The organism is Brevibacillus fluminis (assembly GCF_003710825.1).
GTDB lineage: Bacteria > Bacillota > Bacilli > Brevibacillales > Brevibacillaceae > Brevibacillus_D > Brevibacillus_D fluminis.
Genome location: NZ_RHHQ01000018.1, coordinates 115,344 through 169,919, shown reverse-complemented (window position 1 = coordinate 169,919; position 54,576 = coordinate 115,344). Strand labels below are relative to the sequence as shown.

Genomic DNA, 54,576 nt, shown 5'->3' with positions numbered 1-54,576 from the left:
CCCCCGAAGGGACTCGCTCGACTTGCATGTATTAGGCACGCCGCCAGCGTTCGTCCTGAGCCAGGATCAAACTCTCCATTAAAGTTGAGTTGAAGCTGATTCCAAGACTTGCTTGGCTTGTTACATTATGTGATGTCACTTGGACAATCACGTTATCTTTTCGCTTTCGCTGTTCAGTTTTCAAAGAGCATTTCGTTGTAGTCGTTCTCGCTAACTTTTTCGTTAACCTCTCGGCTACTTTTATAATATAGCATACAGCCTATCTTAGAGTCAATAGTGAAATTAAAAGTTTTTCATCTCTAGTAAAACCCTATTAACTCGTAGTTTCCGTATACTATCATATGAACGGCTTCCAAGCAAGGCGCTTTACCCATTCTCTCACAACCCCCTGATTGACCAGACGTTTTCTATTACCAAGCTCCCACTCCAAAAATAGAGAAAAGCCACCCGACAATAGAGTCAGATGGCCTGGATCTTTAAATGAATGATTTTCTAGATAACTTTCATAATCGATAAGTGCCGTGAATCTGCTAAATTGATAATTTTCCCGTTCACCTCAACCATTGGTCGGGTCGGGTTATTGCGATCTGTAAATATAATCTTGGCAATCGAGCCATCACTTAATTCAACAACGGTCCCACTTGAGAACTGGGTAATCCCTTCAACAAATGTATGCACGATCTTAGGATCAAGTTTACCATAGCTGTCTTTCATCAATTGCTCGACAACCACATAAGGGGATACTGCCTTTTGATAAACACGTTCGGAACACATCGCATGATATACATCAGCGACAGCTACGATTTTACTATAAAGATGCAGCTGACTTCCCTTTAATCCCATCGGATACCCGGAGCCATCTTCCCTCTCATGATGCTGTAGGGCTGCGAGTGCTACACCTTCGTTCAACCCAGGGGACGACTTGATGATTTGGTAGCCATAAACCGTATGCTTCTTCATCTCATCAAACTCTTCAACGGTAAGCTTCCCAGGCTTCACTAAAATTTTTCGATCAATTTTGGTTTTTCCGATATCTAGCAGGGTACCGGCCAGTGAAACCTGCATCCATTCCTTCTCAGGCACCTTCATCCATTTTGCGATGACATAAGCGAGCATCCCTACTGCAATGGAATGTTCATAGATATAGCTGTCGACGTTCGATACCTTACTTAAGGCCAATAAAATATTCGGCTGCTCCTGCACCTTCTGCAATAGCGGTGATACCACTTCCCGTAATTCCATGACCGGTACGTTTTCTCCGCCCTGAACTCTATGCAGCAGATGTTTCACCGAGGAAACGGCTTTATCGAACTTTTGCTCGAACTCCTTTTTCCCCACTACAGCTTGGCTGATGCCCTTTGCGCTTTTGTCTTCCCTGCTCTCCGCCTTCTCGTCCTTCTTGTCCGATTTGGCAGCATCCTCTTCCACTGAAACGTCCTTTATTAAAAAAGCTTCCAGCAGCTCCATTTCTCTTTCAAATACAAGCGTTCCCTTTGGAAACAATAGCCCACCAAGTGAAGTATGGACATCCTCGCCAAGTTTCGCTCCATAAGGGATATGCTTGATAGCGCAGATGGGCATTATGATCCTCCTGTACTAGTATCATCCGTTGTTTGAGTAATTTAATACTACTCTTTTCCTGTAATCGTGACAATACGCGATGCATGGGTAAAAGAAAAAAGAGGAAAGAAGCTAGCTAGCTCCTTTCCCCTCTGGAAACAACAACTTTTATTCTTCTGTTTCGGGGGTGTCGGGAGCTTCTATCGCTTCCTCAACCCCTCCCTCGCGATCATCTTCAATCGCTTCATCTTCTTCCTCGCTACTGGCTACTTTGGCGACGGACACAACTTCTTCGTTGTCATCTAATCGTACCAGTTTAACCCCTTGCGTGTAACGACCCATCACCGAAATTCCGGCGATTTCCGTCCGGATGATCAGGCCAGAGGATGTTATCAGCATCAGGTCTGTTCCTGGCTCCACGATCTTCAGACCAATCACATACCCGCTGCGGTCCGTTACATTATGCGTCTTGATCCCTTTCCCGCCGCGGGACTGCAGGCGGTATTCCGAGATCGGTGTGCGTTTACCATAGCCGTATGCAGTGACAATTAAAACTTCTGCATTCTCCTTGATGACGTCCATATCGATGACATCATCGTCATCGTCGAGCGTAATCCCTTTTACTCCGGTTGCATTGCGGCCCATGCTTCGTGCGTCATTTTCCTTAAAGCGGACAGACATCCCCTTCTTGGTTCCCATGATGATCTCTTGCTCACCATCGGTTAAACGAACGCCGATCAGCTCGTCATCTTCACGCAGATTGACTGCAATCAAGCCAACTTTGCGGATGTTGTCGAACGAGGAAAGCTCTGTTTTCTTAATAACGCCCTTCTTGGTCGCAAAGAACAAGAATTGATCGTCGCGGAACTCTCTGACCGGAATGACCGTCGTGACGCGTTCCCCTTTTTCAAGCTGAATCAGGTTGATAATCGGGGTTCCTTTTGCTGTCCGGCTCAAGTCCGGGATTTCGTAGCATTTCAGACGATACACTTTCCCCAGGTTCGTAAAGAAGAGCAAGTAGTCGTGCGTGCTGGTAATGTTGAGATGCTCGACGAAGTCGTCATCCTTCGCACTGATTCCCTGTACACCGCGACCGCCCCGCTTCTGGCTGCGGTAAGTGGAAGACGGCAAGCGTTTAACGTAGCCGGTGTGGGTTAGCGTTACAACCACTTCTTCTTCCGGAATCAGGTCCTCGTCCTCGATCACATCTTCTCCGATCGTAATGATCGTACGGCGATCATCGCCGAATTTATCCTGGATCTCACTGATTTCATCACGAATAATGGCGTAGATTTTGCCTTCATCCGCCAAAATCGCGCGGTATTCCGCGATTTTAGTCAGCAGCTCCTGGTACTCGTTCTCGATTTTCTCCCGTTCCAAACCGGTCAAGCGTTGCAGACGCATATCCAGAATCGCCTGTGCCTGGATTTCGGACAAAGCAAAGCGTGACATCAATCCTTCGCGCGCTTCATCGCCTGTTTGCGATGCGCGGATCAAGCTGATGATTTCATCGATATGGTCCAGCGCAATGCGCAAACCTTCCAAAATGTGCGCGCGGGCTTCCGCTTGACGCAGATCGTACTCGGTCCGTTTGCGGATAATTTCGCGCTGATGTTCCAAATAATAAAAGATCATATCGCGCAAATTAAGCACGCGCGGACGGTTGTTAACCAGTGCCAGCATGTTCACGCCAAAGGTACTTTGCATTTGCGTATGCTTGAACAAATTGTTCAGCACGACTTTTGGCACAACATCGCGGCGCAGCTCGATCACGATCCGCATACCTTTACGGTCGGACTCATCGCGCAAATCGGTGATTCCATCGATTTTCTTTTCGCGAACCAGCTCGGCGATCTTTTCGACCAATCTAGCCTTGTTTACCTGGAACGGAATTTCAGTTACAATGATTCGCGCTTTTCCCTTGTTTTCTTCAATCAAGGTTTTTGCACGCATCGTGATCGACCCACGACCCGTTTCATAGGCACGGCGAATGCCGCTATAGCCGAGGATTTCACCCGCTGTTGGGAAATCCGGCCCTTTAATGATTTTCATCAGCTCGGCGACAGTGATGTTCGGGTTATCGATCATCGCCACAACGCCATCGATTACCTCAGTCAGGTTATGCGGTGGGATGTTGGTTGCCATACCGACGGCGATACCGCCAGAGCCGTTGACCAACAGATTCGGAAAACGGGATGGCAAAACAACCGGTTCGTCTTGCCGGCCGTCATAGTTGGGGACGAAATTAACTGTTTCTTTTTCGATATCGCGCAGCAGTTCAAGCGAGAGCTTGGACATGCGCGACTCGGTATAACGCATCGCAGCGGGCGGGTCTCCGTCGACGGAACCAAAGTTCCCTTGACCTTCAACCTGCAGGTATCGAGTGTTAAAATCTTGCGCCATCCGCACCATAGCCTCATAGATCGAGGAGTCACCATGTGGATGGTATTTCGCCATAACTTCCCCGACAACGTTTGCCGACTTACGGAACCCTTTGTCAGGTGTAAGTCCCATATCATGCATAGCATATAAAATCCGACGGTGTACCGGCTTTAAGCCATCGCGAATATCAGGCAGCGCCCGGCTCACGATAACGCTCATCGCATAGCTAATAAAGGACTCGCGCATTTCTTGACTTATATCAATTTTAGGAAACCGAGATGCTTCTTCAGCCATAGAGAATAAACCTCCAAATGGTTCTCACATCTAGCTATTATAACATATTTTATTTCCCCACGTCCAAGTCTGACGAAAGAAAGAAAAAACAGGCAAATATCCCTTGTCGCTTTTTGACAAGGGAAGAAGTGATTGTGCACGGTGAGATTCTTTTATAATTTGACCAGCTTCTCCAAATCGAATCGGCGAACAGTCGCCTTAGCATCTAGAGAAAGTTTGGCGGCAACGGCAGCGATACGCAATAATCGTTTCATGGTAACTTCCTCCCGTATCTCGGTTATGCAACCATCATATCGCGGGAGGACAAGTCGCTTCTATCGGTTTACCTTTCAATTCTCTTACAAAGCTGTAAGCTTGCCGCACCCCCTCAAAATTACCATATTTTTTCAGTGATAGCCGGCAAGTCTTCTTTGGAAACCGTCGGTGATAACGAGCTTACCCTATAGAGTAAGTTAGCCCTTTCGTTAAAAATATCAAGAAATTTATACTCTTTTCCGTTCTCTCCGCCACCAATTTCTCGATTTGCTCCTTATCCACGTCTGCTCACCTCCCTTTGTCAGGTATAACAAGTGCATAACCCATTTCGTGATACAGTAGTAAAAATTACCTTGAACAAAAAGAAAAAAGCGGCCGCATATATACGACCGCTTTGTCTTATGCTGCCTCTGTGAAATTACACATTAAATGTCCAAATCCCGGATCGTTTTGGAATAGCCTTCGATGAATTCGCGGCGGGGCTCTACTTCATCCCCCATCAAAGTTTCAAACACCATATCCGCATCCATCGCATCTTCCAAACTGACCTGCAGCAAGGTCCGAACGCTCGGGTCCATCGTGGTTTCCCACAGCTGCTCGGCATTCATCTCACCCAGTCCTTTGTAACGCTGAATCCCAGGCTTAGGAACAGGCTTCATCGTCTCCAAAATTTGATCGCGCTGCGCATCGGTATACGCATAATGGACCGTTTTGCCTTGCTTAATTTGATAGAGTGGCGGCTGGGCAATATAGATATAGCCTTCCTCGATCAATTGGCGCATGTAACGGTAGAAGAAGGTCAACAACAAGGTACGGATGTGCGAACCATCGACGTCGGCGTCCGTCATGATAACCGTTTTGTGGTAACGAGCTTTGGCAATATCGAAATCTTCCCCGATCCCTGTGCCGATCGCGGTAATGATCATCCGGATCTCATTGTTGGACAAAATTTTATCCAAACGCGCTTTCTCGACGTTCAACACTTTTCCGCGCAGTGGCAAAATAGCCTGGAAGTGACGATCGCGGCCCATTTTTGCTGAACCACCCGCGGAGTCCCCCTCGACGATGAACAATTCAGATTCGGAAGCATCTTTGGAGGAACAGTCAGCCAGTTTACCCGGCAACGCGCTTACCTCAAGCGCATTTTTGCGACGGGTCAGCTCACGCGCTTTCCGCGCCGCCTCGCGCGCCCGAGCAGCCATAAGCGCTTTTTCCACAACCTTCTTAGCTACAGAGGGATTTTCCTCCATGAACGCAGAAAAACGCTCGCCAAAAATGGACTCCGTGATGCTCCGCGCTTCAGAGTTACCCAGTTTCGTCTTCGTCTGCCCTTCGAATTGCGGCTCCGGAATTTTCACAGAAATGATCGCGGTAATACCTTCCCGCACGTCATCGCCGGAAAGATTCTGGTCTTTCTCTTTCAAAAAGTTAAACTTGCGACTGTAATCGTTAATCACGCGGGTCAGCGCAGCCTTGAATCCGGCCTCGTGTGTTCCGCCCTCGTGTGTATTGATATTATTGGCAAAAGAGTAGATGTTGCTGACATAGCTGTCATTGTATTGAATCGCAACCTCTACCATGAGGCCTTCCTTCTCGCCTTCGCAGTAGATGACCTCTTCATGCATCTTCTCGCGGTTTTTGTTCAAATACTCAACAAACGAGATAATGCCGCCTTCATAATAAAACTCCTCGGTCCGCTCTTGGCCGGGGCGTTGGTCGTGCAAAACGATGCGTAAGCCTTTGTTCAGGAATGCCAGCTCGCGGATCCGCTTTTGCAAAATCTCATATTCATAAACGGTGGTTTCCGTAAAAATGGTCGGGTCCGGCTTGAACGTAACGATCGTTCCCGTTTCTTCCGTCTCGCCCACAACAGCAAGTTCTGATTCTGGAGCACCGATGTTAAAACGCATTTTAAAAATCTTGCCTTGTTGCTTAACTTCTACTTCCATCCATTCGGACAAAGCGTTTACAACCGAGCTACCTACACCATGCAGACCACCCGACACTTTGTAACCGCCGCCGCCAAACTTACCGCCGGCGTGCAGTACGGTCAAAACAGTCTCAACTGTCGATTTGCCCGTTTTTTCGTGAATGCCGGTTGGAATCCCACGGCCATTGTCCGTTACGCTGATGATATTGTCCGGCAAAATCCTGACATGGATTTCGGTACAGTATCCTGCAAGCGCCTCGTCGATCGCATTATCGACTATTTCCCAAACCAGATGATGCAAGCCACGGCCACTTGTCGAGCCGATATACATCCCCGGGCGTTTACGTACAGCTTCCAATCCTTCTAAGACCTGTATCTGACTGGCATCGTAGCTATTTTCTTTTTCAGTTGCTTGATCCACTACTCTGTCAACTCCTCACTTTCAGTTTCTACAGAAGGGAATTGGTCCAGGCTGTTCACGAACTGAGCTCGCCGCTTTAGCGTAAGTGAAGAAATCGGCGAACAGTAAATGGCGTCTTTGGTAATGACAAAGGATTTGACCTCTTCCGCCGCCTCATCGATGACTCGTTTTTTCTTCCGCTCCTCATCAATGAATCGCTTCGTCACTTTTGACATTTTTACCGTCTGATGGTCAAGGATGGAAATCACGTCCTTAGTGCTCACAACAGTATCTCCACCAATGTGAATAAACATGCCTCAACACCTTGACTTTCTAGGAAATTTTCCCTTCTCTCACGTAATGCCGCGCAGCCTGCTGAAGCACCTGATGCTTCAATCCTTCCACACCTGTCGAGCTGACAAACGTCTGGACTTTATCCTGAATCGTTTCCAGCAGCAATGTTTGACGGTGCTCATCTAACTCTGACAATACGTCGTCCAACAACAAAACCGGGTACTCGCCGACCTCTTCTTTGATCAGCTCGATTTCAGCAAGCTTCAGAGACAATGCGGCCGTTCGCTGTTGACCCTGTGAACCAAATGTTTGAACATCTATTCCGTTTATTCGCAAGGAAAAATCATCGCGGTGGGGCCCGATCAATGTACTGCCCCGCTGTTTTTCCCTTTCCAGCATTTCTTCATAGGCTGTGTGAAGCGTATCTGCCGCCTGCTGGGGATTCATTTCAGCAGTGACGGGGGTCGTGTTCTCATAGTGAAGAGTCAGTTCCTCTTTACCATCGGTGATCCCGGCATGAATACTTTTCGCCCAAGCCTCCAATTTCCCGATATACTCAAACCGTTTCTGTAGTAATTTTACCGCTAAATCAGCCAATTGGGTATTCCAAATTGATAACATGTCAGCGGAGATGTTCTTCTTGATGATCATGTCTTTCAATAGCTGATTTTTTTGTTGGAGCACTTTGTTGTAGTTGCTCAAGTAATGGAGATAGGTGCGCGAAACTTGACCGATTTCCATATCGATGAACCGGCGGCGTTGGGCAGGTGCGCCTTTGACGATTGCCAGATCCTCCGGCGCGAACATGACCACATTCAACGCCCCGACAAACTCGCTCAGTTTTTGCTGCTCCAATCCATTGATTTTGGCCCTTTTTCCCTTCGAAGTCAATTGAATCTCTAAACGAACAGAACCGTAGCGACGTTCGATGTCGCTACGGACTGTTGCATAATCGGCATTCCATGAAATTAATTCCTTGTCTTTTGAGGTGCGGTGCGACTTCGCCATCGCCAACAAATAGATCGATTCCAATACGTTGGTTTTCCCTTGCGCATTATTGCCGATGAACAGCTGGATCTGACCGTCAAAAGACAAAGACATCGATTCGTAATTGCGATAGTGGGAAAGCGTCAGATTACGTAAATGCAACGCGACACCCTCCCTCTCAACGCCGGGTTACGTGAAATTCACCGAATCCGTCAATGGAGACGGTATCGTCGGGATAAAGCTTACGGCCGCGTCTGTTTTCCAGCTCTCCGTTTACTTTAATCTCAACATCGGCCAAAAATGCCTTGGCCATGCCCCCGGTATCAATGACGCCGGCCAGCTTCAAAAATTGCCCAAGAGGGATGTATTCAGTCTGAATTGCTACTGCTCTCGACATGGGAAAGCTCCTTTCATCAGGCAACCGTGATTGCTGGTTTTCGTTGTTTAGTAGGTGCGAACCGGCAAGATCAGGTGAAGAATCCAGTCGTGATCAGTCGGGCGGATGACAAACGGACTCATCGCCCCCGTGAAGCTCACGCGGATTTCACCGGAATCAAGCGAACGGAGCGCATCGATCATGTATTTCGCATTAAAGGAGATTTTCAATTCTTCTCCGTTTACCGATACAGGTGTCATCATTTCCGTTACCCGCCCGATTTCAGGAGCGTTGGAAGAAATTTCGACGTTGTTATCAGTCATTGTTACCAATCGTACCACATTTGATTTCCCTTCTCTGCTCAAAAGCGAGGCGCGTTCGATCGATTGCAGGAAATCTTTGCTGTGAACGACAACCTCTGTTTTGCTTCCTTGCGGGATGATGCGGCTTGTATCCGGATAGGTACCCTCCAGCAGACGGGAGTAGAACAGGATGTGGTTTGCTTTGATTAGAATCTGATTCTCCGCTACGACGATATCAACTACCGCTTGGTTGTCGTCGAGAATTTTCATCAACTCATTACAGCTTTTCCCCGGCACCACAACATTGTGGAAGTACAAGTCTTCTGCACATTCGACAACAGCGGAGCGACTCGCCAGGCGATGGCTGTCTGTTGCGACGAATTTTAGCTGTCCTTTTTCCAACGACCACATGATCCCCGTCAAAATCGGACGCATTTCCGATGTGGAAACGGCGAAAGAAGTTTGGCGCAGCATGGTTTTCAGCAGATCGCTTGGAATGCTGAGGACTTTCTCCTCCTCCAGTTGCGGCAGCTGTGGGAATTCGTCAGCATTCATGCCATTGATGGTGAACTCAGCTTGTCCGGAACGAATCAGTGCGGCAAATCGGTCGTCAACAGAAATTTGGATTTCATCCCCTGCCAACTTTCGTACGATTTCCCCGAAAATGCGAGCGGTCAGCACGACACTTCCTGGTTTGTGCACCGTTACGCCCCATTCTCCCGCTTCTTCAGAAGGGATTTGTACCTCAATGGATACATCGGAATCGCTTGCGGTCAATGTTAGTCCCTCATCGGTTGCTTTCAGCTTAATCCCCGTCAAAATCGGAATGGTGGTTCGAGTCGATACCGCTTTGGCAACATGGGACACCGCTGATACTAACTTATCGCGTTTGACACTTATTTGCATGGTGGACAACCTCCAGTTTGTTTGACTGCATCATGTTGATGCAATTTGTAGTGCTGCAAAATGAATCAATGAAAAAAGCATCGAGTAAACTTGTACGATACGACATTATCAAAAACGTTTCGACATCTATCGCAGCCCTTTTCAGAATCGTTTCGGATTCACCAGCATGTCTGTACTGCAACAGGTTCTAAAACAGCAGCGCGTACATATAGATATTTACTAGGTAAAAAAATAATAGTAATAGTAGGGCGTGTGGAAATGTGGATAACTCCAAAATGAACGATAAAGAGAGCCTATACACTTGTGGGTAAATTGTGCATAGGCTTTTTCATTATTCACATGGATTATCCACAATTCTAGTTGCTAGTTTTGAGTTTTTCCAACAACGTTTGAATCGTTGCCTGCAGTTGAGGATCAACGGCCAGGGATTTGGAAATTTTCTCATGGGCATGAATGACGGTCGTATGGTCGCGTCCGCCGAATTCGTCGCCAATTTTCGGCAAGGAGGCATCTGTCAGCTCACGTGATAGATACATGGCGATTTGGCGAGGATAAGCAACCGATTTCGTTCGTTTTTTCGCTTTAAAATCTTCGAGCTTGAGGCTGAATGCCTCGCCAACTGCCCGTTGTATGTCCATGATCGTTATGATGCGAGGCTTAGAAGAAGGAATAATGTCTTTCAATGCCTCAGCAGCTAGCGTAGTATCGATATCCCGATTGATCAGGGAAGAATAAGCGACGACACGAATAAGTGCACCTTCCAGCTCACGAATGTTGCTGTCGATATGATTTGCGATATAAACCATAACCTCATTGGGAATGTCGAGATTTTCCGCTTTCGCTTTTTTGCGAAGAATGGCGATGCGCGTCTCCAGATCCGGTGGCTGGATATCGGTGATCAAGCCCCATTCAAAACGGGAGCGAAGCCGGTCTTCAAGCGTTGGGATCTCTTTTGGCGGGCGGTCGGATGAAATAATGATTTGCTTGGAAGCTTCATGCAATGCGTTGAACGTATGAAAAAATTCTTCCTGCGTTTGTTCTTTCCCCGCCAGAAACTGAATATCGTCAATCAGAAGCACGTCAACACTACGGTATTTATTGCGGAACTCTACCGTTTTGTTGTCGCGAATCGAATTAATGAACTCGTTGGTGAACTTCTCGGATGAGAGGTAAACCACTTTGGCTGAAGCGTTATGCTGAATGACATAATGGCCGATGGCGTGCATCAAGTGCGTTTTGCCAAGGCCGACGCCTCCGTAAATAAACAAGGGGTTGTAGGCTTTCGCCGGTGCTTCTGCGACTGCAAGAGAGGCAGCGTGGGCGAAGCGGTTGCCGGAACCGATAACGAATGTATCAAACGTGTACTTTGGATTCAGAATACTGGGAGGCTGGTCATCAGATCCAGTCGGTTGCTGAGATACCTTAACACGCGGTGCAGGAAAGTCTTCGTTCGTGCCCGCCTCTTGGTTTTGGGGGACGACAAATTTAACTTTCATATGATTGCCCGTTGTTTCATACAATGTATCGGTTATCAGAGGGGAGTATCGCGTTTCCAGCCAGTCACGAGCGAATTCGTTCGGAGCGGCGACGATTAGAGCATCTTCCTCTAAGGTGGTTGCCTTTGTCGCTTTTAGCCATGTATCAAAACTCGGCTTACTCAGCGTTTTTTCGATCTTTTCCAGGACTTTTCGCCAAAGTTCGGATATTTGAGCATCCACCAAAAAGCCCCTCCTTTCTTTCGTAATCTAAACAAAAACAAAAAATATCATTCACACGAAATGTGGATAAATGAAATAAGATGAAAAAGGATAACTAATGAAAGAGAAAAAAAGTAGACGGTTATCCGCAGACGTGTGCATAATGAAATGCACAAGGCATTAGATTCTGTCCACAATTTTATCCACATGCTGTGGATTACTATTAGGAAGCAGATACTTATCCACTCTTCAAAACATACACATGATAACAAAAAAAATAAGCAATATCAATGGTTTTTTAAGACTTATCCACAAACACTACCACTTGTGTACGATAGATATTCACACCCCTATATTTTGTGTAAAACCTGTAGAGAAACTTGTCGAAATATGAAATGTGGATAAAAAATCTATCCACAACCGGCTGGATAAACTTGTGAGTGACGAAGGCCTCCAAACTACTTGACTTTTTGCCTATTTGTTTCTATAATCCAAAGGAATGCCTTTTAGGGACGGAGGTGTAAAAGGTATGAAGCCAAGTTTTAACCCAAATAATCGCAAACGCAAAAAAGACCATGGTTTCCGTAAGCGTATGAGCTCTAAAAACGGTCGCAAGGTCTTGGCTGCACGTCGTCGTAAAGGTAGAAAAGTTCTTTCTGCATAGGCCACAAGTTAAGTGGCCTTTTTCTATACATAAAATTAGGGAAAAAAAGAGTGAAAAATCGTCTATACTGAGTGGATGAGTTCACTTTTTTCCACTATAATGTTGATGTTAGGGGTTGTTCGCCTTGCATCATTCGCATCGGCTGAGAAAAAATGAGGAGTTTCAAGCCATTTTTCAAAAAGGAAAATCGGCCGCGAACAAGCAGTTCATCGTATATTCCTCTTTATCTGACCAAACTGGATACCGTATTGGCATCTCTGTCAGCAAAAAGCTCGGAAACGCTGTTGTGCGCAATCGGGTGAAACGACTGATCCGGGAAGCCTGCACCAGATTGGAAGATAAGATTCAAACAGGGATAGATCTGATTATCATTGCACGACCGGGCACAGAATTGATGGATTTTCAATCATTGTGCAGCTCGCTTCAGCATGCCATGAAGCGGGCAAAAGTGTTGAATGCGCAGACGCTGCCCAAAACGCACGAATCAAATGAAAAACATGACGAAAAAAGAGGATAAAACGAGATGGCTGCCGTTTTTGTCTGGCTGATCCGATTCTATCAACTCTTCATATCTCCTTTAAAGCCTCCGACTTGCCGGTTCATGCCGACTTGCTCGCACTATGCTTTGGAAGCGGTCCAAACGCACGGGGCTGTAAAGGGAGGGTGGCTTGCAGTGAAGAGAATCGGCAAGTGCCATCCGTTTCACCCGGGCGGATTCGATCCCGTCCCGTCAGAAAAGAAAAAAGGAGGACCATCTCATTGAAGAAACATCTTTTCCTTATGGTCCTGTTAGGCCTGATCGTATTGGTCTTATCGGGTTGTGGCACTAATGTTGCCAACCCGACGCCAATCGGGCCGGATGCTACCGGGATATGGGACAAGTATTTTGTGTATCCGCTTTCTTGGTTGATCAAGGAAAGCTCCATGATTTTGGGCGGAAGCTATGGATTGGGTATCTTGGTTGCTACCATCATCATTCGCTTGATTACGCTTCCTCTCATGGTGAAGCAGATCAAGAGCTCGAAGATGATGCAGGCGATTCAGCCGGAGCTCACCAAGATCCGCGAGAAACATAAAAACGACCCGCAGAAAGCACAGCAGGAAACCATGCAACTTTTCCAAAAGAACGGTGTAAACCCATTGGCCGGTTGCTTGCCGATGTTTGTGCAAATGCCGATCTTGATTGCGTTCTATCATGCGATCGTTCGTACACCGGAAATCAAGGCCCACTCGTTCTTATGGCTTGAGTTGGGTTTGAAAGACCCGTATTACATCTTGCCGATCCTCGCTGCGATTACCACGTACTTCCAGCAAAAGATGATGGGTTCGATGACATCTGCAAACAATCCGCAAATGCAGATGCTTACGGTCATGATGCCGCTGATGATCTTGGCGATTGCCGTGACATTACCATCCGCGCTGTCGCTTTACTGGGTATATGGAAACTGCTTTACGATCGTTCAAAGCTACTTCTTGTATCGCGATCGTACGCCGAAAGTAGGACCTAAGGAGGGAACCGCCAAGTGAAAAAGGTGGTGGCCATTGCAAAGACGGTTGATCTAGCTGTTCAAAAAGCCTTGTTAGAACTAGGTGTTCCACGTGAACGGGTTTCGGTCCGCGTCCTGGAAGAGCCGAGTAAGGGATTGTTCGGTTTGATCGGCACCCGAGACGCAAAAGTAGAGGTCGAGTTTCAGTATGATCCTCTTGAAGAAGGGCGCCGCTTTCTTGCAGATGTCCTGCAGCAAATGCAGGTTGAGGCCACGATCGAATCACGAAAGGCGGACGATGGCACGTTGTTTGATATCCAGGGCAAAAACCTTGGAGTCACCATCGGCCGCCGCGGTCAAACCTTGGATGCACTTCAATATCTCGTAAATGTTGTGGCGAACCGTCATGCTGAGAAACACGTCCGCATCGTCTTGGATGCAGAAAACTATCGGGCGCGCCGGAAGGAAACTTTGGAGCAGCTGGCCGACCGGATTGCCAAAAAAGCGCTTCAGATGAAACGAAACGTCCGCTTAGAGCCGATGTCTGCAGCGGAACGCAAAGTGATTCACGCTTTTTTGCAGGCCAGACCCGATGTTGTGACGTTCAGTGAAGGGGAAGAGCCGCATCGCTATATCGTTGTTGCACCAAAAGAAGCCTGATTAATCGGGCTTCTTTTTTTCGTCCCAATGGGTTCATCGTGTGAGTGTCTCTGGTTCGCCGAACTGCCGCGCCATGTTTTTAACGGATTGGTTCGGATCATACTGAGGGTAAATGGAAATGGGCAGCGGCGGACAATCGCGATGATACAATGAGAAAGCGCGATTCTTTCTCTTGCAGCACATTGTGAATAAGTGGGATGCGCTTTCGTTGCTGTCTTTTGAACGGATCATGTGATATTCTAGTTAGTTAGAGGAATTGCATTTTTTCGAGGTGAAAAAAGTGGAAATGGATACTATCGCAGCGGTCGCGACGCCGATGGGTGAGGGTGGGATCGCCGTCATCCGTGTGAGTGGGAGCGAGTCGCTGGAGATTGTGGATAAAATTTTTCGCGGCAAACAGCAGTTATCCACTGTGGATACTCATACGATCCATTACGGAAAACTGGTTGAGCCGGATAAAAATGAGGTTGTGGAAGAAGTTCTTGTTTCCGTCATGCGTGCGCCGCGAACGTTTACGCGTGAAGATGTCGTGGAGGTCAATTGCCACGGAGGGCTTGTTTCTGTGCAGCGCGTGCTGGAGTTGATCTTGTCCAGCGGGGCGAGATTGGCGGAGCCGGGTGAGTTTACGAAACGGGCGTTTTTGCATGGACGCATCGATTTGTCGCAGGCGGAAGCGGTCATGGACCTGATCCGCTCGAAAACGGATCGGGCGATGAAGGTCGCATTGTCGCAGGTAGAGGGGAAACTGTCTCGCCTGATTCGCGACTTGCGCCAGCTGTTGATTGAAGCGATGGCACACATCGAGGTCACGTTGGACTATCCGGAGCACGATGTTGAAGATTTCACGCAAAATCTGCTTCGGAACAAATGCCTGGAAGTGAAGAAAGAGATTGGCGTGTTGCTGCGAACGGCCAATCAAGGGAAAATATTGCGAGAAGGGCTGTCCACTGCGATTGTAGGGCGACCAAACGTGGGGAAATCGTCACTGCTGAACAGCCTGGTGCAGGAAGAAAAAGCGATCGTCACCGATGTGGCTGGGACAACCCGCGATGTGATTGAGGAATATGTGAACGTGCGAGGTGTACCGCTGCGGCTGATCGATACCGCAGGGATTCGTGAAACGGAAGATATCGTGGAACGCATCGGGGTTGAGAAGTCGCGCAAGCTGTTGCAGCAAGCCGATTTGATTTTGATTGTGCTGAACTACAATGAAGAGCTCCAGGCTGATGACTACGCAATTTTTGAAGCGGCGAAAGGATTGCCGGTCGTTTTGATCATCAATAAATTTGACCTGCCGCAAAAAATCGATTTGGAAGAGGTCAAAAAACACTTCCCTGATCAGCCGTTGGTGATGACCTCCGCACTTCAGGAGAGAGGGATCGACCTGTTGGAAGAGGCGATCGCAAAAATCTTTTTCAGCGGCCGCGTAGAGCAGGGCGATATGACGTATGTGAGCAATGCGCGGCATATTCACCTCTTGAAACAAGCGGCAGCCGCAATGGACGAGGCGCTTGTCGGAATCGACGACCACATGCCTGTGGATATGGTGCAGATCGACATTAAAAAGGCTTGGGAGCTTTTGGGCGAGGTTATCGGTGAAAGTGTTGGCGATGATTTGATTGACCAGATTTTCTCGCAGTTTTGTCTGGGGAAATAGGAGGAGAGCAAGATGAATACAAACTATGAAGCAGGACATTTTGACGTCATTGTCATCGGTGCGGGTCATGCCGGTTGTGAGTCCGCGCTGGCTGCAGCAAGAATGGGCTGCCAAACGTTGTTGTTGACCATTAACCTAGATGCGGTTGCCTATATGCCATGTAATCCGTCGGTCGGTGGCCCTGCCAAAGGGCATGTCGTGCGGGAAATTGACGCGTTGGGCGGCGAAATGGGCAAAAATACTGATAAAACGCACATTCAGATGCGCATGCTGAATACTGGAAAAGGCCCTGCTGTCCATGCGCTCCGTGCGCAAGCGGATAAATTCGCGTATCAGCATCAAATGAAGCAGACAATCGAAAATACGCCGAACCTGATTCTGCGTCAGGCGATGGTTGAGGAACTGATTGTGAATGACGGCGTCTGTGAGGGTGTCGTGACGCAAACAGGAGCACGTTATACAGCCAAATCGGTTGTTTTGACGACAGGAACGTATTTGCGCGGAAAAATCATCATCGGCGATTTGCAATATGAAAGCGGCCCGAACAACATGCGTCCATCGGTACGCCTGGCTCACCATCTGAAGGAATTGGGCCTGGAAATGGTGCGTTTTAAAACGGGAACGCCGCCTCGTGTGCATAAAAGCAGTGTGGATTTCTCCAAAATGGAGATCCAGCCGGGTGATGAGGAGCCGCGGGCTTTCTCTTATGAGACAACGGAATTCATTACGGATCAGCTTCCTTGCTGGTTGACGTACACCAATGAAGATACACATGGCTTGATCAACTCCAACCTGCATCGCGCGCCGATGTATTCGGGTGCAATCGAGGGAACTGGTCCACGCTATTGTCCGTCGATTGAAGATAAAGTGGTTCGCTTCAATGACAAACCACGCCATCAGATCTTCCTTGAACCGGAAGGCCGTAATACGGAAGAAATGTATGTACAAGGCCTCTCTACCAGTTTGCCGGAGGATGTTCAGCTCTCCATGCTTCGCTCGATGGAAGGGATGGAAAACGTTAAAATGATGCGCCCCGGCTATGCGATCGAATACGATGCGGTCGTACCTACACAGCTGTGGCCTTCCTTGGAAACGAAAGTGATCGAAGGGTTGTTCACCGCGGGTCAAATCAATGGAACCTCCGGCTACGAAGAAGCAGCTGGCCAAGGACTGATGGCCGGCATTAACGCCGCACGGAAAGTGCAAGGCAAAGAGCCGATCGTACTGGGCCGCGAAGAGGCGTACATCGGTGTATTGATCGATGATCTGGTTACGAAAGGGACGAGCGAGCCATACCGTTTGCTGACTTCCCGCGCAGAATATCGCTTGCTGCTGCGCCATGACAATGCGGATCTGCGTTTGACTGATATTGGCCATGAGATCGGTTTGATCAGTGAAGATCGGTACCAGCGATTCCAGGCAAAACGCGAACTGATTGAGGCGGAAAAGGAACGTTTGCATACCACTCGCGTGCGTCCTGACCAAGAAGTGGTACAGGCGATTTTGAAGGAAGTCAATTGCCCTGAGCTGACCGAGGTTATCGATTTGGCGCAAATGCTGCGTAGACCGGAGATTTCCTATGAGCATATCCACAGAATGGCGCCTGCTCCAGAAGTGCTGCCAGCAGACATTTGCGAGCAAGTGGAAATTCAAATCAAGTATGATGGCTACATCCGTAAATCTCTCCAGCAGGTCGAACGAATGAAAAAAGTGGAAGAGAAACGGATTCCGACTAACATCGATTATCAGCAAATCTCCGGCATGTCCAAAGAAGCACGGGAAAAAATGGGGAAAATCCGCCCGCTTAATATTGGGCAGGCATCGCGCATCTCCGGAGTGAATCCGGCTGACATTTCCGTGCTGATGGTCTACTTGGACCAATATCACCGTGTGCTTGCCGGCACAGGCACAGATGAATAAGGAGCGTACGGATGGATAGAGAGCAGTTTGTCACAGCCCTAGCAGAAAAGGGAATCAACCTGTCAGCTGAACAGTCGGAGCAATTCGCCACCTACTATCGCTTGCTGGTTGAGTGGAATGAAAAAATGAATTTGACCGCAATAACCGAGGAAAAGGAAGTGTACAACAAGCACTTTTATGATTCGGTTTCCGGAGCGTTTTACTTTCCGTTTGATCAAGTGGAAAGTGTAGCCGATATCGGGGGAGGCGCTGGTTTTCCCAGCGTTCCTCTCAAAATATGTTTTCCACACCTGAAAATGACGGTGATCGATTCGTTGAACAAACGAATGAACTTTTTGAATCATGTTGGCAAAGAGCTTGGCTTTACCGACTTTACGCCTACGCATGCGCGAGCGGAGGAGGCTGGACAAAACCCGAAGCTGCGTGAATCGTTCGATGTTGTTACAGCACGGGCCGTTGCGCGGCTTAATTTGCTTGCCGAGTTTTGCCTTCCTTTTGTTCGCCTGAACGGCACGTTCCTGGTGATGAAAGGAGCAGGCGCATCGATTGAGCTAGCGGAAGCCAAGAAAGCGATCAAGCTGCTCGGCGGAAAAACGCAAAAGGTAGAAACCTTTGAACTCCCGGAAGAGGCTGGAGAGCGCAACATTATCATCGTGAAAAAACAGGAAGCAACTCCAAAAACATATCCGCGTAAAGCTGGTATTCCTGCCAAAAAGCCGATTCTCTAGCAATAGACGTTACCCTTACAGACTGCAGTTCATGAACTGCAGTCTTTTTTGTACAGATAAGTATTTATAAAATTCTTATCCAGTATAAGTGCAACCGCGGCTCCGCCAAAAAGCTTGGCGTAGCCAGGTTTTCTAAGTTATTGGCGATTGTGGTGAAAAGTGAGATAATCCAGTTGAAAATAACATAACCTCCTCATTTGATGTTTGATTTAGCAAGAACGGCATATACATACTAGGGAAACCACCTAAGGGGTTGTCGAAGACATGAACGTATTGCTATCTACATTTTTTCCTCCAGAGCTACCTGTCATTTTGCTCCGACTTTTTCTCGCTTTCGTAGCCGGTGCGATTATGGGATTGGAACGGGAACGATTTAATAAAGACGTACATCGAACGAAAGCAGCTGGTTTTCGAACATACAGCTTGGTTTGTTTTGGCTCATGCTTGTTTGGGCTGGCATCGATCTACGGTTTTTCATCCAATGGAACGAACAATGACCCGGGGCGGGTTGCAGCGCAAGTTGTCACAGGTATGGGCTTTCTCGGCGCAGGGGCGATTATGAAATATAATGGGGAAGTGAAAGGGCTGACGACAGCGGCCGGCATGTGGGTCGCTTCTGCCATTGGTCTGTTATTCAGTGCGGGAATGTATGTGACAGCGATTCTTGCTGCATTTTTTGCCTATCTGGTGTTGGATTTTCATCGGTTGTTTCCTCATCTTTTTACTTTTCTTAAGGATAAGCATGTCGAGGATGAGCCGGCAGAGGAGCCAGTCAAAAAAGCGAAGGCTGGTCAAGGCGGGGATGAGGACGATTGAGAAGGATGATTGTGTTTCACGTGAAACGATAGGAGAACGGGTACTTGGTTTTGGACAGTGAGTGAAATTTGAAGGATTACCTTTTGGGGAGACTGATACCCCTTAGATATTAGAAAAATGATAGAGCGATGGGGCAGTAAAACACTGCATGTAGATGGCGGATAGAGTTTTAATAACAAATGATATGAAAAGTTCTCTGTATGATCCATGCTGAATGGAGACAGGGGACTTTTTTAATTTTCGGCAATTGGGGAACATGAGTAAGGTAATCATGAGTCGCTTAGATGACCAGGAATCCGTGAATTTTCGGGAGCAAAGAAGGAAATATGGCCACTCAGGCAGTTATAGACGGCTGGCAATCAGGAGCATAAATCATAATCCCCAAACTCAGGAGTAGTTCCTTTTTCCTGATTTCATTATGACAATTCCGCGATATGTATAAATAGGCGCTTTCTGCACTGGAAAACGCGAAATATCAAGAGAAATTCAGTGTTTTATCGTTGGGCAGAAAGAAGCTTTTCAAAGGAAAATCAGCAGGATTTTCCTGACCGAATGAAGAATTAAGAAAGCGAGTGGAACGTGTTTAGAATTGGGGGATCTTCGATATGACAGTAAAGGATCAATTTTCAAGGATGTTCGGGTTTTCTGATAAATCGGAGAATGAAGAGGTTCGTCAGATTCCTGTAGATACCATTGTTCCTAATCCCTATCAACCCCGTACAGTTTTTGATGATGAAAAGATAGACGAGCTTTGTCAAACGATACGAACGCATGGATTGATTCAACCGATCGTAGTGCGCCTGCGAAATAACCAATATGAGATTATTGCGGGCGAACGCAGATGGCGCGCAACCAAAAAGCTGGGTCTGGAGCGTATTCCCGCGATCGTAAAGGATTTAAATGATACACAGACAGCATCTATCGCATTGATTGAGAACTTGCAACGTGAGGGATTAACCGCAATTGAAGAAGCAATCGCTTATCAAAAGCTCATTGAGCTGCATTCATTGACGCAAGAAAGCCTCGCTCAACGGTTGGGTAAAGGACAATCGACCATCGCCAACAAGCTAAGGCTGCTGCACCTGCCGCAGACCGTCCAGGAGGCGCTTATGGCACGCGCCGTTACTGAGCGTCATGCGAGAGCGCTGCTGCCGTTGAAAGATACGGAATGGCAGGAGAAGGTGCTCCAAGAAATTATCGAACGGGAATTAAACGTAAAGCAAACCGAAAACCGCGTAAAACTGTTACTTGAGGCGATGGAAAACCCCAAGAACGAAAAAGAAAAGAAGCCACGTTGGAAAGCATTTTCAAGAGACACGCGTATTGCGATCAATACGGTTCGCCAATCGATCGATATGGTTATGCAAACGGGGTTGCCGGTCGAGACGAATGAAGAGGATAACGAAGAGTATTTCCAATTTACCATTCGGATTCCGAAAAAGCGTGAGTAGTGAAGAATTTCCGGCAGAAAGAGGCGGCCGGTCTTCTGATCGTGTAAGAATTTATTAAGTGCTTGCCATATAAATACCGGAACCCAAGAAGCACTTCGAAAAGACTTCTGAAAGAAGTTTTTCTTATTGTATAGGTCTTGCATTCCCGCATTCATCGAGGGAGCATTGAAGTGAAATATTGCTCAAAGACACCGAGAATATACTTATAGCAATTGCCCTTATTAGATTTATACCAGAAAGAATCGATTATCAAACATAGCTGCCGATGATAAGAACTTCGACGAGAAGTTTTTCTTTTTTCGGCCAGAAAAATGCCTTTCAGACGAGATAAATTGCGTGTTGCAAAGAAACAGCTGCACTTCTGAAGGGTAAAGCCGAAAACATACAGCAATTTATGGGTTGTTACATTCCTCAACAGCTTTTCCTATGATTTCTTCTATTTTTTAGCAATAAAGTACGTTAAGATAATAAAGTAGAAGTAGATTCGTTAAATGAGGTGGAGAAGGTGGGCAAAGTAATTGCTGTAGCCAATCAAAAAGGAGGCGTTGGGAAGACGACGACAGCCGTCAACCTGAGCGCGTGCCTCGCTTCTCTAGGGAAAAAAGTTTTGTTGGTTGATATCGACCCGCAGGGGAACGCAACCAGTGGAATTGGCGTAAATAAAGCAGATGTTCATTACTGTATTTATGATGTGCTGATTAATGATATTAGTCCGGTGGAAACGACATTGCCAACCGATGTAGAAGGATTAAAGGTGATTCCAGCTACGATTCAACTGGCAGGAGCAGAAATCGAGCTAGTGCCAACCATTTCCCGTGAAGTCCGGCTGAAGAAAGCGCTTGAAGTGGTCAAAGATAAATATGATTATGTGATCATTGATTGTCCGCCATCCCTGGGGATTTTGACAGTTAACTCTTTAACAGCTTCCGATTCGGTTTTGATTCCGATCCAATGCGAATACTATGCGCTGGAAGGATTGAGCCAGCTGCTCAATACGATCCGCCTGGTTCAAAAACACCTAAATGCGCAGCTTACCATTGAAGGCGTTCTGTTAACGATGTTGGATGCCCGCACCAATTTGGGAATACAGGTGATTGAGGAAGTGAAGAAATACTTCCAAGACAAGGTGTACCGGACCATCATTCCGCGTAACGTGAGATTGAGTGAAGCTCCTTCTCATGGACAAGCCATCATCACTTACGACCCTAGGTCCAGAGGTGCAGAAGTTTATACCGATCTGGCGAAGGAAGTGGTAGGGATATGAACAAAGGTTTAGGAAAAGGGCTTGGGGCGATTATTTCATCGAATGTTGAAGCAGAAAGTGATCAGGTGACAGAAGCTCCTGTTGCCAAAATTCGTCCAAATCCGTATCAGCCGCGCCGTGAATTCGACGCGGCTGCGTTGCAGGAATTAGCTGAGTCGATAAAGGAGCACGGCATTATTTCTCCTTTAATCGTACGGAAAAGTATAAAGGGCTTTGAATTGGTTGCAGGGGAAAGACGGTTGCGTGCAGCAAAGGAAGCAGGTCTGGCCAAGGTACCGATCATCGTCAAAGAGTATACCGATCAGCAACTCATGGAGATTGCTCTCATCGAGAATTTGCAGCGTGAAGACCTGAACCCGTTGGAAGAAGCAGAAGCGTATGAGAAATTGATCCAACATTACTCCTATACGCAGGATGCGTTAGCAAAAAAGCTAGGGAAGAGTCGCCCACATGTTTCGAACATCCTCCGTTTACTCCATTTACCTGATAAAATCAAACAACTGGTTACACAAGGAGCTTTATCGATGGGGCATGCGCGAGCACTCATTGCAGTTGAAGACCAAGAGCTGCAATGGAAGCTGGCGAATGAGACTATCACAAAAGGGTTGAGTGTCAGGCAGTTGGAAGAGCTTGTCCAGCAAATGAATGTTTCACGTGAAACGAAGGCGAAAAAGAACGCCAAGAAGGATAAGGCTTTGGTTCAGTTGGAAGAGCGCTTGCGAAATCGACTGGGCACATCGGTCCATATCAAGAAGGGCAATAAAAAAGGAAAAATAGAAATCGAATTCTTTTCCCAGGAAGACTTGGAGAGAATTTTAGAATTGCTTCAAGCCGAATAACGCGCACTTCCAAGGAGGAACACATGCGGATTATTTATTTGGATAACGCTGCTTCCACATGGCCGAAACCAGACGGTGTAAAAGAGCGGATGGCAGAAGCCATCGAAGGATATGCGGCAAATCCAGGCAGAGGCGGCCATGCATTGGCAATGAAGGCAAGTAAAGTCCTGTTCCAGACACGATTGCAAGTGTCCCGGTTATTTGGGATTAAAAACCCGAATGACCTCTTTTTTTATATGAATGCAACGCAAGCGCTGAATCAGGCGATTAAAGGGTTTGTAAAACCGGGCGATCATGTCATTACCTCGACGGTGGAACACAACTCGGTACGACGTCCACTAGAGTATTTGCGCAAGACGAAGCAGGTGGAGCTTACGTACATAGAGCCTCGAGAAAACCAGCTCTTTGATGCGCAAGATTTTCTACAAGCGATTCGTCCTGAAACGAGTTTGATTGCGATTAGCCATGCCTCTAATCTGACAGGTGTCATTCTACCGATTGAGGAAATTGGCAAGATTGCAAAAGAACGTGGCATTGCCTTTCTTGTTGATGCGTCTCAATCCGCTGGAGTATTGCCGATCGACGTGGAGGAAATGGGCATCCAAATGCTTGCTTTTCCCGGACATAAAGGCTTGTACGGGCCACAAGGAACAGGTGGCTTGTACGTGCACAGCAGCATTGACCTTGAGCCATTGATTCATGGCGGTACCGGGAGTCAGTCAGAGGCCATCGATCAGCCAACGACAAGGCCTGACAGGTACGAAAGCGGGACCGCAAACACGGTTGGTCTTGCAGGATTGCTTGCTGGAATCCAATTCGTGAATGAACAGGGGATCGAGCAGATTCACCAGCACGAGTGGGGATTGGCGAAAAAGGCAATCACGCAGCTCCTTACCATCGATGGTGTGGAGGTATATGGTCCATCCCTTGAATTGGAGAGGGTTGGCGTTATCGCGTTTAACGTGAAAGAGGCCGATGCTGCAGAAGTATCGTTCATTCTTGACCAGCAGTTCGGGATTGCAACAAGAGCAGGTTTTCATTGCACGCCATTGGGCCATCAAACCGCTGGTACCCAGCAAAGAGGGGCAGTTCGCGCGAGTTTTGGCGCATTCAATACGGAAGCAGACGTAGATGCGTTGGTTGCCGCAATTAAAGAGATAGCCGCGGCATTTTAATGACAGAGAGAGACATACACCAGGGGAAGTGTTGACATGGTATTACTAGGCACGCTGGCAAATGTGGCGGCCATCATCGTAGGGGCTTTAGCGGGAAAAGTATTATCCGGAATACCGGAAGGCATCAAAAAGACAGTGATGCACGGTTTAGGGCTTGCGGTCATTATTCTTGGGCTGAAAATGAGTTTTGAATCGAAAAATTATTTATTGATGATCATTAGCCTTGTGATAGGTACCATTCTGGGTGAACTGATCCAAATCGAGGATCGGCTCAATCAGGTAGGAAAATGGTTGGAGAAAAAGCTGGGTGGAAAAGAAGGTGGCATAGCCAACGGTTTTGTAACTGCGACGCTTGTCTATTGTGTCGGGGCCATGGCTGTACTAGGCTCCCTTGATAGCGGGTTGCGGGGAAATCACGAAGTTCTGTACACAAAATCGCTGCTCGATGGCTTTTCAGCTGTCATTTTCGCTTCGACACTCGGAATCGGTGTGCTGTTTTCGGCCATTCCGGTACTTCTTTATCAAGGATCAATCGCGCTGCTTGCGACACAAATCAATCAATTTGCTGGAGAAGACTTGATCAGCGCCATGTTGGTTGAATTGACGGGAGTTGGCGGGCTCTTGATCATTGCAATTGGGATCAATGTATTAGGTTTGTTGAAGATAAGAGTCGCAAATATGCTGCCATCTTTGTTTATCGCCGCATTCGGGGTACCGGTTGTTACGTGGTTGACAAAGCTGTTGGGATCATAAAAATGGGAAAAAGGCGAGTTCACGGTTATTGTGAGCTCGCCTTTTTTGTTTACAATAGGGTGACGGGATGGCTAAGTGTTTTGGCCAAGATGAGTAGGTGAAAACATAAATGCAGTACTGAATGGATGACGATTGATAAAGAAATGTACAAGAAAAGACGAGTGCAAAAGTCATAAGTTACAGGTACTAGATGCTAAACTCGAGTGGAGAGAGAATGGTAACAAAAGGCTCTATGGTTCACAGCGAAAGCATGAAAATAGCCACATAACAAGAATGGCTGTGCCGATAATCAAAACGAAGTTACTATCGTATTGCGCATGGACAAAAACAAAAATGCCAAAGCATGTACAGAAAATCGACATAGCAGTACAGCGAATAAAGTAAAAGTAAAATCCAGCAGCTAAGTCAGCATGACGAGCAAAGTTTTCATACAGCAAAAAAATGAATGAGACCTCAAAAGTAATTGATCACATTGGAAAATTCAAAGATATAAATGGTAGCGCACGAACAGAAAAAGAAAAGGCTTGGACAGCAAAAAGCTAAACAAGTAACTAACAGCAGGAACAACATAAAGCAAATCATAGCTAAGTTGGTGGTCAATCAAATCAAACGACAATAAACGAATACACACCAAACAACACGAACACGATCAAAAAATCATTCAGCGTTATATACGCCAATTAGACAGCTATAGAGGCGGTTGCAGCAAAAGGGAAGGGTGGGGTGCCGGGTCATAGAAAAGTAGCAAAGTCATCAATGTCGAAAGAGGGAGAAGCGTGGAAAAGGAACAGAGAGAAAGCGGACGGAAATAAACGACTTTTGTCTAAAGGAAAAAAGTAAGAGCAAAATAGGGACAGAAAGACTGGAATTTCAGCAGAAATCGATGAAGGTACCGGGAGAAAAATGAAAATCGAGCGCTTGTTGGCGACTGATGCGCGACTATGCTCAAATCACAACGAAGAGGCTTCCTAGTTTGAAATGAGCTAGCATCATTCCAAAAAATTCAGCCACAGGTTTGTTCCCGTCATTTAATCAAGAGAGAACGTGTTATAACGCTTTTCGGCTTTGAGCAATTGAGTGTCAGCGTATTTCAATGAGGCCGCAATGACCTCTGCCATGCGCATGACAAGGAACAGCCTTGTATTTTGTAGCACAAAATACTCCATAAAGCCTCCTACATTTACGATGCCTGTAATATGAAAGCTGCCGACAGAAGGAAGCTCTTTTTTTACACCCGCTCCAGGCTTTAACGGTCCATCTGCGACATGAATGGAACCAACATTGCTGTATTGCCCCAAACAAGCATCGATGGCGATGACCAGAGGATTTTGATGAGTATGTGTGATCAGTTCAATCTTTTCAGCCAGATTGACTGCGTGTACAGGCTCTTCCAATGTACCGTAGACGTGCATTTTATGCAGATATTGATCTTTCAGTTTGGTTCCAACTAAAGGGCCAAGGGCATCGCCGGTTGAACGGTCCGTTCCGATGCACAAAACGACAACGTCTTGGTCATAGGATCGCAATGTCAGGCAATGATAGAGGTGCTGAGCCAGGAGTTCCACAGCATTATCATTTCGATGCTCGACTTTTATGGAAGGATAGGAAACCGGATAAGAAGGATTTAGATTGCTCATGGCTACCTCCTGTAGAGAGAAGTATTCACAGTATATGGACAGAGCACGAATTTTATACATATTTCGGAAATTTGCAGCTGGATTGGACTGAAAAGAGGGAGAAGTAAGGCTGGAAACCTAAGCAACCAACAAGTAAAATGGTGAGGAAAGGGGAGACGAGCAGTGCCAGACGATACGGTTTTGATCGCATTTGATTCCACACAACAGGCATTGCGCGCAGAAATGCTGCTGGAGTATGCTGACATCGATATCGATACGCGGCCAACACCAAAAGAGGTTACGGCTGGCTGCGCGTTATCTATAGAATTTCCACTAACCGATTACGCGACTGCCCGAGAGATCATAGTTGAACAACAGGTAGAGATTCGTGGATTCTTCCGCAAGTTCTCAGATGGCTACGTAGAGATAGATCAGCAGGGAGAGAGAAAACAATGAATGAAGAACTGAAACAGGTGGACAAAGTAACCGATTTTTTGATTAACCCTGATTTATGGGTGAAGATTGGGAGCATCTGTATCAAAATTCTCCTGATCATCGTGGTTTCGCGTGTTTTGGTTACTCTTTCGCGAGCTGCGATCAATCGAATTTTCCGCAACCGCGAAGGCGGCAAACTGCAAATTGACCAGCGGCGTTTGGAGACGCTGCGCGTATTGGTGAACAATGTTTCGCGCTGGGTGCTGTTTTTCCTGACCGTTCTGCTCGTGCTTGACCAGCTTGGTTTTGACTTGCGACCGGTGCTAGTCAGCGCGGGGGTTTTGGGATTGGCAATCGGTTTTGGTGCCCAAAGTCTTGTGCGGGATATCATCACTGGATTTTTCATCATTTTCGAAGACCAGTTTGCGGTTGGAGACGCGGTGACGATCAATGCATTTAGCGGAACGGTGATGGAAATTGGCTTGCGCATTACCAAATTGAAGAGCGGAACCGGTGAAGTCCACATCATCCCGAATGGGACAATCACTCAGGTGACCAACTTTTCATTGCAAAATACCGTCGCATTGGTTGATGTAGCGGTCGCTTATGAAGAGAATTTGGATCGGGTGCAGGAAATCATCGCCGAGGTCGCTAAAAAGGTGAAAGAAGAAAATGAAAACATTGTGAGCGATCCGCAAGTGCTGGGAGTACAATCGCTTGGTCCGGCTGAAGTTGTCATTCGGGTCACAGCAGAATGCAAACCAAATACGCACTATGGAGTGGCAAGGCAGTTGCGTGCGAGCATCAAATCGGAATTCACAGCAAGAGGAATTGAGGTACCATACCCGAGAATGATCGCCATGCCGAATGCGAAAGAGCGTGCTTGAGAAAGGGGTATGGACGTGGAGAGAAAACTGTTCCAATTAGGTGATGTGGTGCAGATGAAAAAGGCGCACCCGTGTGGAACAAATGCATGGAAGGTTATTCGGATGGGGATGGATATCCGGATCAAATGCACAGGGTGCGATCATAGCGTTATGATTCCGCGCCTTGAGTTCGAACGCAAAATGAAAAAGGTGCTGCAGTCAACGGAGCCCAAAGAAGAATAAGACTGAAAAATATTTGCACCCCCTTTTTTTCTTTTCCTATAATTCGGGAACAAGGAAAAAAGGGGGTTTTGTTATGAGGCTGTGGAGTTTGAAGCGGTATCTGCTGTTAGTGGTTGGCATCCTTTTACTCATGATGCAATCGGTATCACCTGTGATGGCCAAAGAAGTAGGAAAAAGCATGGCGACATTCATTCCAGTTCACGGCGCTTCAACTATCTCGGTGAAAGGGGAGATAAGCCTAACGTTCCGTTCTAAGGTAAAGCTTGCAAACGGCGAGGCACTCACCTCCAAAAAGGCGGAAATGATTGCAGCGCTGATCGACGCTCGGACAGGGAAGAAGCTTGAAACCACATTCAGTTGGAGCCCTACGAAACGAAAGCTCACGCTAAAACCAGTACAGCCACTTCCCTACCAAACCGATTTTGCCGTAAAGCTGCTTCCTGGGACGGTAAAAGATGCGGAAGGGAAGCTGAATGGTGCGGAGGAGGCACGCTTTACGACCGAGCCGCGGGAGCCAGAGTTCCTCATTGCCAGTACACCCTCAAATTTGGCGCAGAATGTAGCAGCCAGCAGCTCCATCACACTTACCTTCAACAAAACCATTCAACTTCCAAGTGGCAAGCCGATTACAAAAAGCACGTGGGCAAAGGCGATTAAAATAACAGATAAAGATCAGAAAAAAGTAAATTTCGAGCCGTTTTGGGATGCGAAAAGCATGCGGGTTACGCTCGATCCTGAAGGAAACCTGCAAGCGGGCATGCACTACATGGTCGTGCTGGCAGAAAAAACGCTTATGGATCGCCAAGGATCAAAAAACGGCCAGTTTTCCTTCACATTTACAACAGCAGCACAACAGGACCTTATTCCACCTGCAGTGACATTTTGGCCGGCGAATGGTTCAAAAAATGTGTCTCTCAATACGAATATAACGCTTCAATTCGGCGAGAATGTAGTGGCGGTAAATGGTACCGAGCTCACCAATGCTGAGGTGATCGGGCTAGCAATCTGGAAGGATGAGCATGGAGGATTGGTATCCTATTCGGCTACATGGAACAAACAGTCACGGACGATTACATTGCGAGCGAAAGGAAAGCTTGCCCCGTACACGGCGTATACTGTGTTGTTTCCAGGAGGCTTGATCAAAGACGAAGCAGGCAATATGAATCGGTCTACACAAATCACGTTTTCCACAAGCGGAAAATAACGAATCGTACACAAAAAAGGATGCAGCACACAATCGGCTGGCATCCTTTATTTTTTATCGGGGGCGAATTAATTAGCGGATCCGATAATAACGAGCAGAATGAACAGGACAAGAATCAAGATAAAGCTATTGTTGTTGTTATTGCTAAACGGACTCATCGCAAGCACCTCCAACGATCTTTTCACATGCTATCGTATGAGAGGAATAGGCGAATGGCTATGGGCATGCGCCTATTTACCAAAATTCACTGAAGAAGTAGGTAAACGCATAAAGACGCTGGAGAGAAAGAGCAACCTGGCACTTTGTTAACAGCCCATTTGAGGAGGTTTAGTTATACACAACTAATCCACAAAAAATGTGGATAAAAAAGCAGCCTTTGTGCCCAAACTAAAAGATATCCCCAAGGATAACCGAGAGGAACGATAGTTTTATCCACAAAGTTATCAACAAGCGGGGATAGTTTTTCGATTTGTGATATCTGATTTATAAAAATTTTCTGCTTGGAGCCTGTGGATAGGAGGAATTCGCTATGAAAAAGTCAGTATTGTCTGCGGTGACGGTCGCGGTTTTTTCGTTTGCTGCTGTATCGGAACCATTCATTCCATTGAGTCAGGCCGTTACGGCCGAGCAAGTTCCACATTATAAGACGAGAACGGAGATTCCGGGAAAGTACAAATGGAATCTTACACATATTTATCCCGATAAAAAATCGTGGGAAGTCGATTACCAAAAGGTAGAGAAGCTGGCCCAGAGCTTTGGGAAAAAACAGGGGACGCTTGCCGCTTCCGCTGCCAATCTAGCATCCGTGTTGCGAGATTATGCCGATTTAACGCGCATGTTTGAAAAGGTTTATTTATACGCATCGCTGTCTTTTGACGTGAATTCAGCAAATCCTGCGCTTCAAGAAATGAGTGACCGGGTCAGCAATTTGCAGACATTGATCAGCGAGAAGACAGCTTGGGTGACACCTGAGATCGTGGCCGTTCCGACCGCCACAATCCAATCCTATTTGAAAGAAAAGGAGCTGGCTGATTTCCGAGTGTTTGTTGGAAACATCCTGCGCACAAAGCAGTATTCACTGCCAAAGGAAATGGAGGAGCTGCTGGCACAATCGGCACCGCTTGCCGGGTCGCCTGAAGGTGTGTTCAGAATGCTGTCCAAAGACGTGAAGCTGCCAAAAATCAAAGATGAAAAGGGGCAGGAGGTCCAGCTGACTCCGGCTAACTATGTCTCCTATGTTGAAAGCCACGACCCGCGGGTAAGAAAAGATGCCTTTATAGCGTATTACCATACGCTAGTAGGCTTTCAGGATTCTTTCGCCCAAACGTTAGGTGCTTCAGTGAAAGCAGACAACTACTATGCAAAAGCCCGCAAATTCAAATCTGCCTTGGAAGCGAGCCTGATTCCCAACGATATCCCGCCGAAAGTGTACGATGAGCTGATCGAAACAGTCCATTCTCACTTGCCGCTGCTTCATCGGTACATGGGGCTTAGGAAGAAACTGCTTGGGGCAAAAGAGTTGCACATGTACGATATTTACACGCCGATCGTCAAGGCGGATACGACGTACATTCCGTATGAAAAGGCAAAGGAATTGGTATTGGAAGGGCTGCAACCGCTGGGCGATCCGTATGTAAAAGCGCTGCAGGAAGGCTTTGATGGTGGCTGGATCGATGTTTATTCCACAGAAGACAAACGCTCAGGGGCCTATCAAATGGGTTCCTATGACGTTCATCCATATTTGCTGCTGAATTATCAAGGCACCTTCGACGACGTTTCAACGCTTGCCCACGAGCTAGGCCATGCGATGCATTCGTATTATACAAACAAAAAACAGCCGTATACGAATGCTGATTACGCAACCTTTACTGCGGAGGTTGCCTCCACGTTGAATGAAACGCTGCTATTCAAGAGCATGTACGCCAAAGCCAAAACGAAGCAGGAGAAAATGTACCTGCTGAATCATTACCTGGACACTTTCCGGACCACTTTGTTCAGACAGGCTCAGTTCGCCGAATTCGAAAGGCTGATCCATGAAAAGGAACAAGCTGGTGAATCGCTAAATGCCGAAGCGCTCAAAAAACTGTATCTTGAGCTGAACAAAAAGTACTACGGCAAAAACGTAGTTTCCGATCAGGAGATCGCCATGGAATGGGCGCGCATCCCTCATTTTTATTCCGATTTCTATGTGTATCAATACGCTACGAGCTTCGCTGCGTCGCAGGCGTTGGCCAAACAGGTGCTGGATGAAGGCAAGCCGGCGGTGGATCGCATAAGGGAAAACTTTTTGTCTGCTGGAAGCTCGGATTCGCCCATAGCGATTTTGAAGCGGGCGGGTGTGGACATGTCCACCTCAAAACCGATCGATCAGGCGATGAAAATTTTTGAGGAGACGCTGAATGAGCTGGAAAAGCTCAGTGCAGAAAAATGATGGACCGCGTATTTCCAACTTTTCTTGCACAGGCCTTTGTCTTCTGCGATTGTAATCATAGAAACAAATCTTTATACTAAGAAGGATGTGATTACGGAAATAAGGAGTGTATTTATAGATGGGTGCTTCATGCGGTATTGTTGGTTTGCCGAACGTAGGTAAATCGACGTTGTTTAACGCCATTACCCAAGCAGGCGCGGAGTCGGCTAACTATCCGTTCTGTACGATCGATCCAAACGTAGGTATCGTGGAAGTGCCAGATCCGCGTTTAACCAAATTGACCGAGATTGTTGTGCCAAACAAGGTTGTTCCAACCGCGTTTGAATTCGTCGACATCGCCGGTCTGGTTAAAGGGGCAAGCAGAGGGGAAGGATTGGGCAACCAATTCCTTGGACACATTCGTGAAGTGGATGCGATTTGCCAAGTCGTTCGCTGCTTTGAAGATGAGAACATCACACACGTAGCTGGCAAAGTTGACCCGCTCAGCGATATCGAAACGATCAACCTTGAGCTTGTTTTCGCAGACCTGGACTCTGTAGAGCGCCGCATCGAGCGGATCGGCCGCAAAGTGAAGGCTGGCGACAAAGAAGCCAAACAAGAATTGGACGTTTTGGAAAAGCTGAAGGCTGCCTTCGAAGAAGGAAACGCTGCGAGAAGCGTAGAGCTTGATGAAGAAGAGACGAAACTGATTCGCGATCTGCATCTATTGACGATCAAGCCGATGCTGTATGTATGCAACGTCGCTGAGGACGGAATTCATACAGCTGACAGCAACCCGCACGTGCAAGCAGTTCGTGAACATGCGGCAAAAGAAGGCGCGCAAGTCGTCATCATCAGTGCGAAAGTAGAATCCGAGATCGCCGAGCTGGAAGGCGAGGACAAAGAAATGTTCCTCGAAGAACTGGGCCTGCAAGAGTCCGGGCTCGACCGTCTCATCCGTGCTGCCTATGAATTGCTCGGTCTGGTGACGTACTTCACAGCTGGCGTACAAGAAGTGCGCGCGTGGACGATCCGCAAAGGAATGAAAGCTCCACAAGCGGCAGGTGTGATCCATACAGACTTTGAGCGCGGCTTTATCCGTGCAGAAGTAGTCGCATACACCGACCTTGTCGATGCTGGAACGGTAGCAGTTGCACGCGAACGCGGCAAATATCGCTTAGAGGGCAAAGAGTATATCGTGCAGGATGGAGATGTCATGCATTTCCGTTTCAATGTATAAGAAAAAATCTTGCTTGACTGGGCATGGTTTGATATAATATCGAAATGCGAGTATTTTTTGGGGTGCATAGTTTATGCGTTTCAGCACTCGCTCCTTGCCCGAACAGGGCCGTTTAGTCCAAAAGGAGGTGAACAAGGATGCGCCAATACGAGGTAATGTACGTGTTGCGTCCAGACCTTGAAGAAGAGAAAGTTAAAGCGAACGTTGCGCGTTATAGCGATGTCGTTACTAACTTCGGTGGTGAAATCACCAAGCTTCAAGAAATGGGCAAACGTCGTCTTGCGTATGAAATCAAGAAGTTCCGTGAAGGCTTCTACGTTTTGATGAACTTCAAATCGAACGCTGACGCTGTTGCTGAAGCAGAGCGTTTGATGAAAATCAATGACGACGTAATTCGTTTTCTCTTCATTCGTGAAGATCAGTAATTCGTCGTTTTGAGGGAGAGAGGGACCCGCGGTGAATCGAGTCATTCTTATCGGTAACCTGACAAAAGATCCAGAACTGCGTTATACTCCTAACGGTGTAGCTGTTGCAACCTTTACATTGGCCGTCAGCCGCCCACGTGCAAACCAAGCGGGAGAACGCGAGACTGACTTCATTAATATTGTTGTTTGGCAAAAACTGGCCGACCTGTGTGCATCTTATTTGCGCAAAGGAAGACAAGCTGCCGTAGAAGGTCGTTTGCAGACCAGATCTTATGACAACAAAGAAGGCAAAAAAGTATATGTAACTGAAGTTGTAGCGGAGAATGTCCAATTCTTGGGCGCGCGATCTGGCAATGAAGGCTCCGGTTTTGACCCTGCTTTTGGCGGGGGCGGAGGCGGCGGAGCAAAACCGCCTGCTAAAGGTAATGACTATGACCCGTTTGGTGATCCGTTCGCCGATGCTGGCAAGCCGATCAACATTTCTGATGATGACTTGCCGTTCTAAAACGTAAGATAACTTTCACATTCCTGCAAAGGAGGGACTTACATGGCACGCAAAGGACGTCCGAATAAACGTCGTAAAGTTTGTTACTTCACTGTTAACAAAATCAAGAAAATCGACTACAAAGATATCGATCTCTTGAAAAAGTTCGTCAGTGAGCGTGGTAAAATTTTGCCACGTCGTGTAACTGGTACTTCTGCGAAGTATCAACGTGCCCTGACAATCGCGATCAAGCGTTCCCGTCAGGTAGCATTGTTACCATATACAGCAGAATAATCGTTGCTAATACGATTGCTCGAAGGCAGCGCAGGGATTCCCTGCCTGCCTTTTTTTACATGAAAGAATTTATAAGCGGTCGCTCATCTCTGAGAAATCCTCGGTAGAGGTTTTCTTACTGTATCTGAAAAAAGAAGGATTCATTCCTTTCATTAATAAGGAAAAAACTCAGCATAGAAATGTAGCTGTTAATCCATAAAATCGTCGGAGGAGCATTTTGTTAGGGAGTCATCGCCAGGGGCGGCAGTTTGCTTTTTTGTCGAGAGATGCTAAAATTATGTAATGCCCAGTACAATGAAACGGGATATTTGGAGAAAAATTTGTTTACCACGTTCGGGAGGAGTAGCGGTCAATGTCTACTCGCAATAAACCAATTGTAGAAAGCGTAATCCTGCTGGTCGTTGCACTGGTCTTGTTGTTTATTAGCGTACATACGATTTTGGGAATGTTTGCCTTTTTGCTTGTGCCAGTACCATTTGTTTTGCTGGCATCGCGAAGTACCGGACGAGAGCTGCTCTTGTTTATCCTGCTGTTCGCGATCGTCAGCTATTTTTTTGCCGGGCTTGGCGGTAGTTTGATGGCTATCATGTTTGGTTTCATAGGTGGCATCATGGGTAGGGCGTACCAACGGCGACGGTCGGCGCTTGCAGCGATCGTCATCGGTGCGGGAGCATCATTTGTATCACTCGTTCTCGGGCTTGCGCTCACCAAGTATGTGTTCGGGGTTGATCTCGTCACCGGGATGGAACGGACAACGGAACAGCTGATCAGCGGTCCAGGTTCGCTGCCGACACCAGGATGGCTGACCAAGGAAGAGTGGAAAAGCGAGATCGACATGCAGCTGAGGCTGTTTGAATTGGTGCTTCCATCGATCATCGTGGCCACCAGCTTTATCATGAGTACGGTTGTTCACTGGTTCGCAAGACTCATCTCCAATCTACTCAAGCGGCCGTTACCTCGGTTGCTGCCTGTTCGGGAATGGAATTTTCCCCGTTCGCTCATCTATTACTATTTTGGGGCTTTGCTCCTACTCTTGATGTTTGGTAACGCGACCGAGAAAAACTTTCTGTCGAGTGCCTTGAACAACGTCAAGGTGATGCTGGATATGGTGTTTATGCTGCAAGGGCTGTCGTTCTGTTTTTACATCCTGTACCGCAAAGGGTGGAAAAAACTCTCTCCAGTGCTTGTAGTCGTTCTATTTATTTTTCCATTACTAACTTATATACTTAGCTTACTCGGTATTTTGGATTTAGGGGTCGGATTGCGAAAGAGAATGGAAAAGAGAAAGTGAAGAGGGGCTGAAGGAATGCCCAAGTTTCTATTGAAGCGTTGGTATGGGCTGCATATGGTTTTAGCTCTCAGCTTTTGCTTGCTGCTGTTAGCGATTTTGACACTGTTTCATTGGATGTATGGGGCTATCGGCATCGTTTGCCTGATCGGGCTTATTTTATTCGCATTGCAGGCGGAAAAAGGGTTTCAACAAGATTTGCGCCTTTATTTGGCAACCATCTCCCACCGTGTGAAAAAAGCGGGAGACGGCGTCATTCAGGAAATGCCGATCGGGATCGTTCTCTTTAATGAAGAAAAAACGATTGAGTGGACCAATCCTCTGATGCAGGTCATCGCGGACGAAGAGTCCTTGATTGGGAAAAACCTGGCTGACGTTCTGCCTGGACTGGTCTTGAAACCGGATCAAAAACGAATTGAATTTTCATTTAATGATCACGTATACGAAGTGCTCGTTCGTTCGGAGGAGCGCTTGCTCTATTTCCGCGACATCAGCGAACAAAAAGAGCTTCAAGGCCGTTACCAGCGAGAAAAGACTGTGCTTGGCATCATTCATCTGGACAACCTGGATGAGTTGGCACAGGTCATGGACGATCAGAGCCGCACGCTTCTTTCGACAAGCGTCTCCGGCGTCATCAACGAATGGGCTACAAAGCACGGCGTTTATTTGCGGAGGGTGACTGCCGATAAGTTCTTAGCCATGATGGACCGCCAAACGTTGGATAAGCTGGAGGAGACCCGATTTGATATTCTCGACGTCGTGCGGGAGATGACGGCTGACAACAAGATTCCGATCACGCTCAGCATCGGGATCGGTGCCGGTGTTACCTCTCATATGGAGCTAGGTCAAATTGCTCAGTCCAGCCTCGATATCGCGCTTGGCCGCGGCGGCGATCAGGCTGCGGTGAAGTCAGGAAACAAAATCACTTTCTACGGCGGTAAGTCAAATGCTGTCGAAAAGCGCACCCGCGTTCGGGCAAGGGTTATCGCCCACGCACTGCGTGATTTGATTCACGAAGCAGAACAAGTCATCGTGATGGGACACAAGCAATCCGATATGGACTCGATTGGCGCGTCCTTGGGCGTGTTGAAGACGGTCCAGGTGCATAATAAACCCGCTTACGTCGTGCTTGATGAAATTAATCCTTCCATTGAGCGATTGATGAAGGAGATTAACGGCAGCCCTGAGCTTGCTGAAAGCTTTATCACCCCTGAGCAGGCTTTGCGTTTGATCACAGGGCGCACCTTGCTCGTCGTGGTTGACACGCATCGTCCATCGCTCGTGATCGAGCCGCGTTTGTTGTATGAAACAAGCCGGATTGTGGTCATTGACCACCATCGTCGCTCAGAGGAATTCATTGAAGATCCAGTACTGATCTATCTCGAGCCGTACGCATCCTCCACTGCAGAGCTCGTCACCGAGCTGCTGCAGTACCAAAGCGACCGGATCAATATCGACTCGCTGATCGCGACTGCGCTTTTGGCAGGGATTGTTGTCGATACGAAGAGCTTTGCTTTCCGCACAGGATCGCGTACATTTGAGGCTGCTTCCTTCCTTCGTCGAAATGGTGCGGATACCGCTACGGTGCAGCGCTATCTCAAAGAGGATTTGAGCAACTTTGTCAAACGGGCTCGAATCGTGATGAATACGGAAATTTACCATACAAATATGGCGATCGCTGTCGGCAATCCTCAGGAGAGCTACACGCAGGTGCAGGTCGCACAAGCGGCGGAAGTACTGCTTACGCTATCCGGGATTCAAGCGGCATTTGTCGTCGCAAAACGGTCCGATGATACCGTCATGATCAGCGCCCGATCCCTGGGCGACATCAACGTCCAGTCGATCATGGAGCAGCTTGGCGGCGGAGGACATCTGACTGGGGCAGCGACACAGATTGAGGGTATCAGTCTGAACGAAGCGGTCAGACGGTTAAAAGAAGTCATTGACGCGCTATGATAAAGGAGGTCTTTTGCCATGAAAGTCATTTTCTTAAAAGATGTGAAGGGTCAAGGCAAAAAAGGCGAGCTGAAAGAAATTTCCGAGGGGTATGCACGTAACTTCCTCTTTCCAAAAGGCCTTGCCAAGGAAGCGACAGAAGGCAACATGAAAACGCTGGAAGCGCAACATAAGAGCGAGGAAAAGCGTAAAGAGCGCGAAAAACAGGATGCACAGGAATTGGCATTGAAACTTAACGAATTGACTGTTAAGATCAAGGCGAAAGCAGGAGAAGGCGGCCGTTTGTTCGGTGCGATTTCTAGCAAGCAAGTGACAGAAGCATTGGAAAATCAGTTCTCTATCAAGCTGGACAAACGCAAGCTGGATATGGATTCGATCCGCGCCCTTGGCGTTACAGAGGTCAAAGCGAAGCTGTATCACGATGTGTCGGGTGTTTTGAAAGTCCATGTAGTTGAAGAATAATTGATACGAATGAGGGGTGTGACGTGAGCGACCTGTTTTTGGACCGAGTGCCACCGCAAAACACAGAAGCTGAGCAATCCGTTTTAGGTGCCGTTTTCTTGGCGAAGGAAGCTCTCATCACGGCTATCGAGTTGCTGCGGCCGGAAGACTTTTACAAGCCTTCACACCAACGAATTTTTCAAACGATGCTGGACCTGTATGAAAAAGGAGAGCCTGTCGACCTAGTGACAGTGACTGCCGATCTGCAGGATAGTAAGTTGCTTGATGAAGTTGGCGGCGTCGCGTATCTGACAAGTTTGTCCGGGTCGGTGCCGACCGCAGCGAATATCGAGTATTACGCCAAGATTGTCGAAGAAAAGTCGCTCCTGCGGCGATTGATTCATACGGCGACGAAAATTGCGAATGACGGTTATGGCCGCGATGATGAGGTAACGGAAATCATTGCGGATGCCGAAAAATACATCATGGAAATTGCGCAAAACCGCAATAGTGGCGGTTTTGCACCGATTCGGGACGTTTTGCTCGAGACGTATGAGCGCATCGAGTTTATGAGCCAACGAAAAGGCGATATCACCGGAATTCCTTCCGGTTACCCGGATTTGGACAGAATGACTGCAGGCTTCCAACGTTCTGACCTGATTATCCTGGCCGCCCGTCCATCCGTAGGGAAAACGGCTTTTGCCCTCAATGTGGCGCAAAATATCGCGGCTCGTGCGAATGAGACGGTTGCGATCTTTTCGTTGGAGATGGGTGCCTCCCAGCTGGTTCAGCGTATGCTGTGCGCCGAAGGGAACCTGGATGCGTCCAAGATGCGGACAGGGAATCTGGAGGAAGATGACTGGCAAAAGCTGACGATGGCGATCGGGACACTTGCCAAAGCGCCGGTCTACATTGACGATACCCCTGGGGTAACGGTTCAGGACATTCGGGCAAAATGCCGGAGATTGCAGACCGAGCGCGGCTTGGGGATGATTTTGATCGATTACTTGCAGCTGATCCAAGGGCGTGGGAAAGGGGACAACCGGCAACAGGAAGTTTCCGAGATTTCCCGAACGTTGAAAGCGATCGCGCGTGAGCTAAACGTTCCCGTCATCGCTTTGTCCCAGCTGAGCCGTTCGGTAGAGCAGCGGCAGGACAAGCGTCCGATGATGTCTGACATCCGTGAATCCGGTTCGATCGAGCAGGATGCGGATATCGTTGCGTTCTTGTACCGTGACGACTACTATGACAGAGAATCGGAAAGCAAAAATATCATCGAGGTCATTATCGCTAAGCAACGTAACGGCCCGACCGGTACGGTAGAGTTGGCCTTTTTGAAAGAGTTTAACAAGTTCGTCAGCCTCGACCACCGCTATCGCGATCATGCCAGCTAAATACATGCTTTTACGAGAAGAAATGCCGCAATCAGGCGTTTCTTCTTTTTTTTGTTTATATTCCGAACCTTAATGCAGAAGTGTATTTTTATTGTTCGGTTTTTTCGTTGACATCGTGGAACTGGTTTAGTAAACTAAGATTGTTTGTTTGCCTAGATAAGAAATATGACTAGGAAACTAGGATCAGGAGGTGTTTGTCGATGTCAACAGTTGTTGTCGTCGGAACCCAATGGGGCGATGAAGGTAAAGGTAAGATTACGGATTATCTGGCGGAAAGCGCTGAGGTTGTAGCGCGTTACCAAGGTGGTAACAATGCTGGGCATACCATTATTTTTGGTGGGCAGAAATACAAGCTTCACTTAATTCCGTCCGGTATCTTTTATAAAGACAAAATTTGTGTGATCGGTAATGGTATGGTTATCGATCCAAAAGCATTTGTAACCGAATTGGAGTACCTCCATGGCTTTGGTGTCTCTACTAAAAACCTGCGTGTCAGCGATCGTGCTCACGTCATCATGCCGTACCATATCAAATTGGACAGCGTAGAAGAAGACAGCAGAGGCTCGAACAAAATCGGTACGACTCGCAAAGGGATCGGACCTGCATACATGGATAAAGCGGCGCGCATCGGTATCCGTATCGCTGACCTGCTCGACCCAGAAGAGTTCAAAGCCAAACTGGAACGCAACTTGGCTGAGAAAAACCGTCTGTTTGAAAAAATGTATGACACTACAGGCTTTGATTTGAACGAAGTCTTGGAAGAATACTTGGGCTATGCAGAAATCATTCGTCAATATGTAACCGATACATCTGTTGTATTGAATGATAAAATCGACAATGGAAGCCGCGTGCTGTTTGAAGGCGCGCAAGGCGTTCTGCTCGATATCGACCAAGGTACGTACCCATATGTTACATCGTCCAATCCGATTGCCGGTGGCGTAACCATCGGTTCTGGCGTAGGTCCATCCAAGATCCATCAAGTGATCGGGGTAGCAAAAGCGTACACCACTCGTGTAGGCGACGGTCCATTCCCAACTGAACTGCATGATGCAGTCGGCGACCAAATCCGTGAAGTAGGTGCGGAATACGGTACGACAACAGGTCGTCCACGCCGCATCGGCTGGTTTGACAGCGTGGTCGTTCGCCATGCTCGTCGCGTCAGTGGCATTACCGGTTTGGCGATCACCAAGCTGGACACGCTGAGCGGGCTTGATACACTGCGTATCTGCACGGCTTACAAATACAACGGTCAAGTGTTGGAGTCCTTCCCGGCAAGCCTGAAGGTTCTGGCTCAATGTGAACCTGTTTATGAAGATTTGCCAGGTTGGCATGAAGACATCACGAACGTGAAAAACATTAACGATTTGCCAGAGAATGCGCGTCATTACGTGGAGCGTATTACTCAATTGACTGGTATTCCGCTTTCCATCTTCTCGGTCGGACCAGACCGTGAACAAACAAATGTAGTGCGCGGCATTTACGTGTAATTGGTGCCGTTTCATAATAAAAGCAACCGCTTCGTAGTCCGAGCGGTTGCTTTTTTTTCTGAAGTGCAGTTTAGGGGACAGACACCAGATGCGCCCATCTGGGCATATGGTATCCCATATCAAATCGAATGGGGTGCTGAATCAATGGGATTCGATCAAAAAGCAATGACACTGGTAGGCAAACAAGTAGAGGTTAAAATGTTCAACGGGTTGGTAATCTCCGGAACAATGTCACACGTCAGCAAAGGTTATGTATGCTTTATTCTCAAACCAAAAGAAGAAGAGCAAAAGAAAACAGCGATCCGCCGGTTGGCTCTCCGCGATATCACTTCAATGGTAGAGGTTTAGTTATCATATGATTGCTCATTCAAAATAGCCACCTTCCTTTTCGCAGAGAAGGTGGCTTTCATTCTTCTTTTTTACACTTCGCCGCCACATGCGCGGATAATTGCCACAGCTTCATCGCCTCTTTCTTCCGGTACGACTGCGGTCAGCAAAACGGTTCTTCCGACGCCATCATGGGAGCCATCTGCCATTCCACTCGCGCTCGGATTTGCCGCTGCCAAAATGCTCGCGTCTTTTGAAGAAAAATCACCGGCAAGCGTAAGGGAACCGAGACTAGGAATTTCCCCGGAAATGGGGTTCATAATCTTATCGGTTCCATCTCCCGGAAACAAGCCAATGTGATCTACCTGTACGGTTTCAAACCCCTTTTGCTTTAACTGTTTAGCGGCTTTCTCCGCATCTTCCTCCGTAAAAAAACCAGCCAAAATATTACGTTCCTCCAAAGTTACCCCTCCTGTTGAACTGTTGGGTAAAAATATGACTATTTATTGACCATATTATTAAACTTATTCTTTGAGCTTATTCGACAGCATTTTACACTTGATGCAGGCACCTTTTTTGTGGTAAATTCGACATAGTTGTTGTCTTTAGGCATATAGTCAGATTTGTTTGACATTTCAAAAGAGGAAAAAAGTACCATAATACAAATAGCTAGTAGGCACAAAACAATGGGGGTATCTTATTACAGGAGGGGTAAAATGTCGTTTTCCAACTGGATGGAACGATTGAAGCAGCGAACGAAACCGATGCTTCATTCCATTAATCATCATACGAAAACCATTACAAAGACTGCATCCACATACATAGCTACCAACAAAAAAGTCGCATTATCCGTATCAGCAGGGCTTGTGCTCACGGTTGTCGGAGGAGCAGCAGCAAGCGCATATTATCAGTCGAATGTCATTCCGGTTTACCACGTTTCCGTGAATGGTAAGGAAGTGGGCATTGTAAGCAGCCCTGACGTGGTCCAACAATGGGAGAAAGAAAAGCTTCAACAAGAGCAGGAAAAACATAACGGATTGACCCTTAAGCTATCCGACTACATAAGTTTTACAGAAGAGAATTTATATAAGGGACAGTTTGACAACGAAGCAACGCTCAAAACGTTAGATCAAACAGCAAAAATCCAGGTGGAAGCAACCAAGATCATCGTCAATGGTGACGTAATCGGGTATGCGGCAAACCAGGAGCAAGCTGAACTCGTTTTAACCACCCTCAAAGACAAACTATCCGGCGTGAAACTGAACGCCTCCGGTAAAAAAGCTGTAGCCGCTGCTTCCCTCGAAAGCGTAGCAAAAAACAGTGCCATCAAGCAGGTGAAATTTAAAGAAGAAATCAGCACCGAGGAAGAGTCAGTTCCTGCCGATGAAGTCTTGACTGCGGACAAGCTTGAAGCTTTGCTGAGCAAAGGTACCGCCCAGCAAGTTGTCCATACGGTTGGAGAAGGCGACTGCATCACTTGCATTGCAAAACGTTATGGAATTACGTCGAAAGACATTTATGCAAATAATGCCGGCATGAATGAAAATACCGTGCTGCAGTTGGGACAGAAGATCAATGTTACAGCGATCCGCCCAAAAGTGACCGTTCAGGTTGTAGAAGAAGTGAAACAGGATGAAATGATTGACTATTCAACGGAGACCCGCACGAATGCCAAAGTGCCAAAAGGGGAAACGAACGTCATTCAGGATGGGAAAGAAGGAAAGAAACAGGTCACATACCAGGTAACGAGAGAAAACGGCGAAGTGGTTGACCGCGAAATGCTTTCGCAACAAGTAATTGCACAACCGGTAACCAAAATCATCGAGCGTGGTTCCAAGGTGATCCCATCACGCGGGACAGGGCGCATCAGCTGGCCAGCAGGCGGTTATATCAGCAGCGGATTCGGTTCGCGCTGGGGACGCTTGCATGCAGGAATCGACATCGCAGGATCAGGTATCGCCCGTGCAGCAGATAACGGCCGCGTGGTTGAAGCAGGCTGGCATGGCGGATATGGAAACATGATTTTGATCGACCATGGTAATGGTCTGCAAACCTTATATGGCCATTTGAGCAAGATCGAAGTAAGGGTCGGCGAAGTTGTTGAGCAAGGGAAAGAAATCGGTGTAAAAGGTTCTACAGGTGATTCCACAGGCGTCCACCTTCATTTCGAGGTGCGCAAAAACGGTGTGCCGCAAAACCCGATGAAATACTTGAGCCGCTAATCGATCAAACAAACACATGAATACACAAACGTTACGGCGTTTTTAATTGAAATAAGTGCAAAATGGGGTTCGCTGAATTTGCGAATCGGACAAAAAGGTGGTAGGGTCATACTCAGAAATGAGGATGGCCCTTTCCTGCTTCTGGATGCGGTTTTGGGCAGGAAAAGCGTTTTTGCAAGTGGAACTGATAGTAGATACATTGGCTGCGCTATTCCTTTTGGCGGAGCCGTAGTTGCATAAGAAGGAGTGTGAAAAGGATTGAAACTCCTGGTAGTCGATGATGAACGGCCAATTGCCGATATTTTAAAATTTACGCTTGAAAAAGAAGGGTACCAAGTCGTCTGCGCTTACGATGGCGATGAGGCAGTCCGCTTGGTGGAAATCGAGAAGCCGGATTTGATCCTGCTCGATGTGATGCTGCCAGGACGCGATGGGATGGATGTATGCCGTGCCGTCCGCCAATCGTTCGATATGCCGATCATCATGCTGACGGCGAAGGATTCGGAGCTGGATAAGGTGCTGGGGCTGGAGCTGGGAGCCGACGACTACGTGACGAAGCCTTTTTCCGCGCGTGAGCTGGTTGCTCGCGTGAAGGCGCATCTGCGTCGACAAAAACCGAAACAGACGGACCGTGATAGTCATTTGCTGCGTGTGCATGAGCTTGAAATCGACCTGCACTCGTATACGATTGCAAAACTTGGCGAAATTCTCGATTTGACGCATCGCGAATTTGAGCTGCTGGTGTATTTGGTGAGGCACCAGGGCCAGGTCCTGACGCGCGAGCATTTGCTTCAGGCGGTTTGGGGTTTTGATTACTACGGTGATGTCCGTACCGTCGACGTCACGATTCGACGTCTGCGCGAAAAGATCGAGGATGATCCCAGCCAGCCGAAATACATTATAACGCGACGCGGTTTGGGCTATACACTGCGTAATCCCGTCGTAGGGGGAACGGCGTAAATGCGGCTTGGCTTTCTTCGAACCATCCAATGGAAAGTCGTCGTAATGTACATGCTGCTGATTCTGCTGGCGATGCAGTTTATCGGCGCTTATTTTGCTCGTGAGGTCGAAAGCTACTATACAAATAACTTTTCCGAAACATTGAATACGCAGGGCACGCTGCTCGCGGCCAACGTGGAGCGATATTTCCGCGCAGCGCGGGACGGTAAGGACCAGTCGCAGGAAGACAAAGCAGGAATCGACAATCTGGTCTACAGCCTGGTCAAGACGGGCGATGTGCAAATCATCGACCAAAACGGCAAGGTGATCAGCACAAACCGAAACGACAAGAGCATCATCGGCCAGCGCACGACCCAGTCGGAAGTGACGGTCGCGCTGCTGGGGACGCGCAATGAATCGCTGCGTATCGACCCGCGCACCGGTGAGCGGGTCAAAGTATTGGCCGTACCGGTAAAAGGCGACAATATCATTTATGGGGCGGTCTATATGGTCGCATCGATGGAAGGCATGTATGTGACCATCCGCAAGATCATCAACATTTTGGCTACGGGGACTGGGATCGCCCTGCTGTTTACGGCTGGCCTTGGTGTCGTGTTAGCGCGGACCATCACCACTCCGGTGAAGGCAATGACCAGACAGGCCAAGGCGGTTGCCGAAGGTGATTTTGATCGGGCCGTGAAGGTGTACAGCGGAGATGAAATCGGTCAGCTCGGTGTCGCCTTTAACCATATGACGATTCGGTTGCGTGAGGCGATTTTGCAGCAAGAGGAAGAGCGGGAGAAGCTCGCTGGAATCCTTAGCAACATGAGTGACGGGGTAATCGCCGCCGACCGACACGGGCAGATCATCTTGATGAACCCTTCTGCCGAAGATATGCTGCAAACGAAAATGACCGATGTGGTAACGGCAGGCAAAACGCTGCATGATGTATTGCGACTGCCCCCAGAAGACGAAATGCCGCTTTTTGCGGAGGAGCCGCTTCTGATTGAAATGATGCTGGCAAACCGGGAGATCGTTATGCTCAGCGTAAACTTTACTCCGCTGCAGCAAAATAGCGGGAAGAAGGGCGGCATCATCGCGGTGCTGCAGGATGTCACCGAGCAGCAGCGTCTTGAGCAGCAGCGCCGCGAATTTGTCGCCAACGTCTCCCATGAGCTGCGGACGCCGCTCACCACCATTAAAAGCTATGTCGAGGCACTCGTCGATGGAGCTGTGGACGATGCTGAGCTGTCCAATCGTTTCCTCCGCGTCACGATGACGGAGACAGAGCGCATGATCCGGCTGGTCAACGATTTGCTGCAGCTCTCGCGCTTCGACTCGCAAGGGATTCGTCTGCACAAAAAGGAGATCGACATCGGGCGTTTGCTCAAATATGCGGCTGACCGGTTTGCGATGCAGAGCGAGCAGCAGGGAATTTCCTTTGCGTTGGAGATACCAAAGGAAGTACCGCACGTGCTAGCTGATCCCGACGTGCTCAACCAGGTGCTCGACAATTTGATCTCCAATGCGATCAAGTATACGCCCGAAGGAGGCGCGATTCAGCTCGGCTTGAGCTTGAATTGGCAGCAAAAGCGGATTTACGTCAGTATCAGCGATACCGGAATCGGAATTCCCAAGCGCGACTTGAAGCGCATTTTTGAGCGATTTTACCGGGTGGACAAAGCGCGTTCGCGCAGCCAGGGCGGTACAGGCTTGGGGCTTGCGATCGCCCGTGAGCTGGTTCATGCGCACGGCGGTGAAATCGCAATAGAGAGCGAGTGGAACGAAGGGACGACCGTCACCTTCTGGATATCGTTTGAAAAGCGAGGTGAGGGCCGATGAGGAATTGGCTTGAGTCAGGGAAGACCGTTCTGCTGAATCTGCTGATCCTCACCAGTTTTGTGTTAACCAGCCTCTTGTGGAATAACCAGCCGGAGTTCCAATATATCGAGCCGGTGACCTATACAAAGGCGAAACAGGTCCAAGAAAAACAAATGGAAGAGCTGCTGCGACCTGATTCCATTGTTTTTCACTATGGTGATAACAAGCACACGCGGGCACTCGCCAACAATGACTGGTACCGCTTTATTACGAAGGAAATGGCAAAGTGGTATTTTTATGATTTCACACCACATCCGCTGTCGAAGGCGGAGTGGGAGGACTTGACCCAAAATCGAATCGGCTTGGAGATTTTGTACCGCGATTCCGTGCCCATTTCCATCATTAATAAGGTGTTTACATTCCGCGGCGAAGTGTATGATCAACTCAAGCAGATGGATCGGCTGTGGCTGTACTACGATAAGGATAATGACGTCGTGTTTGCCCTGTTCATGTCCAAACGCGATAAGCAGGTCGTGCGTGCGCGGACGGTCGTGAGCGTGAAAGATTTGCAGGAGTCGTATTTGCCCGTGGGCAAACGGCTTCCCGAGCAGATTTTGAAGGTCGTCGCCGACAATACCATGCAGGACAAGGATGTTCCGGTGTATGACCGCCCAAATCCGTATTGGCAAATCTATTACTTGCCGAAAGATCCATTGATCATGAGGCAGTATCGCTATAATTACTTGCCGATCACGGAAACCGAGCTGATGGACGCGTTCTTCCTGGACCGCGCATTGGTCAGGCAGATTGTCGAGCGGGATGGGACAACGATTTATACCGATGGCAGTCGGGCCATTCAGATGGGGCAAAGTGCGCAATCCATCACCTTTACAGATCCGGCTTTCCAGCAAGGCAAATCGGATGTCACCGAAGAGGAGAAGGTGCGGGCAAGCGTATCGTTCATTAACCAGCATTTGGGCTGGACTGATGAATATTTGTTTGAAAAAATAGAGGATGGCGACGGGCAGGGCGATGAGATCACGTTTCGGCTCTTTGTCGGCGCATATCCGCTGATCGGCATGAACCGCGACCAGATCGATGCGATCCACGTCACGCTTGAAGATGGACAAGTCGTCAGCATGAAGCGATCGTTGATGGATTTGGACAAGTATATCGATTATCAGGAATGGACGATTTTGTCGGGCAGCGAGCTATTCAGTTATTTGCGGACAAAAGACATCGATACGCGGCGGGTCAACAATGCGTATCTGGCATACCAAATCAAGATGTTCCAAGGCTATGTGGAATTAAACCCGGTATGGGTGGTAGAGACGGTGGATGGCAGGCAGTATGTCATCAGCGCCCGTTCGCTGAAAGCGGGGGGGAAAGAACATGGACTGGAGTAGAGCGAAGACGATTTTGATCTGGGCTTTTCTTGTCCTCGATCTCTTCCTCGGGTATCAGGTTTCGGCGACACGCCACTTGCAGTGGGCCAATCCGGAAGCGGCCAAAGGAGTGGCGGGCGATATTGAGTTTTATGCCAAACAGCAAAACATCACCCTGTTGACCGAGATTCCACAGGAGTCGCCAGAGATGAAGTATTTGAATGTCGAGTACCAGGGCTTTCAAATACCGATGAACATGATGCCGGGCCAGCGGATCACGTTGCAAAAAACGGCGATTGTCTCTTATTTTAACCAGCCGTATTCAGCCAGTGACGTGAAGAATCTGGACGATTGGCTGCAGATGATGGGCCAGCGTGTCATTTACGCCAGCAGCTACCATCCGGACAGGTTCCTTTCCAACAAGGATCGTCTGTTTTACTGGCAGTATAACGGCAAGTATCCGTTATTTGTCGCGCCATTGGAGTTCACGGTTGAAGATAATCTCATCAAGCGTTATCGGCAAACCTATGTCCATATTCGCAATCAAGGGTCGGGACGGCAGGTGATTTCGGCCTATACCGCACTCCGGTCGCTGGTCGAAAACGAGATTATCAAGCAAGGCGAAAAGATAGAGGATGTCACGCTTGGCTACTATGGCTATTACTACGATGCCGATATTCAGGTGCTCGCGCCCGTATGGCGTTTCATCCATGATGGCAGAACCGATTATATCAACGGCTTCACCGGCGCGATCGAGCGTCCGCCGGATGAGAAGCACAGCGTACAGCAATGAGAGAAATGGGAGAAGGCGATGAAGGTTGAGATTTAGCGTACTGGCAAGCGGAAGTACGGGCAATGCCATCTATGTCGGCACCGACCGAACCTCCGTCTTGATCGATGTGGGGATAACAGGCAAACAGGCAGATGCTTCGCTGAAAGAGGTCGGCGTCGATCCGAAGGAGATTAAAGCGATTTTGGTCACGCATGAGCACGTCGACCATATCAAAGGCATCGGCGTCTTCGCCCGGCGATACGGCATCCCGATCTTTGCCAACCGGAAAACGTGGGGCGCCTTGGACGGACAGATTGGCACGATCGTGCCGGAGCATCAGATGTTTTTTGAGATTGGCGAGAAAAAGGAATTCGAAGACTTAGGGATAGAGTCGTTCGGCATTTCACACGATGCTGTCGAGCCCATGGGATTTTGCTTTTATCATGGGCAGAAGAAGCTCAGTGTTGCGACCGATCTGGGGTATGTGAGCAACAAGATCAAGGAGACGATTCGCGGGGCGGATGCCTATGTGTTTGAATCCAATCATGATGTGGAGATGCTGCGGATGTCCCATTACCCGTGGAGTATCAAACGGCGCATCCTGAGTGATGTGGGACACTTGTCCAACGAGACGGCGGGCGAGGCGCTGACCGATTTGTTACAGGGTCAAGCAGAACGAGTCTATCTCGCGCATCTGAGCAAAGAGAACAACATGATGGAGCTGGCGCAGCTGACAGTGAAGAACATTCTCGAGGAAAAAGGGCTGAAGGTCGGCGATGATGTCTTTTTGCGTGAAACCTATCCGCACCGCCCTACGAAAATGGAGGAGCTGTAGGCACCGAGAAAGGCACTACTTTATTGGCAGAAGGCAGTTGTTGACTTAATTGTGTATCGATTTGGCGTGCTTTGGCGAGTAGCTCTTCTCTCGTCAGCACGCCTTTTTGAATGAGCAACTCGATGATGCCGTGGAGCAAAACGGTATTGTGGTATTCAGTCTCTTGCAAATCAGCCAGCTTGGCCAATACATTGACTTCCTGAAAGGGAGAAAAGTGATTGCTCACGATTGGTCATCCTTTCCATTGTGTTTTACTTCCTAGTATACGCCGGCCCTTGTGGTTCTATGCCTACGGCAAATAGGCGATTCCACAAGCTTTCCATAATTCTCACGCCACTTTGCCGAAAGTGTTTCGTATACTAAGGATGTCGAAGGAAGTATAACGAACTGCGGAAGCAGATAAGCTAGTAACGTGTGGAAGGAGAGAGGAATAATGGGATACTATGATGACATGTACGAAAAAACGGAACGACGCAAGCGAAGGGATCTGGGAGTCGGCAAAATGGTGATGACCTCCGTGACCTCCGCTGTCATCGGTGGTATGGTCGTTCTTTTAATGCTCCCGGCTATTTCAAAATCAGGATATATTCCAGCAATTCAATCGGGAACCTCTGCATTGGCGATGGGCAACTCGATCATGCCAACAGCTGTTTCGCAGCCAATCTCGGTTAATGTAGATACAGCAACGGTCCGCGCAGTTGAAAAAGTCGAAAATGCCGTGGTTGGGATCGTCAACATTCAAAAGCAAACGGACATGTGGTCCAACCAATCGAGCAGTGTGGAGACTGGGGAAGGCTCCGGCGTTATTTTTGAAGTGAAAAACGGCAAAGCCCACATCATCACCAACAACCACGTCATCTCTGGTGCGGAAAAGGTAGAAGTGTATTTGGCGAGTGGAGATAAAGTGGATGCGAAAATTTTGGGTGCCGACCCGCTGAGCGATTTGGCGGTGCTTGAAGTCGATGGCTCCAAAGTGACCAGCGTTGCCGAATTGGGAGACTCATCCTCGTTGAAGGTAGGCGAGCCTGCGATTGCGATCGGGAATCCGCTCGGGATGAAATTCTCACGTACCGTTACCCAAGGGATTGTCAGCTCGCTGAACCGCTCGATGCCAGTTGATCTGGATGGAGACGGACAGCCTGAATGGGAGCTGGACGTGCTGCAGACAGACGCAGCGATCAACCCAGGTAACAGCGGTGGCGCATTGGTGAACATGTACGGACAGGTTATCGGGATCAACACGATGAAAATTTCCAAGGAAGGCGTAGAAGGTCTGGGCTTCGCCATTCCGATCAACGACGTGAAAAAAATCAGCGCCCAGCTCATGAAAGACGGCAAACTGGTTCGTGCTTATATCGGTATCACGCCGCGCGACCTTACCAATATCCCTCGTTACCACTGGACACAAACACTTCACCTGCCAGATAACGTCAATAGCGGTGTGGTCATCATGAACACCGAACAGTTCTCGCCTGCAGCCAAGGCGGGATTGAAGGAATACGATGTGGTCACCAAACTGGATGACACGGATATCACAAGCAGCGCTCAATTGCGCAAGTATCTGACTCTGAACAAAAAACCAGGCGATGACGTAGTTGTAACCTACTATCGAGATGGCTTCAAAAAGACCGCAACTGTGAAATTGAGTCAGCAGCAAGGTAGCAATAACTAATGTGGTTGGAAGAGGTACCTGTTACGGGTGCCTCTTTCTTTTTTGTGCAATGGTTGGGAATTGGGTAGAATAGAAACAGAAGAATAGAGGGAAAAGAGGACGAATAATACGATGAAAAACGAAGATGCAAAAGAGCGGACACTCCGGATTCAAGGGAAAGACGTAGAGCTGCAGGCGGGTTTTCCGGTTGTGGTGAGCTGCATGGAAGACGTGGAAGTTGCGATAGATGAATATGTGGATCAGTATGAAACAGCACCCGATACATTCAGACGGGCTGACGTGGAAGATGAGACGGTACCACATGTCTGTGGTGAGTGTGGTGGCACTGGCGAGATTGTGCTGCTGAAAGAGAAGGGGATGTAAGGAACGTGCAGATTACGATTGTGACGGTTGGAAAGCTGAAGGAGAAGTATTTGAAGGAAGGTATTGAGGAATACAGCAAACGGTTGACGGCGTATTGCAAGTTGCAGGTCGTCGAGGTCGCGGATGAAAAGGCGCCGGAAGAGCTGAGCGCAACGGAGATGGAGCAGGTGAAGCGCAAGGAAGGTGAGCGCATTTTGGCCCAGCTGAAGCCGGATCAGCATGTGATTGCACTGGCGATCGACGGGCAGATGTGGTCGTCGGAGAAGCTTGCGTCGGAGTTGGACCGGCTCGCGACGTATGGGAAAAGCCAGGTAGCGTTTGTGATCGGCGGGTCGCTGGGGTTGTCGACAGAGGTGTTGAAGCGGGCGGATGCGCAGCTGTCGTTTTCAAAGATGACGTTTCCGCATCAGTTGATGCGGCTTATTTTGGTGGAGCAGGTTTATCGTGGGTTTCGGATTGTTCGGGGGGAACCTTATCATAAGTGACGGCGACGGTTTTTGGTTGTTGACTAGATAATCTCACACAAAAAGAGCAGGGGAAACTCCCTGCTCTTTTAACGTTTATTAAGGTCAATTGATTTACTGTAAACTAACAATTTTTAGATTCTGATCTTGCAAGTATTCAATTATTCTCGGTAGAGCATCAATAACAGCTTGTGATTCATGCAAAAGGATTACTGAGCCGGATGCTTCAGTGTTACGAACATAAGTAAAAATTTTATCTGCATCACGAGTCTTCCAATCAATCGTATCCCGATTCCAAAGTACAATTTTGTCCTGATTATCATGGATGATATCTTTTATTTGTTGATTTAACGCTCCATAAGGTGGTCGAAAGAGGACTACTTTTTCATTCGTAATATTCTCTATTGCTTTAGTAGATTGTATAAATTCATCTTCTTGTTGTTCATAGGAGAGGCTCGACATTTTCAAATGATTCATAGAATGGCTGCCAATCGAATAGCCATTTGATTGAACATATTGCACATAGTCAGGATGTTTTTTTACGTTATTTCCCACGAAGAAAAAAGTACCGCCAACCTTATAATTCTTTAATATATTAACGATCTTTTCTGTATATTTAGATGGGCCATCGTCGAATGTAAGGGATACGTATCCTTTTGGAATACTGTATGTTATGAAGTCATCGAGTTCTATATAAGGTAGACCAGTTTGAGTAGTATCATCTTTTACTAATGTAGTATCAGGTGAAACAACTTGTGTTTTTTTGTCTTCGACAGTTACCGCTTCTGCATGGGCAATCGTTGTTGTATTGATTGTTGTTTTATTTGAATACGAGTGATTTGAATATCCAAACAGTATGGTAACGATAACACTAATCATGGCGGTGAGACTTACCCATTTGAATGGAAGCTTAAATCCTTTTGGGATCACTACCCCGTCTGGATTATTTGTCTGATCACTCTTTGTTCCGTCAATTCCTGATGGATTCGAAGATAAAAACGGAAATTTATGTAAATGATTGAAACTTTGGGTGTTTTTAATAGAGTCTAGAGCGTTTTTGTAATTCACTGAACAGGTAAAATAAATCCGATCACTTTTGTCGAGATATGTTCTTGTAAGTAAACTTTTGTATTGCTTTTTGATTGTGTCTAATGTTGTATGTAACGATAATCTGTATTTATGATTGCGATCAAATTGAAATATTGTCATCAAATTTCCAGCAGTATCACTGTCAACTTCCCAAAAAAGTTCAATTTCTTGTTCAGAGGATAATTTTATGCGCAAATACGATTTTTCGTTAATATTTTCAATAGCCACTAGTTCAAGAACTTTTCCATGGTAAACTGACATTTTGCCCTCCTTTCTCTAGTTGTAAAATACACGAACTAACAGGTTGTTTATTCTGAATGTGATAGATTAGAAGCAGTTGCTTTTGGTGAGAAAGAGAGGGTCATTCTCTCTGTAAAATCATTAATGGTTTGCATTAATTCTGCCTTTTCATCAACAATTTTTAGATACTGTACTTCATATTTTTGATTTTCTATCTCAAGGCTTCTAATTTTATCTTCAAGCTCATTGATCTTTAACATACTTTGATATTGGGTATTCGTAGACTCTTCATAAAGTTTGCTGTATTTAGCTGTTTCTGTTTCAAGTTGATTTGTAATCTTTTTATATTCCATATTTGATGTATGTTGATACTCCTTATAATCCTCAAGGAGTTGATCATACTTCATTTGTTTGCTTGTCAGGCTATTTTCTAATTCACGAATTTCCTTGTTTTTTTCTTGTAAAAGTTGATCTTTTTTAATTTGATCATGTTTAAAACGATTAATTGTTTCATTTGCTGTATCTAGTTGATCTTCAAGACCTTTATTTTTGAATGTTAGCAATTGACGTTCCTTAAGCATGTTTTCAATAGAAACAATGACATCCAATGCTATTTTATCCTGGTTATCTTTTGGAAAAATATGTTTGCTATCTGCAACTAATTGCTCAGTCTCGTTCATCATATCCGTCGGTTTTTCTACAACCATAACCGTTACGGCTTCTTTCGGTTCTGCACTTTTTTTCTCCGATTGGTTTTGATTAGACAGGACTCCTTTGAACCAACTAAGTCCTTTTTTTTCTGTTTCAGTGGCCAAATTATCATCTCCGATTTATATATTTAAGAGTAAAGGCCTATCCCTGGTTAACATATTAACATACCCAAAAAAGGATAAAATGTTAATAAAGACCCAATTTTATTGTGGATTTATGTCGAGAAATGTAACCTTTTGGAATTATAAAAAATGGTAATTATATAGAGTTTTGGGTAGAAAGTAGTTATCAAAACATACGAGCCATGGCTTTCTTATGCAACTAAATAGAAGTGTAAAAGTTCTTTAAATAAAAAGAGACACTAGTTATAGTGTCTTTTGTTGTTCATTCCTTGGTTCTTATGCTCTTTTATATTTCTCTAACTCAGCATGTAATTTAGCATTCTCTTTCAACAAACCTGCATTCTCTTCCAATAACTTTTGTACGTCTGGGGCATCCTTGCCAGAAACCCAGCCATACAAATCGGTTCTTCCTTCATACTCTGGCAATTTATCACGAATAACCAACTGAATGTGCCGTACATCTTCAGCATAAAATGTAGGTATTTCTTCAAATACTGTTTGCTTAAACTCTTGGTACTTCTGATAGTGTTCTATTGCTAGAAAGTCGTATGGCTTTTGTCTTAATGCCTCATCCGTGACAATAAAAGCAAATCTAGGTTTACCAATTTCTCCGGCATAATCATATTCCCAATGAGTGTAACTTTTTGATTCATCAGGAAGCGTTAAACCATAGAATCCTCCGAGAATGAGGATATATACATCAGATTCATCGATCCATCTCTTAATAATTTCTATTTTACTTTCCTTGTAGAAAAGCTCAATTCCAGCAGGGATGTGACCGGCTTTACGTACAGCTTCTACAGCGGCATGTCTTTCCTCAACTAAATCGGCAAAAGTAGACGATATGTAGACTTGTAGTTTTTTTCTCATAGGCCACCTCCGATATGACATGAAATTAAAACAAATCGTATCATTGGCTCGTTTTGGATGTCAATATTTACCTACGTTTAATTGCCAACGCCCGAGTCGGGCTTAGCACATCGGCAGGTGTCGTCAAATAGCGCGTAGTTGGGAATGGTAAGGGGATAATTCCC

At 47.3% G+C, this 54,576-nt stretch carries 53 protein-coding genes and 1 rRNA gene; 38 read left to right on the top strand and 16 right to left on the bottom strand.

Features of this window, described 5'->3' with window-relative positions; translation table 11 throughout:
- From EDM56_RS22555 to dnaA, 9 genes are all read right to left on the bottom strand, one after another.
- Positions 1 to 82: ribosomal RNA gene (locus tag EDM56_RS22555) — 16S ribosomal RNA — on the bottom strand; the annotation flags it as partial.
- A gap of 410 nt (positions 83 to 492) precedes the next feature.
- Positions 493 to 1,581, bottom strand: a complete 1,089-nt coding sequence (locus tag EDM56_RS22550) for an HD-GYP domain-containing protein (RefSeq protein ID WP_122920179.1) — start codon at positions 1,579 to 1,581, stop codon at positions 493 to 495.
- Between the two features lie 147 nt (positions 1,582 to 1,728).
- Positions 1,729 to 4,236: a DNA gyrase subunit A gene (gyrA, locus tag EDM56_RS22545; RefSeq protein ID WP_122920178.1), complete on the bottom strand. Its 2,508-nt coding sequence runs from the start codon at positions 4,234 to 4,236 to the stop codon at positions 1,729 to 1,731.
- A 680-nt stretch (positions 4,237 to 4,916) separates the two neighbouring features.
- On the bottom strand, positions 4,917 to 6,842 hold the full coding sequence (gene gyrB, locus EDM56_RS22540) for a DNA topoisomerase (ATP-hydrolyzing) subunit B (RefSeq protein ID WP_122920177.1): 1,926 nt from the start codon (positions 6,840 to 6,842) through the stop codon (positions 4,917 to 4,919).
- The gene (gene remB / locus EDM56_RS22535) at positions 6,842 to 7,135 is read right to left on the bottom strand and encodes an extracellular matrix regulator RemB (protein WP_122920176.1); all 294 of its coding nucleotides are present in this window, start codon (positions 7,133 to 7,135) and stop codon (positions 6,842 to 6,844) included. The genes gyrB and remB overlap by 1 nt, the downstream gene beginning before the upstream one ends.
- A 19-nt stretch (positions 7,136 to 7,154) precedes the next feature.
- On the bottom strand, positions 7,155 to 8,264 hold the full coding sequence (recF, locus tag EDM56_RS22530) for a DNA replication/repair protein RecF (RefSeq protein WP_122920175.1): 1,110 nt from the start codon (positions 8,262 to 8,264) through the stop codon (positions 7,155 to 7,157).
- Positions 8,265 to 8,280: 16 nt separating this feature from the next.
- Positions 8,281 to 8,499: a S4 domain-containing protein YaaA gene (gene yaaA / locus EDM56_RS22525; protein ID WP_122920174.1), complete on the bottom strand. Its 219-nt coding sequence runs from the start codon at positions 8,497 to 8,499 to the stop codon at positions 8,281 to 8,283.
- A 47-nt stretch (positions 8,500 to 8,546) separates the two neighbouring features.
- A complete protein-coding gene (dnaN, locus tag EDM56_RS22520) occupies positions 8,547 to 9,686 on the bottom strand; it encodes a DNA polymerase III subunit beta (protein WP_122920173.1) in 1,140 nt (379 codons plus the stop codon).
- Between the two features lie 356 nt (positions 9,687 to 10,042).
- Positions 10,043 to 11,404, bottom strand: coding sequence for a chromosomal replication initiator protein DnaA (gene dnaA / locus EDM56_RS22515; protein WP_122920172.1), 1,362 nt, complete (start codon positions 11,402 to 11,404; stop codon positions 10,043 to 10,045).
- 508 nt (positions 11,405 to 11,912) lie between these two features.
- Here dnaA and rpmH point away from each other — a divergent pair.
- The 14 genes from rpmH (at position 11,913) to EDM56_RS22445 (ending at position 24,797) form a co-directional block, all read left to right on the top strand.
- Entirely contained in the window at positions 11,913 to 12,047 is a 135-nt protein-coding gene (rpmH, locus tag EDM56_RS22510) for a 50S ribosomal protein L34 (protein WP_122920171.1), read from the top strand.
- A gap of 124 nt (positions 12,048 to 12,171) precedes the next feature.
- On the top strand, positions 12,172 to 12,564 hold the full coding sequence (rnpA, locus tag EDM56_RS22505) for a ribonuclease P protein component (RefSeq protein ID WP_122920170.1): 393 nt from the start codon (positions 12,172 to 12,174) through the stop codon (positions 12,562 to 12,564).
- A gap of 6 nt (positions 12,565 to 12,570) precedes the next feature.
- Complete coding sequence (gene yidD, locus EDM56_RS22500) at positions 12,571 to 12,810, top strand: membrane protein insertion efficiency factor YidD (RefSeq protein ID WP_122920169.1); 240 nt, start codon at positions 12,571 to 12,573, stop codon at positions 12,808 to 12,810.
- 17 nt (positions 12,811 to 12,827) lie between these two features.
- A complete protein-coding gene (gene yidC / locus EDM56_RS22495; RefSeq protein ID WP_122920192.1) occupies positions 12,828 to 13,574 on the top strand; it encodes a membrane protein insertase YidC in 747 nt (248 codons plus the stop codon).
- Positions 13,571 to 14,194, top strand: coding sequence for an RNA-binding cell elongation regulator Jag/EloR (gene jag / locus EDM56_RS22490; protein WP_122920168.1), 624 nt, complete (start codon positions 13,571 to 13,573; stop codon positions 14,192 to 14,194). Before yidC ends, jag begins: the two co-directional genes overlap by 4 nt.
- Positions 14,195 to 14,474: 280 nt before the next feature.
- Complete coding sequence (gene mnmE / locus EDM56_RS22485; RefSeq protein ID WP_122920191.1) at positions 14,475 to 15,851, top strand: tRNA uridine-5-carboxymethylaminomethyl(34) synthesis GTPase MnmE; 1,377 nt, start codon at positions 14,475 to 14,477, stop codon at positions 15,849 to 15,851.
- Positions 15,852 to 15,863: 12 nt separating this feature from the next.
- The gene (mnmG, locus tag EDM56_RS22480) at positions 15,864 to 17,771 is read left to right on the top strand and encodes a tRNA uridine-5-carboxymethylaminomethyl(34) synthesis enzyme MnmG (protein WP_122920167.1); all 1,908 of its coding nucleotides are present in this window, start codon (positions 15,864 to 15,866) and stop codon (positions 17,769 to 17,771) included.
- An 11-nt stretch (positions 17,772 to 17,782) separates the two neighbouring features.
- On the top strand, positions 17,783 to 18,499 hold the full coding sequence (gene rsmG / locus EDM56_RS22475; protein WP_122920166.1) for a 16S rRNA (guanine(527)-N(7))-methyltransferase RsmG: 717 nt from the start codon (positions 17,783 to 17,785) through the stop codon (positions 18,497 to 18,499).
- Positions 18,500 to 18,763: 264 nt separating this feature from the next.
- Positions 18,764 to 19,315 (top strand): MgtC/SapB family protein, encoded by a 552-nt coding sequence (locus tag EDM56_RS22470; RefSeq protein WP_122920165.1) that lies wholly within the window; start codon positions 18,764 to 18,766, stop codon positions 19,313 to 19,315.
- Positions 19,316 to 19,920: 605 nt separating this feature from the next.
- Positions 19,921 to 20,766, top strand: coding sequence for a nucleoid occlusion protein (gene noc / locus EDM56_RS22465; RefSeq protein ID WP_122920164.1), 846 nt, complete (start codon positions 19,921 to 19,923; stop codon positions 20,764 to 20,766).
- 505 nt (positions 20,767 to 21,271) lie between these two features.
- Positions 21,272 to 22,030: a ParA family protein gene (locus EDM56_RS22460; RefSeq protein WP_122920163.1), complete on the top strand. Its 759-nt coding sequence runs from the start codon at positions 21,272 to 21,274 to the stop codon at positions 22,028 to 22,030.
- On the top strand, positions 22,027 to 22,869 hold the full coding sequence (locus EDM56_RS22455) for a ParB/RepB/Spo0J family partition protein (protein WP_122920162.1): 843 nt from the start codon (positions 22,027 to 22,029) through the stop codon (positions 22,867 to 22,869). Before EDM56_RS22460 ends, EDM56_RS22455 begins: the two co-directional genes overlap by 4 nt.
- A gap of 23 nt (positions 22,870 to 22,892) precedes the next feature.
- Complete coding sequence (locus EDM56_RS22450; protein WP_122920161.1) at positions 22,893 to 24,044, top strand: aminotransferase class V-fold PLP-dependent enzyme; 1,152 nt, start codon at positions 22,893 to 22,895, stop codon at positions 24,042 to 24,044.
- Between the two features lie 36 nt (positions 24,045 to 24,080).
- Complete coding sequence (locus EDM56_RS22445) at positions 24,081 to 24,797, top strand: DUF554 domain-containing protein (protein WP_122920160.1); 717 nt, start codon at positions 24,081 to 24,083, stop codon at positions 24,795 to 24,797.
- 1,028 nt (positions 24,798 to 25,825) lie between these two features.
- On the opposite strand, the gene yyaC is transcribed toward EDM56_RS22445, so the two are convergent.
- Positions 25,826 to 26,434 carry a spore protease YyaC gene (gene yyaC, locus EDM56_RS22440; protein ID WP_122920159.1) on the bottom strand — a complete coding sequence of 203 codons (609 nt, stop codon included), beginning with the start codon at positions 26,432 to 26,434 and terminating at the stop codon, positions 25,826 to 25,828.
- A gap of 162 nt (positions 26,435 to 26,596) precedes the next feature.
- On the opposite strand from yyaC, the gene EDM56_RS22435 reads away from it, so the two are divergent.
- From EDM56_RS22435 to EDM56_RS22420, 4 genes are all read left to right on the top strand, one after another.
- Positions 26,597 to 26,869: a putative Se/S carrier protein gene (locus EDM56_RS22435; RefSeq protein WP_122920158.1), complete on the top strand. Its 273-nt coding sequence runs from the start codon at positions 26,597 to 26,599 to the stop codon at positions 26,867 to 26,869.
- The gene (locus tag EDM56_RS22430; RefSeq protein WP_122920157.1) at positions 26,866 to 27,735 is read left to right on the top strand and encodes a mechanosensitive ion channel family protein; all 870 of its coding nucleotides are present in this window, start codon (positions 26,866 to 26,868) and stop codon (positions 27,733 to 27,735) included. Before EDM56_RS22435 ends, EDM56_RS22430 begins: the two co-directional genes overlap by 4 nt.
- Before the next feature lie 15 nt (positions 27,736 to 27,750).
- A complete protein-coding gene (locus EDM56_RS22425) occupies positions 27,751 to 27,957 on the top strand; it encodes a DUF951 domain-containing protein (protein ID WP_122920190.1) in 207 nt (68 codons plus the stop codon).
- Between the two features lie 73 nt (positions 27,958 to 28,030).
- Positions 28,031 to 29,161, top strand: a complete 1,131-nt coding sequence (locus EDM56_RS22420) for an Ig-like domain-containing domain (RefSeq protein WP_122920156.1) — start codon at positions 28,031 to 28,033, stop codon at positions 29,159 to 29,161.
- A gap of 68 nt (positions 29,162 to 29,229) precedes the next feature.
- Here the strand turns inward: EDM56_RS22420 and EDM56_RS22415 are convergent, their stop codons facing one another.
- Positions 29,230 to 29,319, bottom strand: a complete 90-nt coding sequence (locus tag EDM56_RS22415; RefSeq protein ID WP_122920155.1) for a YjcZ family sporulation protein — start codon at positions 29,317 to 29,319, stop codon at positions 29,230 to 29,232.
- Positions 29,320 to 29,690: 371 nt separating this feature from the next.
- Between EDM56_RS22415 and pepF the strand changes: the two genes are divergently transcribed.
- The 11 genes from pepF to EDM56_RS22360 all read left to right on the top strand — a co-directional run bounded on the left by pepF (position 29,691) and on the right by EDM56_RS22360 (position 40,928).
- Positions 29,691 to 31,592: an oligoendopeptidase F gene (pepF, locus tag EDM56_RS22410; RefSeq protein WP_122920154.1), complete on the top strand. Its 1,902-nt coding sequence runs from the start codon at positions 29,691 to 29,693 to the stop codon at positions 31,590 to 31,592.
- 118 nt (positions 31,593 to 31,710) lie between these two features.
- Positions 31,711 to 32,811, top strand: coding sequence for a redox-regulated ATPase YchF (gene ychF, locus EDM56_RS22405; RefSeq protein WP_122920153.1), 1,101 nt, complete (start codon positions 31,711 to 31,713; stop codon positions 32,809 to 32,811).
- 137 nt (positions 32,812 to 32,948) lie between these two features.
- The gene (gene rpsF, locus EDM56_RS22400; RefSeq protein ID WP_122920152.1) at positions 32,949 to 33,236 is read left to right on the top strand and encodes a 30S ribosomal protein S6; all 288 of its coding nucleotides are present in this window, start codon (positions 32,949 to 32,951) and stop codon (positions 33,234 to 33,236) included.
- A gap of 31 nt (positions 33,237 to 33,267) precedes the next feature.
- Complete coding sequence (locus EDM56_RS22395) at positions 33,268 to 33,741, top strand: single-stranded DNA-binding protein (RefSeq protein ID WP_122920151.1); 474 nt, start codon at positions 33,268 to 33,270, stop codon at positions 33,739 to 33,741.
- A gap of 42 nt (positions 33,742 to 33,783) precedes the next feature.
- On the top strand, positions 33,784 to 34,014 hold the full coding sequence (gene rpsR / locus EDM56_RS22390) for a 30S ribosomal protein S18 (protein ID WP_122920150.1): 231 nt from the start codon (positions 33,784 to 33,786) through the stop codon (positions 34,012 to 34,014).
- Between the two features lie 352 nt (positions 34,015 to 34,366).
- Positions 34,367 to 35,305 (top strand): DUF2232 domain-containing protein, encoded by a 939-nt coding sequence (locus EDM56_RS22385; protein WP_122920149.1) that lies wholly within the window; start codon positions 34,367 to 34,369, stop codon positions 35,303 to 35,305.
- Between the two features lie 15 nt (positions 35,306 to 35,320).
- Positions 35,321 to 37,258 carry a DHH family phosphoesterase gene (locus EDM56_RS22380; protein ID WP_122920148.1) on the top strand — a complete coding sequence of 646 codons (1,938 nt, stop codon included), beginning with the start codon at positions 35,321 to 35,323 and terminating at the stop codon, positions 37,256 to 37,258.
- A gap of 18 nt (positions 37,259 to 37,276) precedes the next feature.
- The gene (gene rplI, locus EDM56_RS22375) at positions 37,277 to 37,720 is read left to right on the top strand and encodes a 50S ribosomal protein L9 (protein ID WP_122920147.1); all 444 of its coding nucleotides are present in this window, start codon (positions 37,277 to 37,279) and stop codon (positions 37,718 to 37,720) included.
- 23 nt (positions 37,721 to 37,743) lie between these two features.
- Positions 37,744 to 39,093, top strand: coding sequence for a replicative DNA helicase (gene dnaB, locus EDM56_RS22370; protein WP_122920146.1), 1,350 nt, complete (start codon positions 37,744 to 37,746; stop codon positions 39,091 to 39,093).
- Positions 39,094 to 39,293: 200 nt separating this feature from the next.
- Positions 39,294 to 40,580, top strand: a complete 1,287-nt coding sequence (locus tag EDM56_RS22365; RefSeq protein ID WP_122920145.1) for an adenylosuccinate synthase — start codon at positions 39,294 to 39,296, stop codon at positions 40,578 to 40,580.
- Between the two features lie 144 nt (positions 40,581 to 40,724).
- Positions 40,725 to 40,928 (top strand): hypothetical protein, encoded by a 204-nt coding sequence (locus tag EDM56_RS22360; RefSeq protein WP_122920144.1) that lies wholly within the window; start codon positions 40,725 to 40,727, stop codon positions 40,926 to 40,928.
- A 71-nt stretch (positions 40,929 to 40,999) separates the two neighbouring features.
- On the opposite strand, the gene EDM56_RS22355 is transcribed toward EDM56_RS22360, so the two are convergent.
- Entirely contained in the window at positions 41,000 to 41,368 is a 369-nt protein-coding gene (locus EDM56_RS22355) for a hypothetical protein (protein WP_122920143.1), read from the bottom strand.
- 255 nt (positions 41,369 to 41,623) lie between these two features.
- Between EDM56_RS22355 and EDM56_RS22350 the strand changes: the two genes are divergently transcribed.
- The 6 genes from EDM56_RS22350 to EDM56_RS22325 all read left to right on the top strand — a co-directional run bounded on the left by EDM56_RS22350 (position 41,624) and on the right by EDM56_RS22325 (position 48,881).
- The gene (locus EDM56_RS22350) at positions 41,624 to 43,129 is read left to right on the top strand and encodes a M23 family metallopeptidase (RefSeq protein WP_122920142.1); all 1,506 of its coding nucleotides are present in this window, start codon (positions 41,624 to 41,626) and stop codon (positions 43,127 to 43,129) included.
- Positions 43,130 to 43,387: 258 nt separating this feature from the next.
- Positions 43,388 to 44,089 (top strand): response regulator YycF, encoded by a 702-nt coding sequence (yycF, locus tag EDM56_RS22345; protein WP_122920141.1) that lies wholly within the window; start codon positions 43,388 to 43,390, stop codon positions 44,087 to 44,089.
- Positions 44,090 to 45,910 (top strand): cell wall metabolism sensor histidine kinase WalK, encoded by a 1,821-nt coding sequence (gene walK / locus EDM56_RS22340; protein ID WP_122920140.1) that lies wholly within the window; start codon positions 44,090 to 44,092, stop codon positions 45,908 to 45,910.
- The gene (locus EDM56_RS22335) at positions 45,907 to 47,295 is read left to right on the top strand and encodes a YycH family regulatory protein (protein WP_122920139.1); all 1,389 of its coding nucleotides are present in this window, start codon (positions 45,907 to 45,909) and stop codon (positions 47,293 to 47,295) included. The genes walK and EDM56_RS22335 overlap by 4 nt, the downstream gene beginning before the upstream one ends.
- Positions 47,282 to 48,067: a two-component system regulatory protein YycI gene (locus EDM56_RS22330; protein WP_122920138.1), complete on the top strand. Its 786-nt coding sequence runs from the start codon at positions 47,282 to 47,284 to the stop codon at positions 48,065 to 48,067. The genes EDM56_RS22335 and EDM56_RS22330 overlap by 14 nt, the downstream gene beginning before the upstream one ends.
- A gap of 25 nt (positions 48,068 to 48,092) precedes the next feature.
- On the top strand, positions 48,093 to 48,881 hold the full coding sequence (locus EDM56_RS22325) for an MBL fold metallo-hydrolase (protein ID WP_122920137.1): 789 nt from the start codon (positions 48,093 to 48,095) through the stop codon (positions 48,879 to 48,881).
- On the opposite strand, the gene EDM56_RS22320 is transcribed toward EDM56_RS22325, so the two are convergent.
- Complete coding sequence (locus EDM56_RS22320) at positions 48,859 to 49,107, bottom strand: hypothetical protein (protein WP_122920136.1); 249 nt, start codon at positions 49,105 to 49,107, stop codon at positions 48,859 to 48,861. The genes EDM56_RS22325 and EDM56_RS22320 overlap by 23 nt on opposite strands.
- A gap of 207 nt (positions 49,108 to 49,314) precedes the next feature.
- On the opposite strand from EDM56_RS22320, the gene EDM56_RS22315 reads away from it, so the two are divergent.
- From EDM56_RS22315 to rlmH, 3 genes are all read left to right on the top strand, one after another.
- Positions 49,315 to 50,553, top strand: a complete 1,239-nt coding sequence (locus EDM56_RS22315; protein WP_122920135.1) for a S1C family serine protease — start codon at positions 49,315 to 49,317, stop codon at positions 50,551 to 50,553.
- A gap of 111 nt (positions 50,554 to 50,664) precedes the next feature.
- Complete coding sequence (locus EDM56_RS22310; protein ID WP_122920134.1) at positions 50,665 to 50,916, top strand: CxxH/CxxC protein; 252 nt, start codon at positions 50,665 to 50,667, stop codon at positions 50,914 to 50,916.
- Positions 50,917 to 50,921: 5 nt separating this feature from the next.
- A complete protein-coding gene (gene rlmH, locus EDM56_RS22305) occupies positions 50,922 to 51,401 on the top strand; it encodes a 23S rRNA (pseudouridine(1915)-N(3))-methyltransferase RlmH (RefSeq protein WP_122920133.1) in 480 nt (159 codons plus the stop codon).
- Positions 51,402 to 51,494: 93 nt separating this feature from the next.
- Here rlmH and EDM56_RS22300 read toward each other — a convergent pair whose 3' ends face one another.
- The 3 genes from EDM56_RS22300 to EDM56_RS22290 all read right to left on the bottom strand — a co-directional run bounded on the left by EDM56_RS22300 (position 51,495) and on the right by EDM56_RS22290 (position 54,412).
- Positions 51,495 to 52,730 (bottom strand): polysaccharide deacetylase family protein, encoded by a 1,236-nt coding sequence (locus EDM56_RS22300; protein ID WP_122920132.1) that lies wholly within the window; start codon positions 52,728 to 52,730, stop codon positions 51,495 to 51,497.
- A gap of 47 nt (positions 52,731 to 52,777) precedes the next feature.
- A complete protein-coding gene (locus tag EDM56_RS22295) occupies positions 52,778 to 53,524 on the bottom strand; it encodes an AAA family ATPase (protein ID WP_122920131.1) in 747 nt (248 codons plus the stop codon).
- A 294-nt stretch (positions 53,525 to 53,818) separates the two neighbouring features.
- Positions 53,819 to 54,412, bottom strand: coding sequence for a DUF4062 domain-containing protein (locus EDM56_RS22290; protein WP_122920130.1), 594 nt, complete (start codon positions 54,410 to 54,412; stop codon positions 53,819 to 53,821).
- Positions 54,413 to 54,576: the final 164 nt, after the last annotated feature.

Excerpts from the sequence above, each read along its gene's own strand:
- EDM56_RS22365 (WP_122920145.1), top strand. The coding sequence starts at position 39,294 with ATGTCAACAGTTGTTGTCGTCGGAACCCAATGGGGCGATGAAGGTAAA.
- ychF (WP_122920153.1), top strand. The coding sequence starts at position 31,711 with ATGGGTGCTTCATGCGGTATTGTTGGTTTGCCGAACGTAGGTAAATCG.
- EDM56_RS22290 (WP_122920130.1), bottom strand. The coding sequence starts at position 54,412 with ATGAGAAAAAAACTACAAGTCTACATATCGTCTACTTTTGCCGATTTA.
- EDM56_RS22385 (WP_122920149.1), top strand. The coding sequence starts at position 34,367 with ATGTCTACTCGCAATAAACCAATTGTAGAAAGCGTAATCCTGCTGGTC.
- rplI (WP_122920147.1), top strand. The coding sequence starts at position 37,277 with ATGAAAGTCATTTTCTTAAAAGATGTGAAGGGTCAAGGCAAAAAAGGC.
- EDM56_RS22335 (WP_122920139.1), top strand. The coding sequence starts at position 45,907 with ATGAGGAATTGGCTTGAGTCAGGGAAGACCGTTCTGCTGAATCTGCTG.
- EDM56_RS22310 (WP_122920134.1), top strand. The coding sequence starts at position 50,665 with ATGAAAAACGAAGATGCAAAAGAGCGGACACTCCGGATTCAAGGGAAA.
- yaaA (WP_122920174.1), bottom strand. The coding sequence starts at position 8,499 with ATGTCGAGAGCAGTAGCAATTCAGACTGAATACATCCCTCTTGGGCAA.
- noc (WP_122920164.1), top strand. The coding sequence starts at position 19,921 with ATGACAGTAAAGGATCAATTTTCAAGGATGTTCGGGTTTTCTGATAAA.
- dnaN (WP_122920173.1), bottom strand. The coding sequence starts at position 9,686 with ATGCAAATAAGTGTCAAACGCGATAAGTTAGTATCAGCGGTGTCCCAT.
- rpmH (WP_122920171.1), top strand. The coding sequence starts at position 11,913 with ATGAAGCCAAGTTTTAACCCAAATAATCGCAAACGCAAAAAAGACCAT.
- pepF (WP_122920154.1), top strand. The coding sequence starts at position 29,691 with ATGAAAAAGTCAGTATTGTCTGCGGTGACGGTCGCGGTTTTTTCGTTT.
- EDM56_RS22380 (WP_122920148.1), top strand. The coding sequence starts at position 35,321 with ATGCCCAAGTTTCTATTGAAGCGTTGGTATGGGCTGCATATGGTTTTA.
- rpsF (WP_122920152.1), top strand. The coding sequence starts at position 32,949 with ATGCGCCAATACGAGGTAATGTACGTGTTGCGTCCAGACCTTGAAGAA.
- remB (WP_122920176.1), bottom strand. The coding sequence starts at position 7,135 with ATGTTTATTCACATTGGTGGAGATACTGTTGTGAGCACTAAGGACGTG.
- yyaC (WP_122920159.1), bottom strand. The coding sequence starts at position 26,434 with ATGAGCAATCTAAATCCTTCTTATCCGGTTTCCTATCCTTCCATAAAA.
- EDM56_RS22455 (WP_122920162.1), top strand. The coding sequence starts at position 22,027 with ATGAACAAAGGTTTAGGAAAAGGGCTTGGGGCGATTATTTCATCGAAT.
- EDM56_RS22360 (WP_122920144.1), top strand. The coding sequence starts at position 40,725 with ATGGGATTCGATCAAAAAGCAATGACACTGGTAGGCAAACAAGTAGAG.
- walK (WP_122920140.1), top strand. The coding sequence starts at position 44,090 with ATGCGGCTTGGCTTTCTTCGAACCATCCAATGGAAAGTCGTCGTAATG.
- EDM56_RS22430 (WP_122920157.1), top strand. The coding sequence starts at position 26,866 with ATGAATGAAGAACTGAAACAGGTGGACAAAGTAACCGATTTTTTGATT.
- yidD (WP_122920169.1), top strand. The coding sequence starts at position 12,571 with ATGGCTGCCGTTTTTGTCTGGCTGATCCGATTCTATCAACTCTTCATA.
- gyrA (WP_122920178.1), bottom strand. The coding sequence starts at position 4,236 with ATGGCTGAAGAAGCATCTCGGTTTCCTAAAATTGATATAAGTCAAGAA.
- EDM56_RS22445 (WP_122920160.1), top strand. The coding sequence starts at position 24,081 with ATGGTATTACTAGGCACGCTGGCAAATGTGGCGGCCATCATCGTAGGG.
- mnmG (WP_122920167.1), top strand. The coding sequence starts at position 15,864 with ATGAATACAAACTATGAAGCAGGACATTTTGACGTCATTGTCATCGGT.
- yidC (WP_122920192.1), top strand. The coding sequence starts at position 12,828 with ATGGTCCTGTTAGGCCTGATCGTATTGGTCTTATCGGGTTGTGGCACT.
- EDM56_RS22415 (WP_122920155.1), bottom strand. The coding sequence starts at position 29,319 with ATGAGTCCGTTTAGCAATAACAACAACAATAGCTTTATCTTGATTCTT.
- EDM56_RS22420 (WP_122920156.1), top strand. The coding sequence starts at position 28,031 with ATGAGGCTGTGGAGTTTGAAGCGGTATCTGCTGTTAGTGGTTGGCATC.
- EDM56_RS22550 (WP_122920179.1), bottom strand. The coding sequence starts at position 1,581 with ATGCCCATCTGCGCTATCAAGCATATCCCTTATGGAGCGAAACTTGGC.
- EDM56_RS22450 (WP_122920161.1), top strand. The coding sequence starts at position 22,893 with ATGCGGATTATTTATTTGGATAACGCTGCTTCCACATGGCCGAAACCA.
- rpsR (WP_122920150.1), top strand. The coding sequence starts at position 33,784 with ATGGCACGCAAAGGACGTCCGAATAAACGTCGTAAAGTTTGTTACTTC.
- rsmG (WP_122920166.1), top strand. The coding sequence starts at position 17,783 with ATGGATAGAGAGCAGTTTGTCACAGCCCTAGCAGAAAAGGGAATCAAC.
- EDM56_RS22315 (WP_122920135.1), top strand. The coding sequence starts at position 49,315 with ATGGGATACTATGATGACATGTACGAAAAAACGGAACGACGCAAGCGA.
- EDM56_RS22350 (WP_122920142.1), top strand. The coding sequence starts at position 41,624 with ATGTCGTTTTCCAACTGGATGGAACGATTGAAGCAGCGAACGAAACCG.
- EDM56_RS22300 (WP_122920132.1), bottom strand. The coding sequence starts at position 52,730 with ATGTCAGTTTACCATGGAAAAGTTCTTGAACTAGTGGCTATTGAAAAT.
- EDM56_RS22470 (WP_122920165.1), top strand. The coding sequence starts at position 18,764 with ATGAACGTATTGCTATCTACATTTTTTCCTCCAGAGCTACCTGTCATT.
- EDM56_RS22330 (WP_122920138.1), top strand. The coding sequence starts at position 47,282 with ATGGACTGGAGTAGAGCGAAGACGATTTTGATCTGGGCTTTTCTTGTC.